The organism is Vibrio sp. Vb1574, assembly GCF_033338675.1.
The window spans coordinates 1-57,671 of sequence record NZ_JAWOTC010000015.1 but is presented as its reverse complement, the minus strand read 5'-3'; the positions used below and the strand labels follow the sequence as shown (position 1 = coordinate 57,671).

Annotated in this window: 52 protein-coding genes and 1 tRNA gene; 16 read left to right on the top strand and 37 right to left on the bottom strand. The window is 44.5% G+C overall.

Annotation, left to right across the window (positions count from 1 at the left end; genetic code table 11):
• Positions 1-22 precede the first annotated feature (22 nt).
• Together R7O12_RS12325 and cueR are read left to right on the top strand one after the other, a co-directional pair.
• Positions 23-991, top strand: a complete 969-nt coding sequence (locus R7O12_RS12325) for a helix-turn-helix domain-containing protein (RefSeq protein WP_053307613.1) — start codon at positions 23-25, stop codon at positions 989-991.
• 87 nt (positions 992-1,078) lie between these two features.
• Positions 1,079-1,465: a Cu(I)-responsive transcriptional regulator gene (cueR, locus tag R7O12_RS12320; protein WP_005376627.1), complete on the top strand. Its 387-nt coding sequence runs from the start codon at positions 1,079-1,081 to the stop codon at positions 1,463-1,465.
• A 42-nt stretch (positions 1,466-1,507) separates the two neighbouring features.
• Here cueR and vctC read toward each other — a convergent pair whose 3' ends face one another.
• From vctC to rbsD, 13 genes are all read right to left on the bottom strand, one after another.
• Positions 1,508-2,263, bottom strand: a complete 756-nt coding sequence (vctC, locus tag R7O12_RS12315; protein ID WP_017635379.1) for an iron chelate ABC transporter ATP-binding protein VctC — start codon at positions 2,261-2,263, stop codon at positions 1,508-1,510.
• Between the two features lie 2 nt (positions 2,264-2,265).
• Positions 2,266-3,216, bottom strand: coding sequence for an iron chelate uptake ABC transporter permease subunit VctG (vctG, locus tag R7O12_RS12310; protein ID WP_005376631.1), 951 nt, complete (start codon positions 3,214-3,216; stop codon positions 2,266-2,268).
• On the bottom strand, positions 3,209-4,144 hold the full coding sequence (gene vctD / locus R7O12_RS12305) for an iron chelate uptake ABC transporter permease subunit VctD (RefSeq protein WP_017820306.1): 936 nt from the start codon (positions 4,142-4,144) through the stop codon (positions 3,209-3,211). Before vctD ends, vctG begins: the two co-directional genes overlap by 8 nt.
• 22 nt (positions 4,145-4,166) lie before the next feature.
• Positions 4,167-5,075 carry a siderophore ABC transporter substrate-binding protein gene (locus R7O12_RS12300; protein WP_005376635.1) on the bottom strand — a complete coding sequence of 303 codons (909 nt, stop codon included), beginning with the start codon at positions 5,073-5,075 and terminating at the stop codon, positions 4,167-4,169.
• A gap of 163 nt (positions 5,076-5,238) precedes the next feature.
• The gene (locus tag R7O12_RS12295; RefSeq protein WP_005382613.1) at positions 5,239-5,919 is read right to left on the bottom strand and encodes a Crp/Fnr family transcriptional regulator; all 681 of its coding nucleotides are present in this window, start codon (positions 5,917-5,919) and stop codon (positions 5,239-5,241) included.
• 134 nt (positions 5,920-6,053) lie between these two features.
• The gene (locus R7O12_RS12290) at positions 6,054-6,785 is read right to left on the bottom strand and encodes a nucleoside phosphorylase (RefSeq protein ID WP_005373131.1); all 732 of its coding nucleotides are present in this window, start codon (positions 6,783-6,785) and stop codon (positions 6,054-6,056) included.
• 10 nt (positions 6,786-6,795) lie between these two features.
• Entirely contained in the window at positions 6,796-7,527 is a 732-nt protein-coding gene (gene pnuC, locus R7O12_RS12285; RefSeq protein ID WP_025767870.1) for a nicotinamide riboside transporter PnuC, read from the bottom strand.
• Between the two features lie 499 nt (positions 7,528-8,026).
• Positions 8,027-9,049 (bottom strand): substrate-binding domain-containing protein, encoded by a 1,023-nt coding sequence (locus R7O12_RS12280; RefSeq protein ID WP_005373138.1) that lies wholly within the window; start codon positions 9,047-9,049, stop codon positions 8,027-8,029.
• Positions 9,050-9,084: 35 nt separating this feature from the next.
• Complete coding sequence (rbsK, locus tag R7O12_RS12275) at positions 9,085-10,002, bottom strand: ribokinase (protein ID WP_017820311.1); 918 nt, start codon at positions 10,000-10,002, stop codon at positions 9,085-9,087.
• Between the two features lie 223 nt (positions 10,003-10,225).
• Complete coding sequence (gene rbsB, locus R7O12_RS12270; protein WP_005373143.1) at positions 10,226-11,104, bottom strand: ribose ABC transporter substrate-binding protein RbsB; 879 nt, start codon at positions 11,102-11,104, stop codon at positions 10,226-10,228.
• Between the two features lie 87 nt (positions 11,105-11,191).
• On the bottom strand, positions 11,192-12,175 hold the full coding sequence (gene rbsC, locus R7O12_RS12265) for a ribose ABC transporter permease (protein WP_005382618.1): 984 nt from the start codon (positions 12,173-12,175) through the stop codon (positions 11,192-11,194).
• Positions 12,172-13,677 carry a ribose ABC transporter ATP-binding protein RbsA gene (rbsA, locus tag R7O12_RS12260; RefSeq protein ID WP_017820312.1) on the bottom strand — a complete coding sequence of 502 codons (1,506 nt, stop codon included), beginning with the start codon at positions 13,675-13,677 and terminating at the stop codon, positions 12,172-12,174. The genes rbsC and rbsA overlap by 4 nt, the downstream gene beginning before the upstream one ends.
• Positions 13,678-13,700: 23 nt before the next feature.
• On the bottom strand, positions 13,701-14,120 hold the full coding sequence (gene rbsD, locus R7O12_RS12255; RefSeq protein WP_005382620.1) for a D-ribose pyranase: 420 nt from the start codon (positions 14,118-14,120) through the stop codon (positions 13,701-13,703).
• A gap of 473 nt (positions 14,121-14,593) precedes the next feature.
• Between rbsD and R7O12_RS12250 the strand changes: the two genes are divergently transcribed.
• Positions 14,594-16,954: an EAL domain-containing protein gene (locus R7O12_RS12250; RefSeq protein ID WP_318125879.1), complete on the top strand. Its 2,361-nt coding sequence runs from the start codon at positions 14,594-14,596 to the stop codon at positions 16,952-16,954.
• Positions 16,955-17,093: 139 nt separating this feature from the next.
• On the opposite strand, the gene R7O12_RS12245 is transcribed toward R7O12_RS12250, so the two are convergent.
• Complete coding sequence (locus tag R7O12_RS12245; protein WP_025767876.1) at positions 17,094-17,669, bottom strand: imm11 family protein; 576 nt, start codon at positions 17,667-17,669, stop codon at positions 17,094-17,096.
• A gap of 822 nt (positions 17,670-18,491) precedes the next feature.
• Between R7O12_RS12245 and R7O12_RS12240 the strand changes: the two genes are divergently transcribed.
• The 3 genes from R7O12_RS12240 (at position 18,492) to R7O12_RS12230 (ending at position 20,330) form a co-directional block, all read left to right on the top strand.
• Positions 18,492-19,133, top strand: coding sequence for a murein L,D-transpeptidase catalytic domain family protein (locus tag R7O12_RS12240; protein ID WP_318103999.1), 642 nt, complete (start codon positions 18,492-18,494; stop codon positions 19,131-19,133).
• Between the two features lie 328 nt (positions 19,134-19,461).
• The gene (locus R7O12_RS12235) at positions 19,462-19,920 is read left to right on the top strand and encodes a hypothetical protein (RefSeq protein WP_017633653.1); all 459 of its coding nucleotides are present in this window, start codon (positions 19,462-19,464) and stop codon (positions 19,918-19,920) included.
• Positions 19,921-20,006: 86 nt separating this feature from the next.
• A complete protein-coding gene (locus tag R7O12_RS12230) occupies positions 20,007-20,330 on the top strand; it encodes a hypothetical protein (protein WP_005373158.1) in 324 nt (107 codons plus the stop codon).
• A gap of 125 nt (positions 20,331-20,455) precedes the next feature.
• Here R7O12_RS12230 and R7O12_RS12225 read toward each other — a convergent pair whose 3' ends face one another.
• The 3 genes from R7O12_RS12225 to R7O12_RS12215 all read right to left on the bottom strand — a co-directional run bounded on the left by R7O12_RS12225 (position 20,456) and on the right by R7O12_RS12215 (position 22,230).
• Positions 20,456-21,136 (bottom strand): DedA family protein, encoded by a 681-nt coding sequence (locus R7O12_RS12225; RefSeq protein WP_318104001.1) that lies wholly within the window; start codon positions 21,134-21,136, stop codon positions 20,456-20,458.
• A gap of 50 nt (positions 21,137-21,186) precedes the next feature.
• Positions 21,187-21,567, bottom strand: a complete 381-nt coding sequence (locus tag R7O12_RS12220) for a hypothetical protein (RefSeq protein WP_318104003.1) — start codon at positions 21,565-21,567, stop codon at positions 21,187-21,189.
• Positions 21,568-21,711: 144 nt separating this feature from the next.
• Positions 21,712-22,230, bottom strand: coding sequence for a DUF4136 domain-containing protein (locus R7O12_RS12215; RefSeq protein WP_005382627.1), 519 nt, complete (start codon positions 22,228-22,230; stop codon positions 21,712-21,714).
• Positions 22,231-22,601: 371 nt separating this feature from the next.
• On the opposite strand from R7O12_RS12215, the gene R7O12_RS12210 reads away from it, so the two are divergent.
• A tRNA-Gly gene (locus tag R7O12_RS12210) sits at positions 22,602-22,676 on the top strand.
• Between the two features lie 16 nt (positions 22,677-22,692).
• On the opposite strand, the gene R7O12_RS12205 is transcribed toward R7O12_RS12210, so the two are convergent.
• Both R7O12_RS12205 and R7O12_RS12200 read right to left on the bottom strand, forming a co-directional pair.
• Positions 22,693-23,550 (bottom strand): sterol desaturase family protein, encoded by an 858-nt coding sequence (locus tag R7O12_RS12205; protein WP_005373167.1) that lies wholly within the window; start codon positions 23,548-23,550, stop codon positions 22,693-22,695.
• 7 nt (positions 23,551-23,557) lie between these two features.
• Positions 23,558-24,568 (bottom strand): DUF2804 domain-containing protein, encoded by a 1,011-nt coding sequence (locus tag R7O12_RS12200; RefSeq protein WP_064354710.1) that lies wholly within the window; start codon positions 24,566-24,568, stop codon positions 23,558-23,560.
• 305 nt (positions 24,569-24,873) lie between these two features.
• Between R7O12_RS12200 and gdhA the strand changes: the two genes are divergently transcribed.
• Positions 24,874-26,226, top strand: a complete 1,353-nt coding sequence (gene gdhA / locus R7O12_RS12195) for an NADP-specific glutamate dehydrogenase (RefSeq protein WP_017633658.1) — start codon at positions 24,874-24,876, stop codon at positions 26,224-26,226.
• Between the two features lie 76 nt (positions 26,227-26,302).
• Here the strand turns inward: gdhA and R7O12_RS12190 are convergent, their stop codons facing one another.
• From R7O12_RS12190 to R7O12_RS12180, 3 genes are all read right to left on the bottom strand, one after another.
• Positions 26,303-26,770, bottom strand: coding sequence for an OsmC family protein (locus R7O12_RS12190; RefSeq protein ID WP_005373176.1), 468 nt, complete (start codon positions 26,768-26,770; stop codon positions 26,303-26,305).
• A gap of 99 nt (positions 26,771-26,869) precedes the next feature.
• Positions 26,870-29,227, bottom strand: coding sequence for an ATP-binding protein (locus R7O12_RS12185; RefSeq protein WP_250654669.1), 2,358 nt, complete (start codon positions 29,225-29,227; stop codon positions 26,870-26,872).
• On the bottom strand, positions 29,220-30,188 hold the full coding sequence (locus tag R7O12_RS12180) for a cytochrome-c peroxidase (RefSeq protein WP_017820324.1): 969 nt from the start codon (positions 30,186-30,188) through the stop codon (positions 29,220-29,222). Before R7O12_RS12180 ends, R7O12_RS12185 begins: the two co-directional genes overlap by 8 nt.
• Positions 30,189-30,686: 498 nt before the next feature.
• Between R7O12_RS12180 and R7O12_RS12175 the strand changes: the two genes are divergently transcribed.
• Both R7O12_RS12175 and R7O12_RS12170 read left to right on the top strand, forming a co-directional pair.
• Positions 30,687-32,063 carry an NfeD family protein gene (locus R7O12_RS12175; RefSeq protein WP_053307604.1) on the top strand — a complete coding sequence of 459 codons (1,377 nt, stop codon included), beginning with the start codon at positions 30,687-30,689 and terminating at the stop codon, positions 32,061-32,063.
• A 10-nt stretch (positions 32,064-32,073) separates the two neighbouring features.
• Positions 32,074-32,856, top strand: coding sequence for a slipin family protein (locus R7O12_RS12170; protein ID WP_005373196.1), 783 nt, complete (start codon positions 32,074-32,076; stop codon positions 32,854-32,856).
• Positions 32,857-32,897: 41 nt separating this feature from the next.
• Here R7O12_RS12170 and R7O12_RS12165 read toward each other — a convergent pair whose 3' ends face one another.
• Positions 32,898-33,332, bottom strand: a complete 435-nt coding sequence (locus R7O12_RS12165) for a globin (protein WP_017633662.1) — start codon at positions 33,330-33,332, stop codon at positions 32,898-32,900.
• A gap of 243 nt (positions 33,333-33,575) precedes the next feature.
• On the opposite strand from R7O12_RS12165, the gene R7O12_RS12160 reads away from it, so the two are divergent.
• The gene (locus tag R7O12_RS12160) at positions 33,576-34,232 is read left to right on the top strand and encodes an NAD(P)H-dependent oxidoreductase (RefSeq protein ID WP_064354707.1); all 657 of its coding nucleotides are present in this window, start codon (positions 33,576-33,578) and stop codon (positions 34,230-34,232) included.
• Between the two features lie 96 nt (positions 34,233-34,328).
• On the opposite strand, the gene choV is transcribed toward R7O12_RS12160, so the two are convergent.
• The 14 genes from choV to R7O12_RS12090 form a co-directional block, all read right to left on the bottom strand.
• On the bottom strand, positions 34,329-35,507 hold the full coding sequence (gene choV, locus R7O12_RS12155) for a choline ABC transporter ATP-binding protein (RefSeq protein WP_042523602.1): 1,179 nt from the start codon (positions 35,505-35,507) through the stop codon (positions 34,329-34,331).
• A gap of 2 nt (positions 35,508-35,509) precedes the next feature.
• Positions 35,510-36,352: a choline ABC transporter permease subunit gene (gene choW / locus R7O12_RS12150; RefSeq protein ID WP_149192080.1), complete on the bottom strand. Its 843-nt coding sequence runs from the start codon at positions 36,350-36,352 to the stop codon at positions 35,510-35,512.
• Between the two features lie 77 nt (positions 36,353-36,429).
• Entirely contained in the window at positions 36,430-37,368 is a 939-nt protein-coding gene (locus R7O12_RS12145; RefSeq protein ID WP_005382646.1) for a choline ABC transporter substrate-binding protein, read from the bottom strand.
• A 36-nt stretch (positions 37,369-37,404) separates the two neighbouring features.
• The gene (gene betA, locus R7O12_RS12140; RefSeq protein ID WP_005373209.1) at positions 37,405-39,120 is read right to left on the bottom strand and encodes a choline dehydrogenase; all 1,716 of its coding nucleotides are present in this window, start codon (positions 39,118-39,120) and stop codon (positions 37,405-37,407) included.
• 181 nt (positions 39,121-39,301) lie between these two features.
• On the bottom strand, positions 39,302-40,762 hold the full coding sequence (gene betB / locus R7O12_RS12135) for a betaine-aldehyde dehydrogenase (protein ID WP_149192081.1): 1,461 nt from the start codon (positions 40,760-40,762) through the stop codon (positions 39,302-39,304).
• Between the two features lie 18 nt (positions 40,763-40,780).
• Positions 40,781-41,380, bottom strand: coding sequence for a transcriptional regulator BetI (gene betI / locus R7O12_RS12130; RefSeq protein ID WP_017820329.1), 600 nt, complete (start codon positions 41,378-41,380; stop codon positions 40,781-40,783).
• Between the two features lie 605 nt (positions 41,381-41,985).
• Positions 41,986-44,007, bottom strand: coding sequence for a tetratricopeptide repeat-containing diguanylate cyclase (locus R7O12_RS12125; RefSeq protein ID WP_081051365.1), 2,022 nt, complete (start codon positions 44,005-44,007; stop codon positions 41,986-41,988).
• Between the two features lie 462 nt (positions 44,008-44,469).
• Entirely contained in the window at positions 44,470-45,228 is a 759-nt protein-coding gene (locus tag R7O12_RS12120; RefSeq protein WP_149192082.1) for an SDR family oxidoreductase, read from the bottom strand.
• A gap of 9 nt (positions 45,229-45,237) precedes the next feature.
• Entirely contained in the window at positions 45,238-46,134 is an 897-nt protein-coding gene (gene mmsB, locus R7O12_RS12115; RefSeq protein WP_149192083.1) for a 3-hydroxyisobutyrate dehydrogenase, read from the bottom strand.
• A gap of 19 nt (positions 46,135-46,153) precedes the next feature.
• Complete coding sequence (locus R7O12_RS12110) at positions 46,154-47,284, bottom strand: enoyl-CoA hydratase/isomerase family protein (protein WP_025767889.1); 1,131 nt, start codon at positions 47,282-47,284, stop codon at positions 46,154-46,156.
• A gap of 10 nt (positions 47,285-47,294) precedes the next feature.
• The gene (locus R7O12_RS12105; protein WP_025767890.1) at positions 47,295-48,071 is read right to left on the bottom strand and encodes an enoyl-CoA hydratase; all 777 of its coding nucleotides are present in this window, start codon (positions 48,069-48,071) and stop codon (positions 47,295-47,297) included.
• A gap of 49 nt (positions 48,072-48,120) precedes the next feature.
• Positions 48,121-49,275, bottom strand: a complete 1,155-nt coding sequence (locus R7O12_RS12100) for an acyl-CoA dehydrogenase family protein (RefSeq protein WP_318125876.1) — start codon at positions 49,273-49,275, stop codon at positions 48,121-48,123.
• A 93-nt stretch (positions 49,276-49,368) separates the two neighbouring features.
• A complete protein-coding gene (locus R7O12_RS12095) occupies positions 49,369-50,862 on the bottom strand; it encodes a CoA-acylating methylmalonate-semialdehyde dehydrogenase (RefSeq protein WP_047101355.1) in 1,494 nt (497 codons plus the stop codon).
• Positions 50,863-50,932: 70 nt separating this feature from the next.
• Positions 50,933-52,111 (bottom strand): thiolase family protein, encoded by a 1,179-nt coding sequence (locus R7O12_RS12090; RefSeq protein ID WP_318125874.1) that lies wholly within the window; start codon positions 52,109-52,111, stop codon positions 50,933-50,935.
• A gap of 209 nt (positions 52,112-52,320) precedes the next feature.
• On the opposite strand from R7O12_RS12090, the gene R7O12_RS12085 reads away from it, so the two are divergent.
• The 5 genes from R7O12_RS12085 to R7O12_RS12065 all read left to right on the top strand — a co-directional run.
• On the top strand, positions 52,321-52,707 hold the full coding sequence (locus R7O12_RS12085) for a MerR family transcriptional regulator (RefSeq protein ID WP_005373242.1): 387 nt from the start codon (positions 52,321-52,323) through the stop codon (positions 52,705-52,707).
• A gap of 45 nt (positions 52,708-52,752) precedes the next feature.
• Positions 52,753-53,922 carry an isovaleryl-CoA dehydrogenase gene (locus R7O12_RS12080; protein ID WP_213869863.1) on the top strand — a complete coding sequence of 390 codons (1,170 nt, stop codon included), beginning with the start codon at positions 52,753-52,755 and terminating at the stop codon, positions 53,920-53,922.
• Positions 53,923-54,037: 115 nt separating this feature from the next.
• On the top strand, positions 54,038-55,645 hold the full coding sequence (locus R7O12_RS12075) for a carboxyl transferase domain-containing protein (protein WP_053349203.1): 1,608 nt from the start codon (positions 54,038-54,040) through the stop codon (positions 55,643-55,645).
• A gap of 104 nt (positions 55,646-55,749) precedes the next feature.
• Complete coding sequence (locus R7O12_RS12070; protein WP_256900924.1) at positions 55,750-56,532, top strand: enoyl-CoA hydratase-related protein; 783 nt, start codon at positions 55,750-55,752, stop codon at positions 56,530-56,532.
• Positions 56,525-57,671: acetyl/propionyl/methylcrotonyl-CoA carboxylase subunit alpha (locus R7O12_RS12065; RefSeq protein ID WP_318125871.1), on the top strand; the 1,147-nt coding region annotated here is incomplete at its 3' end. The genes R7O12_RS12070 and R7O12_RS12065, both read left to right, overlap by 8 nt.

The window sequence follows — 57,671 nt, the reverse complement described above, 5'->3', positions numbered from 1 at the left end:
AAGTGTTATGAGGAAGTGTCAAATGCAGGAAGTCACAACAAAACGAACAAAAATTGCCAAGATAGCTTTAACCCAAAGACTAGAGGCGACAGAGAAACAATGGATTGTCACGCAAGGCCAACCTTGTCAAACTCAACTGGCCGAAGGTAAGTTCCTATCATATCAGTACAATGATCAAATTTTTGTTCATGGCGGGCGTTGTCTAGAACTTATTGATTCGAATATTGTTTCTACTGCACACGCCTCACTGCTGGTCACTATTCTTTTAGAAGGTAGACTCTCGTTTGGCTACGACGATTTGCAATTTGATTTAGACGCGAGCGACGGCCCTAAGGGTGTAGTGGTGAACTTACTCAAACCTGCAAATTTTCGTCGTTCACTGCTCAAAGATAACCTCATTAATAAGATCAACATATTGGTTAAGCCCCAATGGCTAGAGGCCCGCCTTGAGCAAAATTGTAGCCATCGAGCCTTTTTTAACTCTCATCAGGCGTTTCAACAGTTGGAGCTTAACCAGACGCTATGCGAACTGGCTGAAACGTTAACAAATAGAGAAACACCGCAAGAGTTCCAAGAGAAGCTAGAAGTCGAAAGCTTGATCTATCAAATATTACATCAAGCCACCAAGCAAATTCCTAAGAATTTCAGTGCTAAAAACAGCAGTATTGAACGACACATTGATGGTCGGATTGAGGATATTGTCAGCTATATTGAAACTCACCTTGATCAAGAACTACGCTTGGAAAAGTTGGCGAGCCAATTCTCAATGAGTGTTTCAAACCTGCAGCGCCGATTTAAACAATCACTTAATATGACCATAAACGGCTACATTCGTTTTCGACGTCTTGAGATTGCTAGGCAACATTTGGAACGTGGCCTAGTGACGATAACAGAAGCCGCCTATGAAGCCGGATACCACCACCCTTCTAACTTCACTTATGCCTTCAAAAAGGCATTTGGTGTGCCACCACATGAAGTGATTAAAGAGTAAGGGGACTCTAGGTAACTGACTGTTATTTAGGAGTGTCTTATCCACAACATCGGTATATACTCGCCTTAAACGTTATGGAGGTTAAACATGAATATTGGTGCTGTCGCGAAGCTCACAGGGCTTTCATCTAAGTCGATTCGATTATATGAAGACAAAGGGATCATATCTCCACCAGCGCGTAGCGACTCTGGCTATCGCGAATATTCAGATAATCATATTCAAGAGCTTAACTTGGTATCACGCGCAAAAAGCGCAGGCTTTTCGTTGCAAGAATGCAAAGAGTTCGTACAACTTGCTCATAACCCCAACCGCAAAAGTAGCGAAGTAAAAGCAAGAACCATGGACAAACTGAGAGAGGTTGAAGAAAAAATTGCACACCTCATGGAGATCAAAACGCAACTTGAAGGTTGGGTTTCTTCTTGTCCTGGAGATGCAGAGAGCCGATGCCCAATCATAGACGAGCTCACCAAGTAAGCCCGCCTATCTATTGATCTCGTTAAAAACGAACTAGCTCGCTTAATGATAAGTACACATGCGCTTACCGTTTAACTCTATGATGTTAAATGGCGTTTCGTAGATGTCCTCTAGCGTAGACGCTTGAATAACCTCTTCAACCGCACCACTCGCCACAACCTTGCCTTTCTTAAGCGCCAATATGACATCTGAGTAACACGCCGCGAAATTAATATCATGAATCACGACCACCATGGCTTTATTCATGTCATGGGCTAACTGCTGCACAACTTTCATGATCTGAAGAGAGTGTTTGATATCTAAGTTATTAAGAGGCTCATCAAGAAAGACATAATCTGTATCTTGTGCAATCACCATAGCAATAAATGCAAGCTGTCGCTGACCACCACTTAATTCATCCAAGTATTTGTCTTGAATATCTTGCAAATCTAAGTAGTCGATCGCTTGTTCTATGACCTCATGATCTTCTTTAGTCAGATTTCCTTTAGAGTATGGGAAACGACCAAAAGAGACTAACTCTTTTACGGTAAACCGCATTGTAATCGAGTTAGCTTGGCGAAGTACTGCCAGTTTTTTCGCTAGCTCTTTTGTGTCCCATTCCGCGATTTCCTTGCAATCAATGATAACACTACCGCCATCTCGCTCCGTTAAGCGCGAGGCCATAGATAACAGCGTGCTCTTTCCCGCGCCATTTGGACCGATAATCGATGTTACCTTGCCCTTTTCAAACTGAGTATTGGCCTCGTCTACGACTTTGTTTGAACCGAAAGCCTTCGTTAATTTGTCTATTACTATCATATTTATACAACTTTGTTTTTCAGCAGCAGGTATAAGAAATACGCACCGCCGATAAAGTTAATTACGACACTCAACGTCGTCTCAAAACTGAACACGTTTTCGATTATCCATTGCCCAGCAAGTAATGAACTGATGGATAGAAACGAACATCCGACCAATAGCGTTTTATGTTGGTAACTTCGGAACATTTCTCGGCTTAAGTTGGTCACTAGTAAACCAAAGAACATGATTGGCCCTACCAAAGCCGTAGAAATAGCAATCAAAACCGCCGAGATAATAAACACATTTCTCGTCACTTTAGGTACATCAACACCCAAGCTTTTCGCATTGTCTTGGTCGAGCCAAAACACATCTAAAGTGCGATGCATCCTAAACAACAACCAACATGCAAACATCAAAGCCGGAGCACTAAAGTAAACCAAGTTCACTTTGACATTATTGAAACTGGCGTACAGTTTCGACTGAACAATTGCATATGTGTTTGGGTCCATCAGCAAAGAAAAGAATGACGCCGCATTGGAAAATAGCTGACCAAAGATCAAGCCGACCAATAGCAACGTAATCAAGTTCTTGCTTCCTTTTGAAAAGTAAAACCCAAACAGCAGTAGCGAAAACGACACCATTACAATTACTGCAATCGCGAAATTGACGTACAAGTTAAGAACTAAGGTACTCAACCCACCAAAAATCAACACGATCAAAATTTGGGTTAACACATACAGCGCATCAAAACCCATGATACTTGGCGTTAAAATTCGGTTGTGCGTAATGGTTTGAAATACAAGTGAAGACTGAGCAATGGCCACACCCGCTAGCACTATCGCCAATACTTTAGGAACTCTACGAGACAAAAAATATTGGTAGTTGTCAGCCGTTAGCCCAATACCAATAAACAGACACGCGAAAAGAATCGCAATGCCACCTAGCAGCAGGATTTTCGTTGAATCACGCATGTTGCTTACCTCGCAACAACATAGCGATGAATACCACGCCACCCAATATGCTAATCACGATAGAGATTGGCATTTCATGAGGGAAAATAATTAAACGACTCACCAAATCGCAACACAACACTAAAATGGCCCCATACATGGCCGTAAGCGGAATGTTCTTTTTGAGGTTATCGCCATAAAAGTGACTCACGAGATTCGGTACAATCAGCCCTAAGAATGGCAACTGGCCAACAATCATCACGACACTTGCTGACATGATGGACACCAATAGCACGCCAATCGTCACAACCTGCTGATAATTCAAACCCAAGTTAATCGCGAAATCTTTTCCGATACCTACGGCAGAGATCCTTGCGGCAAAAAGATAGCTGAGGATAACCATTGGTACCGCGATGTACAGCAGTTCAAAATCACCACGCAAGATGTTGGCGAAGTTTGCGACTGTCCAAGCATTCAGACTTTGAAGTGCATCATATTTGTAAGCGATAAACGTAGTCATGGATTGGATGACATTGCCGAAAATAATCCCGACAAGTGGCACAAAAACCACGCTCTTAAATTGAATGCGCTGAATAAAGAAAACAAACGCCAGCGTCCCAAATACCGAGATGCCGAACACGAGCCAAAGGTGATTATCATTACCAAAGAAAACCACGCTCAGTACATAGCCCAGCATGGCACATTCGATCGTACCAGTTGTAGAAGGTGCCGCAAATCGGTTCTGGCTGATTTGCTGCATGACAAGACCCGCAATACTCAAGCCAGCACCAGCAAGCAATATGGCAAATAAACGTGGTATACGGCTGGTAAAGAAAAGTTCTAATGCTTTCTCATCACCTGAAAAGAGTTGTTGGGGCGTCATGTTTGCCACCCCAACAAATAACGAAACCGTGCTTAAAACCACAAGGGTTAGCAATAACTTCTTCAAAGTTAACCTCTGCTATCTTGGATTACAGTTCAACGGTTTGCTTTATCTCACTGACCATTTTTTCTGTTGCTGTCACACCAGACATCGACAAGTACCACGCGTCCACATCTAAATAAGTGATTTTATGATTTTTATATGCCGCAGTCGCTTTGACTAAGTCGTTATCCATGGATTTACGAATATCGTTATCCGGCGTACCTGTCAGAGAATTTCGGTCAACCACGAGAATATTTTTCGGGTTAGCTTCACGAATAAACTCATAAGAAATGACATCTCCGTGAGTGCCCGTTTTCACGTGCTCAACCGTTTCCAAGAAGCCAAAGTCGTTATAAATGACGCCAAATCGCGACTGGGCACCAAACGCGCTGATGTTGTCACCCATGCTCAAAATCGTTAATGCATCATTTTTGTTCGATTGGTTGTAGTCACGGATTGCTTTAAATTGAGCATCTAGCGCTTCAATTTTCTGCTCTACTTTTTCTTCGATATTGAAGATCTTACCAATATTGCGCCATTGCGCTTGCGTGCCTTCCCAATAGCCTTGGTTCTCTTTCGCAGCAAAAACAACTGTAGGGGCAATTTCACTCAGCTCTTCATATTTCGCAGACGCTCGCGGACCAACCAAAATCAAATCCGGTTTTTGCATGTAGATGGTTTCAAAATCAGGTTCAAACAAACTACCCGCAGAGGTGTAGTTATCTTTGCTGTATTTTGAAAGGTAACTAGGAAGATTAGAAGAGTTAGATACTGCAACAGGATCGATACCAAAGTTGTCCAACGCATCTAGCGGGCCAAAGCCAATCACAACCACACGCTCTGGGGATTGTTCTAGCTCTGTTTGACCCATGTAGTGGTCAATCACAACTTTAGCAGCGAAAGAAGGAGAAACAGTAAATAACGACAGCATAGCCGCACCAACGAATTTTTTCATTTTGTTAAGCCTTAATGAGATCTATTATCATACGCGTTCGCAATATAACGCTACTCTTTAATGCATTCAACAAAATTTAAGGTACTTTACATTAGTTACGTTTACTCAAGACTTAGATATATCAAAGACTTATAAAACCCATCAGTTCCAATACCTGGGCGTATCATTCATGCGCTTCAATAAACGCTTTGAGTGCCAGCTCATCAATAATCTCCAAACCGTTGTCCGTTTTTGTAATCAATCCCTTTTCAATCAAGTCCTTAACTGCACGTCGATAGACTCGGCCTGAGGTACCAAACCGCTCAGCCTCTTGGTTCACTTTATCAAAACCACCAAGCAACTTATCCGTCTGATTACGGACGAGAAGATCATAGGCAATGTTGTAAGTAATGGGATGCAACAAACGGTTAGTGTAGATATCCATGGAGTCTTGATAATCCTCAGCCAATGCTGAAGCGAAGAACACCATCATTTGGGGATGATTTTGCAGTGCTTCGGTTAGTTTTTGGATACAGATAACATCAACCTGCATATGTTCATCTGCTATCACATTCCATTGACAAGGAGTCTGAGTGAAGAACTCCATTTCACCATAAATATGATAGTCGCAGTTAGCTTCCCCTAATTGAAAACGTCGTCCATTTGCGGCCAATATGTTCATCGAGACTCGACCTACTGGCACAACATACAAGTACTGAAGTTGCTCACCTTGGCGGAGAATTGCTTCCCCAGCATCAAAGTAACGCGAATTTATTTGGCATTGATAAATCAAATCGCGAAAGGTGGCACTCTTTTCTTCAAGGTATGTTTTGAAGCGACCAGTCGGATAAGGGCTGATTTTCATTTTCTGCTCTCTCAGAAAAAGTTACGGACAACTATTTAAGGTGGATTGTACCCCGTAACTCCAAATAAAAAAGCGACAGTGACCTGTCGCTTTACATCTATTCTGTTTATGTGACTTACTGAGATAGAGACTGGCTAACGCTGAGCAACCAAGGCTTCTAATGCCGTAATCGCGGCACTCTTCTCACCTTGCATCATTACTTTGGCCTCATCAACGTACTGACCAACACCTTCTTTCACATCTTGTTGATACAGCACCACGTTGTTTAATATCGAAGCCACATGAAGGCCTCGTAGTCGACCGACCGTAAACAGCGCAGAGGTTTCCATATCGGCACCTAAGATGCCTTTCTTGTTCCAATGTTGGCATATTGCATCCTCGTCATCGGTATAGAAACTGTCGTGAGAACGCACCACACCAAAATGATAATGCACTTTTTGCATCGACAAGTAACGCTCAACTTCCTTTAACAGTGAAAAGCTTGCGTAGGCTGGATAAGACGAATCGACATACGCTTTAGAGCCGCCCTCATCTCTTACCGCGCCTTCGGCAATGATCAACTCGCCAAGATGAATGCCTGATTGCATTGCCCCCGCCGATCCAACGCGTACCACATGAGTCACACCGCACTGTTTTAGCTCTTCCACTGCGATGATCATCGATGGCGCACCTATACCTGTACTACATACTGAAACAGGCTTGCCTTTGTAGTTGCCGGTAAACACACGGTACTCGCGGTTTTCCGACACCATTTCTGCATCATCAAATAATACCGCGATACGATTCGCTCGATCTGGCTCGCCGCATACAATAACGAGGGGAGCGATTTGTGTTTCATCCACTCCGATATGAGGTTGTTTGGCCATTTTTCGTTCCTTACGCAGCAGCGTGCGCTAAGGTTTTATCGCCATTGCGCTTAGCGCTACGAGCCCACTCACGCGTGCCATTGGCAGCGATGAACATAAGAATCGCGTACTGAACAGACATTGCGTAAACACCTTGCGTCGCGTAGATACCCACACTGATAATATTAATCACAACCCATAGAATCCAGTTTTCGACGTATTTACGTGTCATCAGAATTTGTGCAACAACAGAAAGTACTGTCATGGTTGCATCCCAGAACGGGAACGCGTCAGGTTCAAGCACCGGTTCAGCCAAGCCAGCACCAAAGAGATTCAAGCTATCAACAGCAATGTTTGCTAGCGCAAAGAAAAATGGGTCGATATAGATCGTTAATAATGCGATACATGCAACGCTAATAGAGGCAGTAGTAATAAGTTTCTGTTTATTTAACCAGCGAACCTCCAGCGTTTCACCTTGTGCGTTTGGACGAGTCCACGCATACCAGCCGTAAATGTTCGCACAGAAGAAAAACAATTGAAGAAGCAATAATCCGTATAACTGAATTTGAAAAAAGATAACGGCAAAAAGCGTGACATTCAGCAAACCGAATAAGTAGTTGATGGTTTTTTCTTGGCTGGCAAACCAAATGCAAAGCAGTCCAAAAACGGTACCGAAAGCTTCGATCCAGCTCATTGCGTAGCCGTCGCCAATCGGAATGTTAACGAGAGTATTATTAATATCGAGTAAGGCAAAGAGGTCCATAACATGTCCTTTATTATTTTGTTTGGAATACGCTTATATTAGAGCGTGATCCCCAACAAAAAGGAGGACATTTGTCCTCCTCTTGATGCACTCGATCATAATTCAGTTCAATGTTTACTTGAAAGCAATAAATGATGCTATTGAACGATGTTGGAAATAGACGTGCCTATGAATCCAAGCCTAGATAGCGTTTTTTGAATGCAGAAGCTGATGCAAATAAAGCTGACGCCAAAAGTGTAATAATAAAGCCAATTGCGTACTCAAATGCTTCATTAACCAGTAGCTGATAGCAGCTCACAAAAAAAATCAATACAACTGTAATAACATTAACTCGGTGAAACCAAGGGTGTTTTACAGATAACTTAGCGTAACCTTTTGATAACATTTGACTAATCCGCCAGACAACAATTAATAGTTTTATTTATAATCAACGACGATAGTAAGGCTTTATCGTATAAAGAGAAACGACTTTTTTAATTTTTTAGCTCAACATCACACGTCATTCAGTGAGGTTTGACTTTAACCTCTTGACGCTTTTTCGTTCCACTAGAGTCGGCTCTAATTGTACGACCTGTGCCTCTGTTGATTTTTCATCCAACTTTCGGACAAGAGTCTCAACGGCAGCCTGCCCCAAACGGTACTTAGGCTGATGAATGGTAGTTAGCGATGGCGACATAAATTTCGCGATATGGATGTCATCGTAACCAATAATGGATAGGTCGTCCGGCACTTTAATACCGAGCTCATTTGCGGCGTTAATCACACCCATCGCCATCATATCGTTAGAGACGAAAATCGAGCTGGGTAATGCGCCACGTTGAGCCATTTTTTTGAACGCTTGATACCCACCCTCACATTCGAAGTCCGATTCAATGATCCAATTGGCATTAAATTCCAAGCCCGCTTCGTTCATTGCTCGCTTATAACCTTCGTATCGCATTTGCGCTTGGTGTTTAATCAAAGGGCCAGTGATGCACCCAATTTCGGTATGGCCGCAATCAATTAAGTATTTCGCCGCTAAGTAACCGCCACGAAGTGAGTTGTCTTGGATTTTATCGCTTGTAAATAGCATCGGCCCCCAGTCCATTACCACAACTGGGATATCTGGGTAACGCTCAAATACATCGATACGCTCTCCTTCTAGCGACGAGCACATCAAGATCAAACCATCGACACGCTTTTGCAATAGCGTATTAATGGATTGACGCATACGTTCGTTATCACCCTCGGTGTTACATAAAATGAGGCTGTAGCCTTTTTGGTAGCAGCTGCGTTCGACGCCTTTTACGACTTCGCCAAAGAATGGGTTGGTTGAGGTTGTCACGAGCATACCAATGGTTTTGGTACGATTAACTTTGAGGCTACGCGCCAACGCAGAGGGCGCGTAGTAGTTAAGCTCTTTTGCGGCATTGTTAACGCGTTCAGAGATCTCTTCGCTCACAAAACGCGTCTTGTTAATAACATGGCTCACTGTTGAAGTGGAAACCCCTGCCAGTTTTGCGATGTCTTTCATCGTCGCCATGTTACTACTCCTATTTTAATGAGGCGTTGTGCGCCTTATTGTTCAGCGAGAAACGCGTCCACCTCTTCGCGGGTTGGAATCGACGTTTGCGCGCCAAAGCGGGTCACAGAAATTGCAGCCGCCGCATGTGCAAACTTAATCGCTGATTCTAAAGGTAAACCTTCTAGGAGACCAGTGACGAATGCCCCATTAAATGTATCGCCCGCTGCGGTAGTATCCGTCGCTTCAACGCGGAAACCCGAGATGATTTCGCCTCGACCGTTTTGGCTTAGCCAAACGCCTTTTGCACCGAGTGTGATCATGACAATTTCTATACCTTTACCATGTAGCACATTCGCCGCTTCTTGCGCGCTTTCGTTGTCTGTTACAGTAATACCTGTCAGAACTTCAGCTTCCGTTTCATTTGGCGTAATCACGTCAATGTAAGACAGTAATTCATCTGACAATTCACGAGCTGGCGCAGGATTCAAAATTACGTTGGTTTTGGCATCTTTCGCTACACGCGCAGCTTTCTCAATGCCGCACATCGGCGTTTCCAATTGCATTAGCAAGTAATCTGCTTGGCGAATACGCTCTAAATCTGGCTCAATCGCTTCTGCTGTCAGTTTGGCGTTCGCTTCAGCTGAAATGCAAATGCTGTTCTCCCCACTGTCCGACACTTGAATCATCGCGATACCTGTCGGGCAATTTGGCTGCATCTTCACACCAGTGATATCGATGCCGTCCATTTTGAAGTTTTCGCGAATGTTAATGCCGAATGAGTCGTCGCCCACACAAGCGATAAAACCTATGTCTGCATTTAATCGCGCCGCCGCGACGGCTTGGTTGGCACCTTTGCCACCTGGGATAACTTGATAGTTGCGACCATGCAGCGTCTCGCCTGGGCGAGGGAAAGAAGGCACTTGAAGAACATGGTCAGCGTTTACACTACCTAACACCACTAACTTATTCATACGGTTATCCTCGGTTCTGAATGAACCCTTTTTAAAAACTGTTTAGGAAAATACATTAGATGACTTTAACTTCTCTTCCTGATGAAGGAGTCTCGACAAAAAGCCAAAGGCATCTATACCCCACACTTTGCAGTATTTTGGGTAAGTTTGCCCTCACCTCCTAAACGACAGATATAAACGGAGGAGAGAGCAAAAATTAGGATGATTTATTGGAACTAAAAACTTACTTAGTGACTACTTTTAGTGGTACCGGGATGTACTCTTCTACTTCTTCACCTTTCAAAACTTTGTCAGCCGTTTCAACACCTAAAGCACCGATAAGGTCTGGTTGCTGAGCAATAGTTGCCGCTAGTTTGCCACGGTTAACTGCTGCAATGCCGTCTTCCGTACCATCAAAACCAACGATAACGACATCTTTGCCAGAAGCTTGAACTGCGCGAAGTGCACCTAGCGCCATTTCATCATTCTGTGCAAATACCGCTTGTACATCCGGGTTAGCCGCTAGCAGGTTTTCCATTACGTTTAGACCTTTCGTGCGGTCAAAGTCAGCTGGTTGGCTAGCAAGAAGATCCATATCGCTGCCCTTCACGGCATTCATAAAGCCTTCACCGCGCTCACGCGCTGCCGATGTGCCCGCAATACCTTCAAGTTGAATGACTTTTGCTTTTTCGCCGACTTTTTCCATGATGTAGTGGCCTGCCATTTCACCACCAATTACGTTGTCCGACGCGATGTGACTCACAACTTCACCACGGCTTGCACCACGGTCTAATGTCAACACAGGGATCTTAGAACGGTTCGCCATACGAATTGCATTAGACACTGCATCAGAATCCGTTGGGTTGATAAGAATTGCTTTTACGCCGCGAATACTTAAATCCTCGATGTTCGACAGTTCTTTACTCGGGTCATTTTGCGAGTCCAGTACAATTAAGTCGTACCCCAATTCTTTCGCTTTTGCTTCCGCACCGTCTTTCATCGTTACGAAGAACGGGTTGTTTAGCGTCGAAACCACAATCGCCATGGTATCTTGAGCTTGCGCCGCTACCGATACGGTTGAAGAAAGAAGTGCAGCAGAGATAAGAGTTGCAAGTTTTTTCATCGTTCTAGTCCTTTGTGTAGGGTGAGCCAGTACACATCCCCTGACTCGGTTTGTATTCACTGTTTTATATATACAGATTGTTATGAATTACTTGTTTTTGTTGTCTACCAATACCGCCAGCAAGATAACCACTGCTTTTGCAATCATTTGGTAGTAAGAAGAAACATCAAGTAGGTTAAGTGCATTGTTCAAGAAACCGATGATCAGCGCACCAATCAAGGTACCCATGATACGGCCTTTACCGCCCATCAAGCTGGTACCGCCAAGAACAACCGCTGCGATAGCGTCTAGCTCGTAGCCCATACCCGCTGTAGGTTGCGCCGAAGAAAGACGAGACGTTACGATAATACCTGCAAGCGCTGCTAGCATACCGCAGATGGCGTAGACACCAATCTTCACTCGGTCTACATTGATACCTGATAGGCGAGTCGCAGACTCGTTGCCGCCTAGTGCGTAAACATAGCGACCAAAGCGCGTGTGGTTAAGTAAATACCAAGCCGCTGCGAACACAACCACCATTAACCAAACAGGAACCGGAATGCCTAGCGCGTAGCCAGTACCAAACCATGCGAACGCATCCGCGGTGTCAGTAAAGCCTGTCGAGATTGGTCGACCTTCGGTGTACACCATGGTCACACCGCGTAGTAACGTCATGGTAACCAGCGTAGCGATAAATGCCTGCACCTTACCCTTCGCAATAATGATACCGCTGATCGCACCTAACGCTGCACCTGCGACTAAAGCAGTTGGAACCGCCACCAGCACCGGAACCTCAAGCGCAATCATGCTTGCCGCAAAGGCACCACACAATGCCAATACCGAACCAACACTTAAGTCGATGCCTGCTGTTAAAATAACTAATGTCATACCCACTGCGATAATGGCATTCACGGAGGTTTGACGAAGAATGTTGAGAATGTTGTCGACCGTAAAAAAGTTCGGGTTCAAAAATGACACAACAACGATCAGAAAGATCAAAGCTATCAGTGATTTTTGCTCAATCAGCCACTCTTTTGTGAACAACTTCTTGTTGCCAGTTTCGGTTGGTTTGCTCATGGTATTCGTACTCATGCTGCTTCCTCATTGATCTCTTTGCCTACGGCACAGGCGAGTAATTTTTCTTGATCGGCGTCTTTCGCATCAAATTCGCCGGTGATACGACCTTCATGCATCACTAAAATACGGTCGCTCATGCCGAGCACTTCAGGCATCTCGGAAGAAACCAAGATGATGCTCATGCCTTCGGCCTTAAACTTGTTGATGAGCTGATAAATCTCTTTTTTTGCTCCGACATCAACACCACGTGTCGGCTCATCCAGAATCAGAACTTTAGGTTTCGTCATTAACCCTTTCGCTATCGCAACTTTTTGCTGGTTACCACCAGATAAGTTGCCGATGATTTGATCTCGCGTTGGGGTTTTAATGTTGAATAACTTAATAAAATCTTCCACTGCAATCACTTCGTCGCTGTGTTGAATCTGGAAGCCTTTGGTCAGCTGGTTTAGCGAACAAAGTGACATGTTATCCTTAACTGAAAGACCTAAAACCAAACCATCGCCTTTGCGATCTTCAGAGATGTAAGCGATACCATTTGCCAAGCCATCTTGCGGGCTAACCGGGTTAATAGTTTTGTTATCAAGATTGATAACACCATGCTCACTAGGTAATGCGCCGTAAATGACTTTCATGAGTTCAGTGCGGCCTGCGCCCATCAAGCCAGAAATTCCAAGAATCTCACCACGCTTGAGAGTAAAGCTCACATCCTGAACGCCAGACCCAGTCAAACCAATGACTTCAAGACAAGTTTCGCCATGTTGGACATCAATACGTGGATATTGCTCTTCTAATTTTCGGCCAACCATCATTTCAATTAGGCCATCTTCATCAGTGTCGGACACCTTGCACTCACCGATAAACTTACCATCACGAAGCACGGTAATGTCGTCACAGATTTCAAAGATTTCTTTAAGACGATGCGAAATGTATACGATGCCGCATCCTTGCTCGCGAAGCTCATTAATCACTTTAAATAGTGATTCCGTTTCGGTATCGGTCAATGCGTCCGTTGGCTCATCCATAATGATGACTTTCGACTCAAACGAAAGTGCCTTTGCAATTTCCACCATTTGTTGTTCACCAAGGCTTAAATCGCCAAGCAATGTTTTTGATGAGTGCTTTACATTCAGACGTTTTAAAAGCTTGTCAGCTTCGTCATACATTTTGCCCCACTGGATACGCCCTAAGGAGCCAGTGAACTCTCGTCCCAAGTAAATATTTTCGGCAATCGTCAGTTCAGGAATCAGGTTCAGCTCTTGGTGAATAATGCTAATACCAGCTTCCTGTGAATCGCGTGGACCTTTAAAGGCCGCCGGCTGACCTTGATATTGAATGCTCCCCGCATCCATGTGGTAAATGCCTGTCAACACCTTCATTAACGTTGACTTGCCTGCTCCATTTTCACCCATCAGCGCCATAACACGGCCTGGATAAACATTCAGGCTTGCTTTGTCGAGTGCTTTTACGCCCGGAAACGCCTTCTCAATTTCGCTTAGTTGTAGAATGGCTTGAGTCATAATCTGTCCTCAATATCTCTGGCTTAAAAAACCACGCCCGCTTGGAAAATAACGTTCGCATATGGCGAGCATTCGCCGGTTCTTACGATAGCGCGACTTTGGGCCGTGCGTGCTTTAAACGCTTCATGTGACACGTAGCTCACCTCAATAGATTTGCCCGTCTCTTCACTCTCTTTGCTCAGTTCGTTGAGCAACGCTTCATGCAAAACTGGGCTTGCATCAGAGAACTCTTCCGCAATGATGACCCCTTCGATTTGGGACTCAGATAGAATTACGCGAACAGTATCAAGAAAACTTGGTACCCCATGCGTTAGCGCCAAATCGATTCGCTGAACATGCTCTGGGATTGGTAGACCAGCATCACATATCGTGATCTCGTCAGTGTGGCCTAGCGTCGCCACCAAGTAAGAAATATCTGAGTTAATTAGGGTACTTTTTTTCATCTCATCGACCTTTCGGTTACACGTTCATACAACCATGAGCGCCTGTTTTAAAGTGTTTTCGTTATTAACAGAAAACTCATCGAAACGTTTCGATGAAATAATAATTCGTCATCGCAATTTGACCAGTGTGAGATCGATAAGGTGTGAGAATGATCTGTAATTCAATTGTCATTGAATAGGAAAAGTGCACTTGAGTCACACTTTATCATCGAAACGTTTCGATGATGGTATTTCCCTGTCATTACAGTTAGGTTTTATACAGGGAGGGAGGAAAAGAGACGTCCAACTACTGAGAAAACCTCTAGTTAATAAGCTCGAAACCTTTCACGTCATCACAATTCTTAGATAGCTGCCTGATTTTGGAGAACGCTCACCTTACAATCTGGTTACAATTTGCCAAAACACATCATCCGTTCAGTACCTTACCTGGTACGCGACGTTTGTAGGGACACAAACGGAAACTAAGAACCATAATGAAGTTAAGCAATAGAGTCATTTTGCTTGTCGCGCCAGTGATCTTATTAAGCGCGTTAGTATCTAGCTATATTATTTATAGCATTCAAAAAGTGACGCTCATCAAGCGGGAAGACAGCTATATTCAGTTGCAGATGGAAAAGCTCGCCGGGCAGTTTCGACAAGCGAATATTTTTCTTAATAGCTATGCCTATACGCTCAGTAAAAGTGATGTATTACAAGACTATTTGGTTAATCATAACAACCCCTATCGTGAGCGAGTCTTGTTTAATCGATTAGACGAGACCGCTGAAGTATTAAGCCATGGTTACAAAGGCGATGCGAGTATGGCGATCCTCGACGGCAAACAAAACCTTCTCTACTACACAGAAAACAAATATTACGAATCATCAGGTGTGGTCGACCCAAAGGTGTTAGAGTACATATCACGAAGTTTCAATGAGAGAGAGACTTTCAGTCACACTGGCTTTATTTATAACTCCAGTGGACAAAGCATTCTTCTTCAATATGAGGTCGTCGACAAAAGAACGGGGGCTCACCCTTTGAGCTTTGACTCGAAAAATGTGTTTTTTGTGGTAGTTTCCGTATCACTTGAAGCCTTTAACGAGATTAAGCATGACATCGAGTTTGACACGCACAGCGTGATTACTTTCGCCGACAAACCCATTTATCTTGATATTCCTCTCGCTCAAACCATTGAGCTGCTGCCGCACTTTTATGCCGTGCTTTCTCCTGCCGAATATTTAATGTGGAATAAAGTCGATAAAGTGTGGCTAGAACTTGCTTTCTCCTTTGGCGTAGCGGCGTTTTTCACCATCACATTAATCATTTTGGTGTTGTACCGCTATGTGTTGCGCCCTGTTTCTCGCCTTGATAAGCAGCTGAACGAACTTGAATCTAATCAACGTGACAATATTGAAAAGCTAGAAACAAACGATGAAATAGGACGCCTCTCTGCACGCTTTTTTGATATGTATGAGGAACTTAATGTCATCTATAAAAAGACAAAACGCCTAGCTGAAACGGATCACCTGACGCAACTCGCCAATCGCCATCGTTTTCATGAGCTTGCCACTCGTGAACTTATCTCCCCTTCGCAGTTTCTGTGGGTTGTTTACGTCGATCTTGATAACTTTAAATACGTGAATGATAAATACGGGCATGAATTGGGAGATAACTTATTAAAAGTGTTCTCATCACACATCAAGAATGCCTGTCAAAAGTTCTCGCACGATTACAACAGCCCCTGCTTTGCCGCCAGGTTATCTGGTGACGAATTTGCAATTTTGCTGAGCTCAAATCAAGAGGTAAAACGCTTGCCTGATTTGCTTGCATCAGAGTTACTAAAACCGATTAGTAATCTCAGTTCATCTTGGAGTAATTCATTTCCCGTTACGGCAAGCGTAGGTATTGCACAATATCCTCAAGACGGTACTGACATCGCGAAGTTACTCTCCAGTGCCGATGCGGCTATGTATCAAGCAAAACGGGCAGGGAAAAATCAATACGCCTATTATTCAGCCGCTCTCAATATTGAGTCTCAAAGACGAAGTCAACTTGAACGTGCGCTCCGAAAAAGCAATGTAGAGGAAGAATTTCACCTTGTTTTTCAACCCTATATGAACAATCGAAGCAACAAAATTGAGGGGTTAGAAGTCTTGTTGCGCTGGGAAGCCGAAGGTATCGGCCCTATCCCTCCAAAGGAGTTTATTCCAATTGCTGAGCAAGCCGGATTATTTGATAAAATTGACCGCTGGGTTTTCGCCAATGCAACGGCGGAATACCATCAATTAAGGAATATTTTCGGTAAGAATATTGTTCTTTCGGTCAATCTTTCATCAGCAGAGCTAAACTCGATAGAAATGGCAAACTACATCCATGAACAAGCGACACTGCACAGTGTTAAACCAGAATGTATTGAGATAGAAATAACCGAAACCTTTGCCGCAGAACAACAAGGCACGGCTCTACTTGATGAGCTATCAAAACGTGGCTACCGTCTTGCAATTGATGACTTTGGTTCTGGTTACACATCGTTAACTCAGCTCGTTCAGTATCCGGTTCAAAAAATCAAATTTGATCGAGAGTTCCTCGTTACATTGATGAAGACCAACAACGGCCATGTGATCAAACCTATTATTGAGCTATGCCATGCCCAGAATAAAACGGTTACAGCAGAAGGTATTGAACACAATATGATGCATGAATGGCTATCGGCATACCGCTGCGACTATATGCAAGGCTATTTATTTGGCAAACCAATGACTAAAGAACAATTGAGCTTGTGGTGGCAATCGGCAAATGACGACAGTCGATTTGATGCGTCCATGGCCAGCTCAATTAGGGTTTCAAGAACATAAGTTAAGGGGAGACGTACAGCTGTCACAACTGTGGCGGCTGTATTTAGTTATATATGAGCTTCATTGATAGATGCTCAGCTTTTGTTCCCCCATACCTATATCTATGACTTTAGTCGAGTAAATCACTATTTATTCGTTTTTAAACCAGCACTTCCTTGAAATCCAAACCGGTCAAATTCAGCGCTTTGACGCTATCGTACAAGCCACCTTTTTTGTCCGTGCAAAACGTTCTGAGCCCAGCACCTTTTACTCTGAACAAGTCAGATTCATTAACGGCTTCCCTATTCAAAACGAGTTTCTTAAACGGTCTAGCACGACTTAGCTTACCATGACGAAGATTATACTCGGTAGCAGAGGTATCAATGGCATCAATTTGAGTGACAATGTTTAATGCTCGCCAAGGCTTTCCTTGTAGATTTAATGGTAAAAATTCGACATTCTCGCTCAACACATCGAGCTTATCCGCAATAGAAGCGGATACAGCAAGAGTAAAAGATCCCCATGCTGCAATATCAGGCCTGGGTAATGGCTTTTCACCCTTAACGTCTAACCATTCAATATCAATACTTTTCCAACTGGCTTTAACAGACTCTCCATAGAGTTGGATAGGTTTGCTTGCCGTTACTTGAAGAGACATTTCCAATGGCGACTCTCGCAACATTGCAAAATCATTAACATTGGGAGTGACAATAAACACTTTATTAAATGCTGTCATAACCGTCCTTAAATCAATTTGAGCGCTTTCAAACCAAACATAATAAATAGAGTTTACTTTCATGTTCAAAAATTTAATGAATTCAGATCTGGCGTTCTTATCTTTTAATTTCTAAGTTTTATTATTTATATATTTTAATCCACACGATAGAATTATTTTTTAAATTTTTACTATGTACCCTTCCTTATGTAATCGAATAAATTAGAGAATAAACAATAGCACGCATCACTTCACTTTTGTCGAGCTCATCACTCTCACTTAAACGATACATTCACAAGTTCAATTTTTGTACGACTTAGACTTGGCTTTGTCAATCGTGAATTAAAAACAACCGATTCACCGCTGTTTTACTGCCTTTTCTTACCACCCTGTTGTTTATTCATACATTATAAATGCACTTATACACATAACGATTCGGCGTTACGATTTGTTACGAGTTAAATCACAAACTTTTGAGGTATTGGATAAAGCGTAGAAAAAGAAAACACATTGAAATAAAAAGAGTTTCTAAAGTACGAAAAATAAAACGCCGTTTTTATAAATTAGCAACTTCACAAATATCCTTAAACACAGTTTTATTAATTACATATATCAGATATTATTTACGCCGAAGTTTATAGAAACCATCGTTAAACTTCATATTTTATATAAGTTTCAATTAGTTAGTTTTTAACTCGAAAACTTATCGTCAACCCAATATCAAGCACCTAAGCGTGCAATAAGAAACATTGGGAATAGAATTATATTGATGTGCATGTTGTTTTAACGAATGCATGAAGCAATCGGTAAATTTGTAACACCATAGAGTTTTATTTAGCCAAGATGAAAAAGTTAATTTTATTATTTACATGTGCGCTGTTGTCTGTCTCACCTTTTGCTTTTGCAAAACAATCAGATAACGAACCCAGGGATCATTTACGACCAAAGCAAGTTGAACATGTGTTTAAACAAGCCAAGCTAGATGGCATAGTAGACTTTAAGTTGTTCAGTGACGCTTACATCGCTTATCAGAAGACACCCGATAGAAAGAAGTCGGTACTAACGATCATCGACTATAGTAAACCATCAACTGAAAAGCGTTTTTATGTGGTTGATTTAGATAAAAAGAAGCTAATCTACAATACGTATGTTTCTCACGGCGTGAACAGCGGAAAGAAAATAGCGACACAGTTTTCAAATGTCGTGAACTCGCGAAAAACATCATTGGGCACTTTTTTGACTGATACCACTTACTACGGCTCAAATGGCTATTCACTTCGATTAGATGGGCTAAGCTCTGGATTAAACGACAAAGCTCGCGAGCGTTACATTGTCGTGCACGGTGCCGATTACGCAAACCCTTCCTTTATCAAGAAGAATGGATACCTCGGACGCAGTTGGGGTTGCCCTGCTTTACCAGAGAAGTTGTCTCGCGAGATCATTGACACTATAAAAGGCGGCAGTGTTATTTACGCAAGCGCGTAATACCGATGCGACACATATGGGGAAGAAAAAAGAAGATTCTATTTCTTCCCCAGTAATAATCCTGTTAGCTTAATCGTCCTTGTGCAACGACTCTCTTTCCATTTTCGCTTACTCGAAAGCGAAAACTATTGTGTTATTCGCTGATATACCTAAGTGCGATCAGAAAACTCTGTTCATCCCCCTTCCATCTCGTTAGTATACGCTGAGTTCATCAGACACTGGCTTTCATCGTTATCATAGTTCCACTAAGATTCCTTAATCATGGTGGGTAACTGTGGCTTTATATGTTTAGGGTTACTTCTTGCGTTATCTACACCGTATATTATTGATGCTTTCTTTGTCCCTGCTCTCAGGGCTCATCACAGCTTCATATGCGCATGAGTGGCACCACACCAAACATTACACTTCCGAGCGCCTACTTAAACTCTCTCAACAAGACGATTTTGAGCTAGCACACACTGATTTTCATGCCTCAGCTTCTCTGAGCTCTTGGGGTTCAGAAAGTTACTACCTACATATAAAGCGCGAGTTGTTCGGGCTTGTCTCCTGTCGCCGAACATCAGCTACTGATGGCGTTTTATCATCAGATTTTACTCCTGATTATTTTTTACTTATTGCTTTCTCTTCTCCACCACTACTGGAGTTGGCAAAACAAGCATCTCGCTTACCTCTAGACAGTTATGGCGGACTCATGAGTCAACGCTCTCTTTATCGCCTCTCTGGAAGAAAGGAAGCGAACTTAATGTACGTCTTTACTCATGGTCGCAACGCCTTCTCTGTTGTTTAACTTTTTATGACATACAGAGAACACGAAAATGTAACGATAAGAGCCAATATGCTCATTGTTACTAGAACCAATTTGAGGTCCATATAATGACAAGAATCGCTACAACCATCGCACTAGCATTACTATTTGCAGCGGGCTCAACCTTAGCAAACACAGAAACTAAGCCAGAAGAAATGAGTAACGACACTCTGTTAGAGTGTGCCAACGTTTCTAACGCACGTATTGCAGTTCCGGAACACAGAGCGATGTTCAGACACTACTTAATGTCTGAGAGAGACTACAGCTTTGACCAGCTATCGTCTGCCGAACTTGAATTTAAAGCAGCAGATAAGAATGAGTCTGAAGTAGAGAACATCTACAAGTCTCAGTGCAAAGAAGTTGGCGAATACCTATATAGCATTGGCTATTAAATTCGAAACCCTAACGACACTCAAAAAGAAAGGCGCAATGTATGCGCCTTTCTTTTTACTGACAAAAACCTGTCGATTAGAGGTCTAATCTGCATACAAGCTTAAAAGTGCAAATCAAAGTAAACTTATTGGGAAAACTCTGACACATCCTTGGGTTTACAGGTCGCTCGACGTGCTTTAACAAACAAGAAACTAAGCACTCCAATCACAAGAGTAATTATTGGTGCCGCCATTAATAGCATTGTGATTGCTTTGCTCATATTTTCTGGTAGCAAAGGAAGTAATGAACCAAAACCGCATAATATCAGCGTCCATAAAATCGCACTCAGCCACGCAAAGTAATGGAATTTACTAATACGTTTCACTCGCAACCCCATCATTAATGGCAATAGGGAACGAACAACCGGAATAAACCGCGCACAAAAAAGCGCAATCAATCCATGTTTACTGAGTAATACGTCGACTTGTTCCAAACGCTTTTGAGGAACCGCACTCACCCAGCCTTGGACCTTAGGTAAGCGATTTAGCCACTTGCCTTGTAAATAAGCCGCCCAACTTCCCAACCCCGCACTAACAGCTATCACCAACATGATCATAATTGGGTCAAGGACGCCAACCGCCGCCAGCGTACCGGATAATACGACGACACTGTCGCATGGGAAAGGTGCAGCAGGAATAAAGCCACTTTCCAAAAAGATAATCACAGCAACAACAAAATAAACCAAACCTGCACTGCCTGGCGCCATTAACGCCGTGAAATCTTGATGCCAAAAAGCACTCAAGACCTGAATGATCGAATCAAACATAAACCGCTCCTAAGCATAATTAACCAAAAGTTGCAAAAACATGGAATGTGTTAGCGAGCATGTATAAAGCGGTATATGAAATTCGATTCTTTTCTCACTCCGATTCTGTATTTAAAGTGAGTAAAAATACTTTCAATACAACAACCTAAAGCCTCATTGCCGATGCGTTTTAGCCGCTTCATCGAGTAAATTGCCGAACGATGCGCCCACCATGCTACATCAAGCATTTCAAACCATTCGGGTTCTACATCGTCGTTCGAGCTCATTTCCTTAGCATGGCTAACCCTCAATACATTCCGGCTGTTTAAACTCGGGTAGTCTAGTTGTATTGGAGAGATAGGATGTTCTGAAAAGTGCTTCGACTTAGCGTCAACAGCAATATTCTGGTTATGAAAGGAAAGAAAATTTGGGTGTGAGTGCGCCAGGCTCATGCTCGGAGCCAACAAGCAGAAAAGTAGTCCGAGTAAAGCAATCAGGGTCGTACGCACAAAGGTAACCAAAACCAAAATAATAAGTTCTTTTAACCCTGTGCGTAACTATTGGCAATTAGTATTCTTAATCGTTAAGAATACTAATTATTTTTCACCGTAAGGGTAGCTTTCAAACATCTTCGCGATTTCTTCTTGGATGAGAGATTCTCTTTTCTCAGAGCTCATTGACTCAGACAGTTTACGACTTGAAACGCCTTTCCAAACGACTTGATTAGCCTTTGCATCAACCAGTTCAACCACCAACTTCCCATACTTACGTTCTTTATATCTTTCTGGGCTTGAAGTGATCACACCAAAGCTATTCCAGCCATAGCCAAAGCTCACCGACGATCCTGAAGAAACAAGCTCGGATTCTTCTACGATATCATGATGTACGTAAAGGTCACCGCCACTATTTACCTTAATTAAACCCTTACCCTCAAGCTGTTCAGCAAGCCCTTGCTCAATACGTCGACCATCAATACTGGTAGGAGCTTCCGCCTGAGCACCGAAGTCAAACGTTCTGTAAGCTGAAAAGTCGGCTTGTTTATCTACATCAGTTGTAACGGTAGTACAAGCAGATACCAGCATCACCACCAGCCCTAATATCAAACCTCTCATCATGTTAAATCTCCTTTGGTTAAGCTGACTGTTTCAGCAGAATTACCCTGTGTTATACATACGCATCAACAGTAAAAAGTAATCATTTCAATATCTAGTCTTGACCATGAAACGTGACTGTTCAATAAACGAGATTAACCTTTACACAGAAAATCTTGAATATCATCAACATCTAAACACCTAAGAATTCGGTGTTTACGACCTAATTGGAAGCCCCTAGGCTTAGTAGCGGAATCGCGAGTGCCACAAAAAACCAGAGACAATGAACACTTTAACATCAGTCCGCTACTTTTTTAGGCAACTGACAAACATTTGATGAGAAAAGACTTTTCTTTTTCGTCCAGTGTGGCATATTAACTGAGTCCTATCGATGCGCGGGCATCGTATAATGGCTATTACCTCAGCCTTCCAAGCTGATGATGCGGGTTCGATTCCCGCTGCCCGCTCCAATCTCTTTATCTCAATTTACTCATAAAAATCCGATGGCGGAGCGAACAAACGGCGGCAGCGTTGTTTCCATGATAAGTTTGGTCGAGTTACGTCATAAAACATGTCTTTCCATTCTGCAAACGTCACGCGGATGGGATTAAAGCTGTTTACAGGTTTAGAAACCCCATACCGAACCGTTTCCACCTCTGGTTCAAACGTTCCGAACATTCGATCCCAAATAATTAATACACCCGCATAATTTTTGTCGATGTACTGACGGTTCACACCATGATGAACGCGATGATGAGACGGCGTGTTAAATACCCACTCTAGTGGCCCGAGCGAACGAATTGATTGGGTGTGAACAAAAAACTGTAAGCCCAGATTAAACAACACAACGAAGACAACCCATTTTGGCTCAAAACCAATAATCACCAAGGGCAACCAAAAAATCCACATCCCCGCTAGCGGATACATTAAACTTTGACGAAAGGCGGTACTGAAGTTCATTCTTTCCGAACTGTGATGAACAACGTGCGCGGCCCACATCCAACGAATACGATGGCTAGCCCGATGAAACCAGTAATAGAAAAAATCTTGCAGGACAACAAGTAAAAGAAAAGCTGAGACGCTCATTTCGATATCAAACAAACGCCAATCAAACCACCACAAATACAACTGAGCAATCAGTAAACCCGTGAGTATGTCTGTCGCTTGGTGTAAGCCCGCAAGAACAAAATTACACGCTACTTCAGGGAAGTAATACGTCGCGCTTTCAGGCAAGCGTCCCCTTCTTTGTCCGAACCAATATTCGGCAAGCATGCAGAAAAAGAAAACTGGAGCCAGAATCATCAGAAGTAATTCTGGGCGGTCCATCAACTGCGTCCAATCCATTATGTTTCTACCATTTTGCATAGTGATCTTCAGTAAGACCCATAACTTCTTCTAACTGATGTTTGATGCCATTTCCATCGATAAGATAGCCAGAGAAATAACCGATGTACTGACGAAAGTTACTTTTGAGAAGCCAAAAATTTTTCTTCTCTGAGCGTCGATTCAAAGGCGTGAACTGTAAGTTAACTCGTTTATCTTCAGACGTAATATGCCACTTTTGCCCTTCATCACTTCGTGAAAACTGAAACTGCACAGGTTGCAAAAAGTGACGCTGACCATTAATCCACAATACATTTTCGCAATAGCCAGTTTCATTAACGCCAGCTGCCAAATTCAACCCCAGACGCCTGTCATCCTCAAAGCAATTGATACTCGCCCAGCGCCAACTTGTTTCTCGCCGCATGTACCCAGCGGAAAAATCGTAACCAGCAGCCACCTCTGAAAGATCTTGCTCTTTTCCTAATATGAACAAGTTACCGTCTACTGCTAACGCATTGTGCTTCTGAGTATATGTCCAACCCGCATAACCTGTTGGCGTACACAACATTAATGGCAAACTCATATTTTCTGGACGTAAATAGAGATCCGCATTGACTGACTCTGTCACAAAGTGGACGTGCCAAATACCATCCTTAATAGAAAACTGAACTCTTTTATTAGCAAGATGGGCAAGACTGCACCAACTGGAAGGCTGAGTTTGATAACCTATATTAAAAGGTTTCAACCATTGTTGCTCAATCAACTTATTCTTTTTAATATCAAACAGGTAGAAAAAGCCGGATGCTAAATACCGTATATCAGCAATCGCTACTCCAATGACGTAATCAGGTGTGACCAAATTGACGAACTGAAACTGCTTATAATCGCGGTAACGGCGCCACTTAGACACTGGCTTATCCATCTCATCAAGGTAGGTAAATTTATCTAGCTGTAACGATGTTGGAATTCCATCAAGGTGGCCAAACGCTGGTAGACCATTCTGCTGAATAAACGAGTTCAGAACCTTAAGCTCATCCATATAGTTGTCTTTTCACAAGTCATCACACACACAAACTTTAACACGACGTTAACATAAACAATTTGCGTAACTGCACAACAACATCGACTAAAGTGATTTCTGCTTGTTATATGTGAAACTGATCACTCAACCACCCGCTTACTTAGCTCGCCCTACCTATCTCAACCAACACTGCCCGGGTTAGAAGCTGCACATTCTCATCCGCAGGAAATACCACTACAACCATTGAATCTTGGTCAAAATCACTATTTAATGGAAATACATTCATATAAACTGATTGCTTATTCACATCAAGGAAGAAACCTATGTCATACATACACGATACTATTGTTGCGTTGCAACACAGTAGCCCTGCGCAAAAAGAATTTTACCAAGCGGTAGAAGAAGTATTAACTTCTCTCGCGCCGGTAATAGAAGGCAATAATAAATATAAGGAACAAGCGATTATCCAGAGGATCGTCGAGCCAGAACGTCAAATCATGTTTCGAGTTCCTTGGGTTGATGATGCTGGAAATGTACAAGTAAACAAAGGTTATCGAGTTGAATTCAACTCTGCTTTGGGGCCGTACAAAGGAGGATTGAGATTCCATCACTCAGTCAATGCGAGCATCATAAAATTTCTCGGCTTTGAGCAAATCTTTAAAAACGCACTGACTGGCCTTCCTATCGGTGGCGGCAAAGGCGGTTCAAACTTCGATCCTAAAGGAAAATCCGACGGCGAGATCATGCGATTTTGCCAATCATTTATGAACGAGTTGTACCGTCATATCGGTCCTGCCACCGATGTTCCCGCAGGCGATATCGGCGTCGGGGCGCGCGAAATTGGCTATATGTTTGGTCAATACAAACGATTGACGGGGCGCTACGAAGGTGTGCTTACAGGCAAGAGTCTTCTTTGGGGTGGATCACTCGCCAGAAAAGAAGCGACAGGATATGGCGCCGTCTATTTTGCAGAATGCATGCTCAACGACCGCAACGATTCATTGAAAGGGAAAACTTGCCTCGTTTCTGGTGCTGGCAACGTGGCTATCTACGCCATTGAAAAACTGTACCATATGGGAGCAACGCCGGTTACATGCAGCGACTCTCGAGGTACGATCTATCATGAGCACGGTATTGATCTTAAGCTCCTAAAACAACTGAAAGAAGTGAAAAGAGCAAGCTTAGAAGAATATTTAGAAACTTACCCTGAAGCAGAATACACACCAGAGGGCGACTATCCTAATGAAGGACATGCTGTTTGGCGATATCAGGCTGATGCTGCCTTCCCTTGTGCGACTCAAAATGAATTAACGTCAGACGACGCACTGGCTCTTATCGAAAACGGATGTATTTTGATTAGTGAAGGGGCGAACATGCCAACCACCCGTGATGCTGCCAATATTATCGTGGACTCGGACATAGCTTATGGGCCTGCCAAAGCAGCCAATGCAGGCGGCGTTGCAACCAGTCAACTTGAAATGGCGCAAAACGCCAGCATGCAAAACTGGACGTTTGAACAAGTGGATAGTCAGTTGCAAACCATCATGAAAAATATTTTCATCAATGCAAACGAAACCAGTAAAGAGTTTGGCCAACCTGGAAATTTAGTTTTAGGCGCCAACATTGCAGGCTTTAGAAAAGTCGCTGATGCAATGATTGAGCAAGGTGTCGTCTAGATGAACGAGCCAGCAGGATGACTGCTGGCTTAATATAACTCCGCAATAGGCCGCGCTTTTTGATAAAGAGCTCCACTTAATTCGCAATAAGCGTTGTCACTTCTGTTTTAACGGAGTTGGCGATAAAGCAATTCTCATGGGCCATGTGGTGCAGTTTTTCTAATTGAGATGGTGTCGGTTGTTTTTCACCTGAGAATGTTATCTTAGGGTTTAACGTTACCTTTGATACCCACTCTTTTCCGTTTTCGCCTTTTTCAAGCTCCCCTACCGCTTCATCTAAGTAACTGTCCACAACGTAACGCCGCTTTGCTGCAATAGACAAGAAAACGAGCATATGACAACTAGAAAGTGCCGCGACAAACGCTTCTTCTGGATCAACATTTTCTTCTACGGATAGTGGTAATGGTACTACGTGGGGAGATGGAGATGCTGGGACTTGCAACCCTCCATCAAATTGCCAAATGTGTGCCCTACTATACTTATTATCACTAAACTCTTCGCCAGCTTTACGATGCCATTTGATTAAAGCGGAATGCTTACTCATTCTAACTCCCTGATTTTCCGACGACGAATCAACACTATCCGTCCTTGCCACAGTAAACCACAACAAAATGAGTTAAGGAAAGCATCGCACTCACAGGGACTATAAAATCTGTTGAGGATCGGCATTGTTCTTCTGGATATCATCCAAAAGTCTATGAGACTGATGGATGTTGACCTGTAACCGATTGATCAGCATCTGCAACTGCTCAATCTCGGGACTTTGGTTGGCTTTAAGTTGAGTTTCCAGGGCCTCCGTTTGGCTCGCCAAAATAGGTAAACTTAGGTTCAGTGCCATCCCTTTCGTTTTGTGCAACGTCAGCTCTAATGAAGCAAAGTCTTCAGCCATAAAGTATTCAATAAGTTCATCAACAGAAGTCTCAAAATCGACAATAATGCTTTTTAGCAACTCGTCGAGCGCTTCTGGCTCATCTCGTAAAGAAGTAAACATGCCTGAACGGGAGAGTTCTTCCTCTGTTAACCTTAAGTTCTCGATTGGCTTACGTTGCAATTGAAGCACATTGCTGTCACTCGTTAGTGGCGGATTCTGTTTCGGTTCGAGTCTGGCGGCAAACTGTTTGAGAGCGTCTGAAAAGCTCTCATGCTGTAGCGGTTTCGTAAGCACATGGTCTGCTCCTGCTTCGATAAAGCTATCGTGAGCTTCACGAAATACGTCTGCCGTGTACGCAAAGAGTAATGTCTTGATACCTAACTCTTGTCGGATAACGCGTGTCGCCTCAACGCCATTCATCTCGGGCATATGGTTGTCCATCAAGATCAGGTCGTACTCGTTCTCTTTCGCCTTTTTAACCGCGATTAATCCATTTTCTGCAACTTCCACTTCATGCCCAAGCTTTTCGCAAAACCCTTTTGCCACAATGGCATTCACACGGTTATCATCAGCAAGTAGTATCTTTAAATGGTGTGATTTTGCGCGAGGTTTCGGTGCTTCTTGCTGCTTTTTCGGAGCAGATTCTACCCAAGGAATCGGCAACTCAACGATAAATTGACTTCCAACGCCTTCTATACTCTTCAGAGTAATATGGCCACCCATCAAATCGGTTAGTTTTTTGACGATGGCTAACCCAAGCCCTGTTCCGCCGAACCTTCGAGTCGTTGATGAGTCTGCTTGCTCAAACGAGTTAAAAATATGCTCGTGCTTGTCTGGCGCAATACCAATACCGGTGTCGCTCACGCGCATGACCAACAACTGATTCGATTCATCTAACTCAGTTCTAACCAGCACATGCCCTTCATTGGTAAACTTCACCGCGTTACCGGCGAGATTAAACAAGATCTGTCGTAAACGCGCACAATCTCCAGTAAATTCAGTATATTCAGAAACCTCGTTTTCCAAGATTAACTCGATATTTTTTTCATCAACAAGTGGTTTTATTGCGCTACACACCGGAGAAAGCACTTGATCGAGCTTAAACTTAGCTTGCTCAAATTCCAGTTTGTTTTCTTCAACTTTAGAAAAATCCAAAATATCGTTGAGGATCGTCATCAGATGCTGGCCAGAATCAAGAATAACCCTAATGTGCTCTTTCGTCGTCGGCTCTTTGGTCTCTTCTGCAATCATTTGAGAAAGCCCTAGTACACCATTCATCGGCGTTCTTAGTTCGTGACTCATTGCAGCAAGAAAATTTGATTTCGCTTTTGCCGCTCGCTCGGCTTTGTTTCTCGCCTCTTCAATTTCAAGATTCAACTGTTTTAAGCTATGCATTCGGTGATGTGACTGATAAACAAACGCGCTAACTAGAAACATCACCGCGATAAATACAAACAACCACGTAAAACGCGCCTCACTTTGAGCAATATTGAGTAACCGATGCTCTGAGCTTTCGACAAACTCAATATAAGTGTGATCAAGCAGTTCATTCGTCAGCAATTCAATTCTTTTATCACTCGTTTGAAGCCGTTTAAGGAAGTTCGCTTCCTTTTCACTCTCAACTTCAGTTTGTGTTAGAAGCAACTGGTTGAGAAATTCAAAATAACGACTGCCACCCAAAGATTGACCGCTCTCGGTAGAAACATCTTGCTGATATAAATTGAACAACATGAGTAATGCATACCGATTTTCTACCTGAACACCAATTAACATATCAAGCTTCAACGTTGTTTGAAGCACTCGCTCCTTAAACTGTTCAAGCGTATCCCTAACTTTTATACGATTGGGTGTCACGGGAAACCAAACTGATGCCTTTGATGATTCCAACAGTGCCTGTACTGCGATTTCTATCTCTACTAAAGATGTTGTTAACTCATAGTTTTTCCTATCTTCAACGGCATATCGGTTCACGATAACATCACGCTCTTCAATCAACTCATGTCCGATATTCATTAGCCCAGCATGAAATTCTTGAGCGTTTTTTGAATTCATATACGACATATACGCCAGTGTGCAGCACGTCAGTATCCCAATAAAAAAGCAAAAGTTGATCAGTTTGAATTTATTCATTTTCCAACACCTCTAAAATTATGGGTCTAGGTGCTGTCAACGACTGCAAGAATGCTTCAATGTCCGCGACATTCTCATCGTTCATCGTTATACCGAGCTGGGTTTTAGCCATGATTTGTATCGCGTCGGATAACTTATCGACTTGCCCATTATGAAAATAAGGACTCGTTAGCGCGACATTGCGTAAACTGGCTACTCTAAAATAGAATCGCTCTTCATCTTCTATCGTAACGAGTTGCCTGCCCGAGTCCTCTACTACTGGCTTATCCTTGAAATAGGCGAACCTTTGGATCATCGCTCCGCCGATATTTTTGCCCTGATGACACTGCACACAACCTGAAGTCTGAAATGTTTTCCAACCTCTGATTTGCTGTTCACTCAGTACATGCGTGTAACCCAATAAGTAAGCATCGAATGGTGCGCCAGGCGTCTGCAGCCCTTCAACAAACTCCACAATAGCGGACTTGATATTATGAACGTTAATCGGCAATTCACCGTCACGATTAAATAGAGCTTGATAATGTTCACTCTCTTTTACATATTGCTCTATTGTTTGCCAGTTTGAATCCATTTCCATTGGATTATGGATTGGACCATCAATCTGAGCCATCAAGGTGTTTTCCGTACCATCCCATAAAAAACGATAATTTAACGCTGCATTAAACACTGTTATAGAATTTCTAATTCCATCACCTTTCACCCCCGTAGAGACAGGTGTATTTTCAGCGCCATTGGTTTGCAGATTGTGGCATGTCGCGCAGCTGACATTACCATTTGACGATAATTGAGGATCGCGGAAGAGATGCCAGCCAATTCTCGCTAGCTTAATATCCACATTAGGATCACCCTGTATGGGCTGAACTAGGGAGATATCACCTAACATCTTCGCGTTTCTTGCGGTTGTTGTTTGGCTCAAAATGAGTGTTACAACAGCTAGTGCGATTGCGCTGAATTGCCTCATCAACTACATACCTTAAACTTATCATTGATATGAATTTAGTTGCATTTTGGCGTTTTTTCCACCGACAGGAAGTTGAAAAAACGAGTTAAGTATTGCTTTGTTTAAGGCTTTGGTTGAAGAGGGAGTAATAAGGCGAATAGGAAGAAACCTATCGCCTTATGAGTAGCTAACGTATTGAAATCTGAGTTTAGTGTAGAAAAGCCAAAAACCGTTGAAACCAAGTCACCTCTCCATACGAGATCAGATCGAAAATAGTAAAGAATACGGCACAGATAACGGCCAACTTAATCAAACGCTGAACAATAAACATAAACATCACAATTACCAATAATTTGCTTTAGTTTACTATCTCACACAGCGTTTATATATAAAAATGTAGTCTCCTAATTAGCCTCGGGAACTTATTCATTAGAACCTATACTCAAGCATCTCTAAGTTATTTGGATATACTTGAATTAGGATTTCAAAAAGTCCCTGTGACCACACAAGGAGGACTGCATGAAACGACTATGGATATGGTTCTTACCTTTACTCTTGATTGCCAGTCAAGCACTGGCGAATACCGTTTGGATTGTTCCTGTCAAAGGCGCTATAGGGCCTGCTACTAGCGACTATTTATCTCGTGAAATAGAAGAAGCTCAACTAAACGGTGTCAGTTTAGTGATCTTAGAGATGGACACACCAGGCGGCTTAGATAGCGCAATGCGAGATATTATTCACGCGATTACCACCTCCTCGACTCCCATTGCAACTTGGGTCGGCCCATCTGGTTCTAGAGCTGCCAGTGCAGGAACATACATCTTGCTCGCTAGTCACGTAGCCGCCATGGCTGAAGCGACAAACCTCGGAGCTGCAACGCCCGTCGCGTTAGGTGGTACGCCTCAACCTCCTTCATCGGATGATGGCAAAGATCAAAACGCGGAAGAAACGCCAGAAGGAACCAACGAAGGTTCAGAGAAAGTTCCCGCGAAAACCGCAATGGAGAAAAAGGTGATTAATGATGCTAGAGCCTATATTAAAGGCTTAGCAAAGCTTCATGGCCGAAATGCAGAGTGGGCAGAGAAAGCAGTGAGCGAAGCAGCGAGTTTGGACGCCACAGAGGCATTGGAATTAAACGTTATTGATTATATAGCCAACTCACCAGAGGATTTAGTCAAAGCCATTGATGGACAAACTGTTAAAGTTAACAATCGTGATGTGACATTGTCACTGGAAAATCCCGTATGGATTGAAAGAACACCCGACTGGCGAGCAGAAATGCTAGCCGTTATAACCAATCCAAACGTTGCCTACATTCTAATGCTCATCGGCATCTACGGTTTACTTCTTGAATTTTACAACCCAGGAATTGGCTTACCCGGTGTGCTAGGTGGGATTTGTCTGCTTCTTGCCATGTACGCACTACAAATGATGCCCGTCAACTACGCAGGTCTTGGTCTGCTGTTACTCGGTATTGCACTAATGATAGCGGAAGCATTCAGCCCGAGCTTTGGTATTTTGGGCTTAGGCGGCGTTGTCGCCTTTGTACTCGGTTCGATATTTCTCATGGACAGTGAGTTACCAGGATTCCAGATCGCCCTTCCTTTGATTTTTGGTATTGCCATATTTTCCGTGGCTCTAATCGTGCTGACCGTCGGCCTGCTGCTCAAAATTCGTCGCCGGCGTGTAACGACGGGTTTAGAGACTTACCCTGGGAAGGTCGCCGTGGTAAGCGATGACTTTATCGATGGCGAAGGACGCGTTCAACTCAACGGTGCGTTATGGCGAGCTAAAGCCAAAGACCATCAACAATTCAAACAAGGTGATCACGTCACCATTGTTAATGTTAAAGGGCTGACCTTAACTGTGATGCCTGATGACCGCCAAAATAAATAGGAGGCGCTTTATGATGCTCTATACCGTTGCGGTGATCGTGGTGCTGCTGTTCGCACTAGCGACCCAAATGTTCAAGGTTTTGAGAGAATACGAACGTGGGGTTGTGTTCTTTCTTGGTCGATTTCAAGAAGTCAAAGGACCTGGTTTGATCATCCTTATCCCATTTATTCAGCAAATGGTGAGGGTTGATTTACGTACTGTCGTTTTGGATGTGCCGACACAAGATTTAATTACCAAAGATAACGTTTCTGTGCGCGTCAACGCGGTCGTTTATTTTCGTGTAGTTGATCCTCAAATGGCGATTAACAATATTGAAAGCTACAGCGATGCTACCAGCCAGTTAGCACAAACCACGCTGCGCTCGGTATTGGGTCAGCATGAACTCGATGAATTGCTATCAGAGCGAGAACGCCTCAATAAGGATTTACAATCCATTCTCGATCAACAGACTGATGACTGGGGAATCAAGATTGCTACGGTTGAAGTCAAACATGTTGATTTAAATGACAGCATGGTCAGAGCCCTAGCCCGTCAGGCAGAAGCAGAACGTAACCGTAGGGCGAAGATCATTCACGCTACTGGTGAGTTAGAGGCTTCAAATAAATTAAAAGAAGCAGCGCAAATGCTCAACGAAGCACCGAATGCATTGCAATTACGTTACATGCAGACACTCACTGAAATCACTACAGACAAAACATCCACTATTATTTTTCCAATGCCGATCAATCTTGTCGAAGCTGTCAGTGATATCGCCGAAGCGGTGAAAAAGAATAAAGAGACACAAGATAAGTAAGATTCTGCCCCTAGGAAGTAACGACCACTCACGTTACTTCCTTATTTGGTACTCGCTTTAAGGATGTGCCCATCTTCTTTATCACATTCTTGTTTCATTACTTCTAAGCCCGTTTTAAAGCATGTTCGCCAAGCGGTTTCAACATCGGCATCGTACCCAGAATCACACTGCCGAACCGTTTCTAACAAACTCTCAAGCCAAACATCAAAATCCTGCGGCTCTATACCAATATCTGCACTTGCATGCTTTTTCCCATACTTTTCCACCATTTTGTGCGCTTCGGTCGAGGTATCTGCCATCATAAAAAATACGATAGACCCTCTAAGCATTCTCACTTGTTGGTGCATGTCTATACCGTCAAACTTCTGTCTAAAGTTGGCACTTTTCGACCATAAATTTTTGTAGAACAAGTCGAAAAACTCCTGATCTGAAGTACAACGTTCATAGCTATCATTAAAAACTTCAATCACGTTCATGTTGCTTTCCCCTACGCCTTAATATGAGTTTAATTTAATATCAAATAAAAGCTTCCAAATAAGGACTTTTAAGTTTCAAACCGATCAACCCACATCGATTTTCAACAAAAAGTAAAAAGTGATTTAAATAAACACCCTCTTATCAATGAAAAAATATCCATTATCATGACCCCATATTCGAGGTACGCATGGTTGTCGATGCTAGTGCATCCTCATCTGTCATCACATAAAGAGGATATAAACGTGTCCCATCAAATCATTACCGATCTAAATAGCCGTTACACTGCAAAAAAATATGATGAAACCAAGCGCGTTTCTCAAGAAGACATGGCGATAATCAAAGAAGCACTGCGTTTGTCGGCGTCTTCTATCAACTCACAACCATGGAAATTCATCGTTATTGAAAGTGATGAAGCGAAGCAACGTTTCCACAATACGTTTGCAAATATGCATCAGTTTAACCAACCACACGCGAAAGCCGCATCACATACGATTCTGTTTGCTTACGATCCTAAATTTACTAAAGAGAAATTTGCGAAGCGTGTGGATGCAGAAGTAACATCTGGCCACTTGCCAGCGGAGATGTACAACAACTTTATGGGTGCTTACGCTTTTGCCGATGCAAATACGGACGAAAATGGCTTCAACGGAAACTGGACAAAAGCACAAGTCTATTTGGCACTAGGCAACCTACTACACACATTGGCACGACTAGGCATTGATTCAACACCGATGGAAGGTGTCGATCCGGCTCTGATTGGAGAAGAGTTTAAAGAAGAGCTCGAGGGCCATATTTGTGAAGTTGCGCTGGCGATTGGCTACCATAAAGATGGGGAAGATTATAATCATGGTCTTCCAAAAGCACGCCTTGCAATGGATGACGTAATTACGACTCTATAGTCGACCATTGTCTTAGCTTAGCGACTTAACTCATTGTTTAAACTAAAAAGAGCCGCATTAATGTGCGGCTCTTTTTTACTTGGTTCTGCGTCAACTTTACGCAACTTGCTCTGACTTAAAATTACCAAGCAATGCATCGTAAAGCTCATTGTCGCTTAACACACCAACCAACTTATTATCTTCAACCATAAGCAGAGGCTGATTGCTACGCTGTTTAAGTTCAATCGCTTCTCGCATACTGATTTCTGGACTAACCTGAACCAGAGAGTTTTCATTAACTTCGTCAAGGTTCGAAGAGTCGCTCTTCCATTGAATCAACGATTTATCTTTATCCGCTAAACTTAACCCCTTGCTCTCTTGTATCACCCAAATATCTTTGTCAGGGCAAATTAGAACACGCGTATCTTCGCGAACCAAATCGTCACGCATTAAGGAACGTCCCTTCAGCACATTTAATGGATTAGTGTGAGCAACAAAGTCCGCCACATAATCGTTTTCTGGAGCAAGAATGATCTGTTCTGGCTTGCCATGTTGAATCAGCTTTCCTGATTCCATAATGGCGATGTTGTTACCGATTTTAAGTGCTTCATCCAAGTCGTGACTCACAAAAAGAATGGTTTTGTTTAGCTTTTCTTGAAGCAGAATCAATTCATCTTGAAGCTGAGCACGAATCAATGGATCAAGTGCTGAAAACGGTTCATCCATTAACAAGATATCAGTGTCCATCGCAAACGCTCGCGCTAGGCCAACACGCTGCTGCATACCACCAGAAAGCTCGTGCGGGAATTTGGTTTCCCACTCAGATAAACCGACCATTTCGAGCTGTTCACGCGCCTTTTTACGACGCTCTGCTTTACCAATGCCTTGCATCTCTAGACCAAACGCTACATTGTCTAACACCGTTAACCATGGCATCAATGCAAACTTCTGAAACACCATGGACACGCGGTGCGTACGAAGGTGGCGCAGTTTCTGTTCGTCACAGTTAGAGAGCTCAACCATATCGTCGCCATCTTTGATTTTCAGAGAGCCACGAGAAATATCGTTCAATCCGTTAACCGTTCGCAGCAAACTTGATTTACCCGAGCCTGAAAGCCCCATCAAGACACAGATCTCACCCTGTTTCACGTTCAGCGAAACATTATCAACCCCAACCACTTGGCCAGTTTCATCAATGATTTCTTGTCGAGATTTCCCTTGATCTAGTAGTGCTAGCGCCTGTGCTTGTTGCTGACCAAAAACGACATCAAGATTTTTAATAGTAATAGCGTCCATGATTATGACTCCTTCTGGTTTGGTGCTTTACACAAGCGGTCAAGAATGATGGCAACGAGTACAATCGCTAAACCCGCTTCAAAACCTTGTGAAATGTTTACCGTATTCAGTGCACGTACGACTGGCTTACCAAGCCCATCAGCACCAACAAGCGCCGCAATGACAACCATAGACAAAGACAACATAATACATTGCGTAACGCCAGCCATAATACTTGGCAATGCCGCAGGTAACTCCACCTTAAACAGTAGCTTCATGCGGCTGGCACCAAATGCTTTACCCGCTTCAAGTAGCTCCTCCGGCACTTTAATAATGCCGAGGTACGTCAATCGAATTGGCGCAGCGATAGCGAAAATGATGGTCGAGATTAGACCAGGGACAATACCTAAGCCAAACAGAACCAAGGTTGGAATTAGGTAAACGAATGTCGGTACGGTCTGCATCAAATCGAGTATTGGCCGCAACAAGGTGTATAACCAAGGACGGTGCGCCGCCATAATGCCCAACGGCACGCCAATTAATACGGAAATCGTTGTCGCTGCAAACACAAGGACAAAGGTTTCCAGCATTTCTTGCCAGTAACCAAGGTTGAGAATTGCGAGTAAGGCCAACACGATAAATACGACAAGAGGAATGCTGCGATGTAAGAACCAAGCAATTGCCGCCGTCATAATGATTGGCGCTGCAGGTGGCATCCATTTAAAAATGTCCACCACGAAAAGAATGATCGTTTCAAGTGTAATAGAGATTGCATCGAAAAAACCCGATGCATTGATGGTTAACCAATCGACGCCAGTTTCCATCCATTGGCCCAACGGTAGTTTGTTGTCCGTAATAAAATTCAAAATAAAACCTTTGTGTTAATGAAGCGGGCAAAACTCTGCCCACTTTCTTTTAAAAAAACGAGCTCAAATACTGCTTATTAAGCGTTTGTTTTTAAGTAGTTTGTAATAGCTGTTAGCGCATCTTGGCCATCTACCGTTTTCACGCCCTCTAGCCACGCTTCAATTTGCTCTTGGTTTGCATTCAACCATGCTTGCGCTGCTTTTGATGGCTTCTGTTTCTGGTTAAGAATCGCTTCCATCAGTTCATTTTCCATTTCTAGGTTAAACTCTAGATTTTTCACTAGCTGACCTACATTTGGACACTCAGCGAGGTAATTTTTACGTACGTTTGTGTAGACGTTCGCGCCGCCGTAGTTAGGACCGAAGAAGTCATCACCACCCGCTAGATATTCCATTTCAACGTTACTATTCATTGGGTGCGGCGCCCAACCTAGGTACACAATCCATTGATTGCGGCGTGCGGCACGTGATACTTGAGACACCATGCCAGCTTCACTGGACTCAACTAGGCTGAAATCTTTTAGGCCGAATGCGTTGCTATCAATCATTGACTGAATTAAGCGGTTGCCATCGTTTCCTGGTTCAATGCCGTAAATGCGGTCTTTAAATTTGTCGGCATGTTTTACTAGGTCAGCGAAGTTGGTTACGCCTGCGTCATAAACGTATTTTGGAACCGCTAGCGTGTACTTTGCGCCAACGAGGTTCGCGCGTACGGTTTCAACAGTACCTGCATCACGGTATTTCGCGATATCACCTTCCATCGTTGGCATCCAGTTACCTAGGAAAATGTCGATATCGCCATTAGCCATAGAGGAGTAAGTTACAGGTACAGACAGAAGATCGGTCTTCGTTTTGTACCCCAACCCTTTAAGTAACTCTGATGTAACGGCAGTGGTCGCTGTGATGTCAGTCCAACCTACATCTGCGAAACGAACCGTTTCACATTGGTTGGCGTAAGCGCCTGTTGCTAAAGTACTTAGTGCAATTGTTGAGAAGATTTTTGTCATCTTAGACATGTTGAATTCCTTGTAATGATTACTGACTTTTTCATTTTATGAGATCGAATCGAGATCTCTTTTTGGCGGATGCATTCGTTGCATCTCTTGCCAGTCTGGTGCAATCCAAACTGGTACGTTGTTCGACGTTTCTAGGGCGTTATCCAAAATCATATCCGCGGCGCGTTCTGCCACCATAATCGTTGGCGCATTTAAATTACCGTTCGGAATGGTTGGGAAAATAGAAGAGTCCACCACACGCAAGCCTTGAATACCGCGTACTTGGCATCGCTCATTTAAGACGGCTAATGGGTCATTATCTGCGCCCATTTTGCAGGTACAAGATGGATGGTAAGCACTCTCGACGTTTTGCTTCACCCATTCATCAATCTGTTCATCCGTTGTGATGTTCAGACCGGGTTGGATCTCGTCCCCACGAAACTCATCCATGGCTGGCTGATTGAGGATCTCGCGAGTAAGGCGAATACAATCACGCCAATCCTGCTTATCTTGTTCAGTGGAAATGTAGTTAAACTCAATCTTCGGCTTATCATTCGGATTCGCAGAGACAACTTCGACCGACCCGCGACTTTCTGGCTTGTTAGGTCCGACGTGCACTTGGAAACCATGACCATCAAAAGCAGCTTGCCCGTCATAGCGCATTGCCGCTGGCAAGAAGTGATATTGAATATTTGGCCACTTTAGTCCTTCACGAGAGCGGATAAACGCACACGATTCAAAGTGGTTAGTAGCACCAAGGCCTTTGCGAGTTAATATCCACTCAGTGCCAATCAAGCCCTTGCTCACCAAGCCTAATTTGCTGTTGAGCGTGATAGGTTGCTTACAGTGATATTGGAAGTACACTTCTAAGTGATCTTGCAGGTTTTTACCTACCCCTTCCAACGAGTGTTTCACCTCAATGCCCGCTTTTTCTAATACTGCCTTAGGGCCAATGCCTGAAAGCTGCAACAGCTGAACGGAGCCAACCGAACCCGCACTCGAAATCACTTCATTATTCGCAAAACATTGCTGAATTGAACCTGACTTTTCAAATTCAACGCCTACCGCTTTCTTACCTTCTGCACCAGTTTCTTCTAATAAAACTCGATGAACCGTCACCCTCTTCATTAGGGTGAAGTTTTTGCGTTTTTTAGCGCGGCTTAAGTATGCATTAGAGGTCGAAGCGCGTACGCCTTTGTCGACGGTCATATGCATTGGGCCAAAGCCCTCTTGCTGATAACCGTTGTAATCTTTTGTTTCTGGGTAGCCCGCTTCTTTGCCTGCATCAATAAAAGCTTGGTACAGTGGATTGAGCTTCATATCGTTGCCGTTACATGTGCCGACTGGACCGTGATCGCCCCGATATTCATCAGCACCACCAATCCAAGACTCTGCTTTACGGAAATAAGGCAAACACGACTGATAATTCCAGCCTTTCGCGCCTTCCTCTTCCCACTGGTCAAAGTCACAAGCGTGTCCGCGAACGTAAACCATGCCGTTGATAGATGAGCTACCGCCCAGAACTTTTCCGCGAGGACAATGAAGTTGGCGACCATCCAACCCTTGCTCTTCAACCGTCTCAAACTGCCACGCGTATTTTTCAGTGTTCATCGGGTAAGAAAGCGCTGTTGGCATTTGGATAAAAATACTTTTATCCGACCCACCCGCTTCGAGTAATAGGACCGAATTTTGACCACTTTCACTTAAGCGATCCGCTAACACACAGCCGGCGGAACCCGCACCGACGATGATGTAATCGTAGTGTTGTTGCATTTTTATTCTCCTAGGAGTTAATACTCATCACCGTAGATAAGTGAACGAAATTAGCGTAGGAAAAATGCTTGAGAACAAGGCGGAAATTTTCGATAAGTAGTTAACCTACAATCGAAATTGACAAAGCAGTTATCGAGCATTTTAACAAGCTAAAGTGGTCAGTTATCTACTACGATTGGTATCATTTGTAAGGGCTTTCGAAGTCGCTTAGCTGAACCAGAACACTCTTCGTTTGTGTGTAATGCTTAAGGGTCTCGACTCCGTTTTCACGGCCAACACCTGATTGCTTGTAGCCGCCAACTGGCATTTCCGCAGGTGAGTCACCCCATGTGTTTACCCAACAAATACCCGCTTGAATTTGGTGGATCACACGATGCGCACGAGATAGGTTTTGAGTAAATACACCTGCCGCTAAGCCATAATCGGTGCCATTTGCACGCGCAATCACTTCCGACTCATCGCGGAATTTCAGGACTGACATTACCGGGCCAAAGATTTCTTGTTGAACGTGGCTCATGGCATCATCGCAATCGACAAATACAGTTGGAGCAACAAAGTTACCATTAGCTAGGCCATTGTCTGTTACTTTGTAGCCGCCAGTCAGTAACGTCGCGCCACTCGCTTTAGCGGCTTCAATCGCTCCTAAAACTTTCGATTCATGATCTTTAGAGATTAGCGCGCCAATCTGCGTGTTCTCATCAAGCGGATCGCCGACGACTAACAGCTCGGTTCGGGCTTTAAGTTGTGCGATAAAGTCGTCATAAATACCTTCATGGACAAATACGCGTGTACCGTGCGTACAAACTTCACCTTGGGTGTAGAAGTTCGCCACCATGGCCGCAGAAACGGCATCGTTTAACTTCGCATCATCAAAAATAATCAGTGGAGACTTACCACCAAGCTCCATCGTTACTTGTTTTAGTGTCTTAGCGCTGTCACTCATGACGACTTTACCGGTGCCTGACTCACCCGTGAATGACACTTTTGCGATATCAGGATGCGCCGTTAGCATCTGTCCTACTCGGTAATCCCCTTGCACGACATTAAATACGCCATCTGGCATGCCCGCTTCTGAATAAATTTCGGCGAGCTTAAGCGCCGTTAATGGTGTTTCTTCTGATGGCTTGAAGATCATTGCGTTGCCCGCAGCGAGTGCTGGCGCCGATTTCCACATCGCAATTTGAATTGGATAATTCCAAGCACCAATACCCGCGCAAATGCCCAATGGCTCACGACGTGTATAGAAAAACTGATCGTCGCTGAGTGGCTGCTGTTCACCTTGTAGACTTGGAGCAAGGCCCGCGTAGTACTCAAGAACATCGGCACCTGTTGTGACATCAACCGCGATAGCTTCTTGAATTGGCTTACCAGTATCTGACACTTCCAATGCAGCCAAATCGTCATTACGCTCACGTAAAATGGCAACGGCTTTGTGTAAAATACGGCTGCGCTCAATCGCAGTCATCGCAGACCATGCAGCAAAACCTTTCTTTGCCGATTCAATCGCTGCTTGAAGATCGTCTTGGTTCGCTTGTTTAATGTTGGCCAATGGCTCACCATTCGCCGGATTGTAAGTGGTGAAGTGTTCATCTGAACACCCGTCGTACATCGCACCATTGATATAGTGTGCTTTCATTTCCATTTTGAAGACCTGTAACTTTTATATTTTTTCAGAATAAAACGTAAGTTGTTTTTCGAGATAATCGTTGATGATGATTCTCGCTCTTTCTGCATCAATGCCTTGCGGGTTGAGCGTTCCGCGCAGCCAAATTCCATCAATAAGTGATGCAATACCATGAGCAACCAATTCAGCCTGCTCTGCATTTAATAATGCTTTGAGTTCTTTTCTTAGGTGGGACAATAGACGTCGTTCGTTGACACGCTGTAAACGCTTGAGCTGCTCGTCATGCATTGAGTACGACCAAAACGCCAGCCAAGTCTTAGCAACTTGGTTTTCTGCCTGATAGCCGACAAAGTTACCATCAATGATGGCGTTAATTCTTTGGTGATGAGCATCACTTGGCAGCTCACGTAACTTCTGTGTGATAGTGGACGAAAGCTGACGCAAGATTTCGCGCATCGTTTCCTCCAGCAATCCGTGCTTACCACCGAAATAGTGGTTGATAATCCCCGTTGATACACCGGCTTCTTTGCTGATTAACGAAATACTCGCCGCGTGTAAACCGACTCTATCAATCACTGACATTGTCGCTTTCACAAGCTGCGGTTTTCTGATTTCAGGCATCCCCACCTTTGGCATTTTGCGTCCCTGTTATTTTTAATTGAACGGTTAGTTAAATATAAAATGCCTGAAAATTAATTCGAACTCAAATTATTTTTAAAGAAAAATGTTAGTAAAAAAGGATGAAAAGTTGAGGGTGTACGAAAAATTGCTCGGTAAGAACTTGTCGGGATAAGTAGATTTTAGTTTAAGAATAAACAAATAAGGAAAATAAAATCAGATATTTAACCCTTACTCTATTTTTAAAACGATGATGAACGAGTTGATTTTTAAACAACAAAAATCTGTGCTACAAAAAATTTATATCGACCACTAATCATTTCACCTGTACACGGTTTGTTTGTACAAAGAATAGACACACTAGTTTGTTATAGTTTTGTAGACACAAGTGGCATTCGCACTTTGAAGGTGAAGGAGACAAAAAGTGAGGCTATATTGAACGCCATGAATATGCGATTCGATATCCTTAAGCCATTTTTAAGTAATATCGCCAAGTGACTTTAAGATGTTAGATTCAGCGTTTTATATTCGAAGCAAGGATCTCAAAGTCACTTGGCTATCAAAGTAAATGGGAGGGATAAGTTCAGATTCATCGTGCGATGAGCCTGAACTTTTGATTTCTGTTACGCTAGCGAGCGACCTTCCACACAGTTGCGTCCGTTCGCTTTCGCTTGATAAAGCAATTTATCGGCCTGATCGCAAAGTGATTTAAAACTCATCTCATTATCTTCAGTGGTAACGACTCCAAAACTACAGGTCACTCTCACTTCTTCTTTCTGTTCCGTAACAAAGCCATGTAGGGATAAAGCGCTACGTAAACGTTCTGCAGTAATAAGGGCGTTTTTATGGTCTGTATTGGGCATAACAACAACAAACTCTTCACCACCAAAGCGAGCAACAATGTCGTTCTCACGTACAGTTTCCTCCAACACTTTGGCAACGCCCGTTAGTACGGTATCTCCAAACACATGCCCATAGGTATCATTTACCTGCTTGAAATAATCCACATCGATTAACGCTAAAGTTACTGGCCCCGATTGTGGTTTATTTGGCACCATTTTCTGTTTATCGAGTTTGCTATCTACCCATTTATTTAAAGCTAGATAACCGTACTTAACTTGCTCGACTTGCTCAAAAACAAATTGTTGTATCTTTTCTTGCTTAGATTGAGGTACCGGTTTCTCTTTTCGCTCACGCCTCACTTCTACTGGCTTAGTGAACCAGTCCTCTAAAAAACGGCGATTGAACAACCCTGTCAATGTGTCTGTCTTTGCGAGGCGACGCATTCTCAAACGCGAGCGATTGACGACGAGAAATACTACCGCCATCAAAAATAGAACACCGATGAGCGCAAGTAGCGCTTCACCCAATAAGTAAAAAGTACGACGGTTATTTTCTAGCTCCATACGCTGCAAGACATTGTTCCAGTTGAGATCTTCGTTCTCATATTCAAGTCGTTCCAACTCAAATAACGTCTGCTGGCGCTCAAGATTTTCAACTTCTCTTTGATTGCTAAATTGGATAAATTTATCGTGATAGTTACCGTAAGTTTCGAATGCTAGTTTAAAGTCATTGCTCCCCGCATAGGCCATAGCGGCGACTTTTAGTAGCTCCATTTGCTGTTGCTTGACGTATCGACTCTCTATAATCTCCGGCAGCATTGGCGCGATCATCGCTAAAAGTATTTCAAATTGCTGCTGCTCTAACATATATTCGGCTTGTAACAACTTAAATGTTGCCAAATACGCGCTAGACGTTTCTCTGTACTGTAAATTCTCCGCCAGCTTCAAGTGGTTAACCATCTTCTTTTCTTGATTCGTCTCGCGATATAAAGCTGCAAGTTCAAGGTTAACTCGAAATCTAAAGCGTCCATCACCGATAATTTGAGCCAGCTTTAACGCTCGCTGATATGACGCTATCGCCTCTTCGTATTGGAACTGTGCTTTATGAAGTTTCGCTATCGTCAAAACGCTCAACAACTCATTGAACGACATACGCCTATCCCTAAAATAGCGATATGCTTGTTCCAAAAGCGCCTCAGATCGGTCGTAACCCTGAATTTTGACAAGTACGTCACCTAGCTCTAGTGCTGCACGTTCTACCAGCCCGTGAACACCTGAAGATTCAGCCGCATCCATGGACGACATAAGTGCAGCATAGGATTTTTTAAACTCACCTTGCTCATCGTAATAGCGTCCTTTTAGCAACAGGATTTCTGATTCAAGTTGCTTATCACCATTCTCACGCGATGTTTCCAACAAGCTATCCAACGCAGAAAGCGCGGTATCGATATCGCTCTTTCCAACCATAGTTCGCATCTGAATCAACTTAAACAGGAGATACTCATGGCTCTGTGGACGCACAAGCTCCAATCCTTTTTGAACTACACTCTGACTCTCTTCTACGCGCCCTAGCAGCTCTAAAACCGTGGCCTTGGCCAGCCAGTAACGCACCAACAGCGCTGTTGGTTGGTTTTGTAGCAAAGACTCTTCTTCTAACGCTTCAATCAAAGCTAAAGAACTCTGAGGTAATGCGTAAATTTGATTTTCGATGCCTTCTAACGACTGTAAAAACTTACCTTCCTGTTCCACCTTTTCTGTGGAGGCCTGAACAGAAAAACACAGACACCCCAATAATAGCGGCATCGTCCTAAGCGAATGAAATAGTGACATTATTGCTCTTCCCTAATGGGTAGTTACTTCAGTGTAATTGAGAACTCTGATTATTTATTATTAAGACAACTGAAGGTTATTCAGTCAGCCTCATATTCCCATGTATTTTGCGCTGAATAATAAATCACCATCTTTAGATGCCGAAATAGTTTTCGGTTGCAATATGACCAATAAGAGTGTTTTTTACACACCAAGAATGACGATCTCGTTAGTGAGACAAAAGATCGTCTTAGTTGTGAGTTAATGCATTTACATGACAAGCAATATAGAACTAGCCATTCACATTAGAAATAGAATCAATTTTTATACCGTTCGATGAGATAGCAGTCGACCATGCATCCAATACATTTTTCAGATAGAAGCAATAAAAGAAAGGAGAAAGTGGAAGGAAGCGGACAATCAAACTCGCTCCCCTTTTTTATGTTGCAGAGGGGGTTACATTCGCATTCCGCCATCGACTTCGAACACTCGTCCGGTCACGAATTCGTTGGTTAACACGTATTTTATGGTCGATGAAATTTCATCCGCCAAACCTAAACGTCCAACTGGAATCATTCCGATTAAACGTTCCATCGCTTCAGGTTTTATTTGGTCTGTCATGGCAGTTTTGATGACACCCGGAGCAATCGCCACTGAGCGAATTCCGAAACGCCCTAACTCTTTCGCCCACACCGTTGCCATGGTGGCTACCGCCGCTTTAGATGCTGAATAGTTGGTTTGACCAATATTCCCGGCACGCGCAACGCTGGATATGTTGATCAGAACCCCTTTGCTATCGGTGTTCAGCATTACCTTGCTCGCTTCACGGCCACACAGGAAAGTGCCTGTTACATTCACATCTAGAACAGACTGAAATTGTTCCAGCGACATCGTGTTAACCTGACCACCTTTGACTTTAATGAACATACCATCACGCATAATACCTGCGTTATTGATAACGCCATTGAGCTGCTTGAAATCTACCTCAATTTGCTCAAAAGCAGTGCATACCTGCTGTTCGTCAGTCACGTTCGTCACATAAAAACGAGCGGTAACACCGAGAGATTCACATTCCGCTTTCGTTTCAGCCAGTTGCTCTGAATTGAGGTCGATAAGCGCAAGATGAACGCCATTTTCCGCCAGTGACAGTGCCATTTGTTTACCCAGCCCCTGCCCTGCCCCCGTGATCGCAATAACCTTATTTGCTAGATCCATACGCACTCCTTAGGCCTGATTTTGCTTTTGGTAGAACTCAAACAAGCTTGAGAAATCTTTTTGCCCGTTGCCCTGACCGTTGTGAAAATTAAACAGATTACGAGCCAAGCTGCCCATTGGCGTTGAGGTTTGACTGACAACCGCCGCTTCCATCGCAAGACCCAGATCTTTAGCCATTAACTGGCTCATAAAGCCGCCTTGATAACCATTGCTTGCAGGCGTATTTTCCATCACACCTGGACAAGGGTTATAAAGCTCTAGCGCCCAGTTACGCCCTGAACTTTGCAACATGATGTCGGAAAGCACTTTGGGATCGAGTCCGTTTTCCATCCCTAAATTGAGTGCTTCACAGGTGCCGCTCATCAAAATGCCCAACATCATGTTATTGCAGATCTTCGCGACCTGACCAGCTCCAACATAGCCCGCATGGAAGATGTTTTTACCCATGTGGCTAAGCACCGCTTTGGCTTGAACAAAGTTCTCTTGCGAGCCGCCAACAATGAAAGTTAACGTACCTGCTGCTGCGCCCGCAACGCCACCAGATACTGGTGCATCAACAAAACTGATACCAAGTTGCGATGCTTTTTCGCCAACCAAACGAGCAGTCGCAGGATCGATGGTGGATGAATCAATCAGCAAGGTGCCTGATTCGACGCTATCTAATATGCCATCTTGACCAAGATAAACGCTTTGAACGTGTTGGCTCGCTGGCAGCATAGTGACAACCACATCAACACCTTGTACTGCCTGCTGAACGGAATCGGCACTTGAAGCGCCCAATGCGGTCAACTCCTCAACTGCGTTTGGGTTCAAATCAAATACTTCGACGTTCAAGCCCGCTTTAAGTAGATTCTTAGCCATAGGCGCACCCATGTTACCAAGGCCAATAAATGCAATTTTGTCCATATCGTATTTCTTCCTTGTACTAAAGTGCCGCTATAGCTACCGACGATGCGGTCAGTGGGTATTCTGCTGAGTCAATTGGCGAGAAGAAGCGCTCCAAAACTTGTGGCGTTACGTCAGAAACCGTGCGATGTTGCCAAGTCGGTTGATTGGTTTTATCAATAATCAGCGCACGAACCCCTTCTCTAAAATCACCTTCTAAGCCACAACGTAGTGTTAGGTTAAATTCCATATCAAAACACGCTTTCAAAGAGAGGTTTTGATACTGCGTTAACTGCTGATAAGTGATACTGAGCGACAACGGACTGCCATAGTTCAGTGACTTCTGCGCATTGACGAACCACTTGTTATCAACGTTAGCACGGCTGATTGCATCAACAATTGACGCTAAGTCACCCGAACATAACTGCTCAATCAATTCCGCATAGGGCATCAACATCCCTTCGGTTGGCTCGTCCACGTGTACCGAACGCAGCGTAGTGGCGATTTTTTCGTTGATGTTCGCTTCACCTTTCCAACTTACCGATGCAAGCAGATCCAGCAGCACTTGCTTGTTTTCTGGCTGTGCAATCCATTGGCTTAACCCCAACGCTTTCATATCTGTTGCGTTAATTTGACAAGCCGTCAAACTTAAGAACAGTGCCAAATGTTTTGGCAACTGGTTCAGGAAGTACGTCGCGCCTACATCTGGGTAAAGGCCAATTTTAATCTCTGGCATTGCAAAGCGTGTGGTGGTTTCTGCTACGCGATGGCTGGCACCCATAAACAGGCCAACTCCCCCGCCCATCAAATAACCATGTCCCCACGCGATGATCGGTTTTGGATAAGTATGAATAAGATGGTCACAGCGATATTCGAGGTCAAAGAAGGTTTCCATCGCTGAAAACGCAGAATCAAAGTCTTGCTCTTTGTTTTCAAGTGCACGGTAGATCGCTTGAATATCACCACCAGCACAAAACGCTTTTTCACCTTGAGCATGCAAGAATACCGCGATGACGCTGTCGTCCGTTTGCCATTCATTAAGCTGTTTGTACAACTTCTCAATCATCACGTAACTCAACGCGTTGAGAGCTGCTGGGTTATCAAGCTCTAGCACACCAATAACAGAGCCATCAGCGCACTCAAGTTTTGAAACATTTACTGTACCTGTCATTTGGCCTCCGCTAGCTGTTTGTCCATTGTGGCTTGCGCTTTTGCAAGAACGCATTCACACCCTCAGTCTGATCGTGTGTATTGAACAGCTGTAAAAACAGTTCACGCTCTAAAACCAATCCAGCTGCGTGAGTTTGGCTGCGTCGACCTTGAATGAGCGTTTTGCACGCAGACACAGATTTCGGTGATTGACCTGCAACACGCTGTGCTAGCTCCATAGCCGCTTCGAGTGCTTGACCTTTCGCCACCACCTCTTCGACTAACCCAATTTTTTCCGCTCGCTCGGCCGTCACACGCTCGCCACACAGGATCATACGCTTCGCCCAACCTTCACCTACCAACGCGGTCAGGTTTTGCGTCCCGCCCGCACACGGCAACAAGCCTACCGATGCTTCAGGAAGTGCCATTTGTACTTGTTCTTCTGCGATGCGAATGTCACACGCCATCGCCACTTCCAAACCGCCGCCCATCGCGTAACCATTAATTGCTGCGATGGAAACACCATCGAACGCAGACAGCGCTTCAAAGGCTTCACCAAATGCGAACGCCATATCTGCTGCTTGCGATTTATCGCCGGATGCAAAGTTGTTGAGATCCGCTCCAGCAGAAAAGAATTTCTCGCCTTCGCCTGTTAATACCAACGCATAAATGGAGCGATCATTACTGAGTTCAATCGCCAACTCTTTTAGCTGATTCAAAGATTCAAGCGTCCAGGTGTTTGCTGGCGGGTTACTAATCGTGAGCTTGGCAATGTGCGCTTCGCGCTCTAATTTGATTTGTGCCGTCATAATCTTTCAGTCCTTTTTAATTTCTTTAGGTAAGGCTGTGTCTCGCTGACTAAAGCAGCTCAACGCCTTCCGTTAGTAATCGTCTTGCGACGATCAGACGCATGATTTCGTTGGTACCTTCAAGGATTTGGTGAACACGAACGTCTCGGAAATGGCGCTCGACTGGATATTCTTTGATGTAGCCATAGCCACCGTGAATTTGCAGCGCCTGATCGCAGACTTTAAAGCCCACATCAGTAGCAAAGCGTTTTGCCATGGCACAGTACGCACTTTTTTCTGCGTGCTGGGCATCGAGTTTAGCGGCAGCGAGTCGCACCATTTGACGCGCAGCGACCAGCTCAGTCGCCATATCAGCAAGCTTGAACTGCAACGCTTGAAATTGCGCCAGTGAACGGCCGAACTGTTTGCGTTCGTTCATGTATTGCTTGGCTTCGTTCAGTGCTTGTTGCGCAGTACCGACGGAACAAGTAGCGATATTGATTCGACCACCATCAAGGCCAAGCATGGCGAACTTAAAGCCTTCTCCCTCTTCACCCAACAGATAGTCAGCCGGAATACGAACATTTTCGAAGGTAATCATGCGAGTTGGCTGGCAGTTCCAACCCATTTTGACTTCTTTTTTACCGTAGCTAATGCCTTCGCAATCAGCAGGAACAACGAATGCAGAAACGCCACCCGCTCCTTCACCACACGAACGCGCCATCACGACCAATACATCTGTATCACCCGCACCCGAGATAAACACTTTTGCTCCATTGAGGACAAACTCATCGCCATCACGCACTGCGCTAGTCGTTAGAGAAGCGGCGTCAGAGCCGGCATTAGGTTCGGTTAAACAGTAGGAAGCGAGCTTTTCACCCGAAATTAGATCCGCGCTAAATTGCTGCGCCACTTCTGCTTTGGCAAAGCTGGTGATCATCCACGTCGCCATGTTGTGAATGGTCATAAACGCAGTAGTCGCGGTACAACCCATAGCCAACTGCTCGAAAATGATCGCCGCATCCAAACGAGATAACCCTAAGCCACCATGCTCTGGCGGCGTATAGATGCTCAGAAAGCCCAGCTCACCCGCCTGACGCAGTACATCTTTAGGGAAGTGATGGTTTTCATCCCACTCGGCCGCATGAGGCGCTAACATTTGGTCTGCAAACTGCTTTGCTACTTCGGCAAACGCGAGTTGATCTTCGTTTAATTCAAAATCCATCTTGAAGTCCTAAGGTCTAATTCGTTGCATTTGTATCCGAGCCAAGCCCACTTAAACGGTGGCGCTTGGCTAGAGGTGTCGCTAATCCAGTAATTAGCTAAGTTGAATGGTCATGTTTGGACCGCTTGGAATGTCATCTTCAAACCAACGCGCGGTGACAGTTTTCGTCTCGGTGTAGAAGCGAACCGCTTGTTTACCGTAAGCATGCAGGTCGCCGTAGAAGCTGCCTTTCCACCCAGTAAATGAGAAAAATGGCAATGGCACCGGAATCGGCACGTTGATGCCTACGTTACCTACTTCGATATTGTGTTGATACTTTCTCGCGGCAGCGCCGTTCGCCGTAAAAATAGACGTACCATTACCAAAGCGGTTTGCATTGATCAGTTTAATCGCTTCATCTAGGTCATCCACTTCCATAGTTAACAGCACAGGCCCGAAAATTTCTTCCTGATAAATCGACATGTCTGTGGTCACGTTGGTAAACAGTGTTGGCCCCACCCAGTTACCGTTCGGGAAGCCAGGCACTTGGCAGTCTGTTCCATCCAGAACACAATTCGCGCCTGACGCTTTGCCTTCATTAATCAGATTCACCACTCGCTGCTTCGCTTGAGGGCTAATCAGGGGACCATAACCGGCGGTTTCATCATCCCACGCGCCAGGCTGAACCTGAGCTAACGCCTCTTTAAGCTCTGGAATCCATTCTTTGGTTTCGCCGACAAATACGGCAACCGAAATCGCCATACAGCGTTGGCCTGCAGCACCAACTGACGCGCCAACTAGGTTATTGATGACTTGCTGTTTGTTTGCATCCGGCATGATGACCATGTGGTTCTTAGCACCTGCAAATGACTGCACGCGTTTCAGGTTGTCTGTACCTGTTTTGTAGATGTACTCACCAACGGGCACAGAGCCAACAAAAGAGATCGCACGAACAACTGGATCAGTCAGAATGCGGTCGACTTGCTCTTTGGTCCCGTGAACAACTTGCAATACGCCTTTTGGTGCGCCAGCTTGTTCAAACAGCTCCGCCAGTTTCATTGCCGTTAGTGGCACTTGCTCTGACGGCTTCAAAATAAAGGTGTTGCCACAAGCGATCGCCATCGGGAACATCCACAATGGGATCATCGCAGGGAAGTTAAACGGTGTGATGCCAGCACAAACACCGAGCGGTTGAATGTAAGAGTAACCATCAATATTGGTTGCGACATTCTCAACCGTTTCGCCCATCATTGAGCTACAAATGTTCGCCGCTTGTTCTACGACTTCAATCCCACGCCAAATGTCACCCTTTGCATCCGCGAGGGTTTTGCCTGTCTCACTTGAAAGCAGTATCGCCAACTCATCGTGTTGCTCTTTTAGCAAATGTTGGTAGCGCAACATCAATCTAGCACGCTCCGGCGCTGCAACTTCTTTCCAGCGTTTGAACGTTTCTGTTGCGCTGGCAATCGCCGCATTCATTTCCGATTCCGTGGCACAAGGTACTTGTGCAATCACTTCGTTGGTTGCCGGGTTGGTTACATCTAGCCATTGTTTTGAATCGGAGATGGCAAATTCACCACCGATATACTGCTTTACTTGTTCTGTCATGATGACATCCTTGTATTTTTCAGCTTGTTACTAACTACTGTTATGTAAGTGAAACTTTGTTGAGAGTGATTTAGCAGATTTCAATCGCGATAGCGGTAGCTTCGCCGCCGCCAATACAAAGCGATGCAACGCCACGCTTACCACCAGTTTGTTTTAGCGCATGAATCAAAGTGACAAGGATTCGATTGCCACTTGCGCCTATTGGATGCCCCAGCGCACAAGCCCCTCCGCGAGGGTTCACTTTGCTCTCGTCCAGTTCGAGAGCTTTCACCGCGTATTGAGTCACGACAGCAAAAGCTTCATTGATTTCCCAAAGGTCCACGTCTGATTTGTCCCAGCCCGTTTTTTCCAGCAGCGATTCAATCGCGAAGACTGGTGCGATGGTGAACTCATCAGGCTGTCTTGCATGCGTGCTGTACGCGACAATTTTGGCTAGAGGCTGAAGGTTTTCCTGACGACCAAACTCACTATCGACTAAGATCATTGCCGACGCACCATCCGAAATGGAACTAGAGTTTGCTGCGGTTACGCCGCCATCTTTGGCAAACGCAGGGCGTAAGGCAGGAATTTTAGTGACGTCGAGTTTGCTCGGTTGCTCATCATCTACAACCAAGGTTTCGCCGCGTCGACTTTTTACGTTAACAGGCACGATCTCTTCTTTGAACAAACCTTGTTCGATTGCTTGCTGCGCACGAGTCAACGACTGTTGCGCCCAGGCATCCATACTTTCACGGCTGAACTGATACTTTTGCGCCGTCTGTTCTGCAAAGACACCCATCAGCTCGCCTTGGTAGGCATCCTGCAACCCGTCATAAAACATGTGATCAAGCACTTGCTCGTGACCTAAACGGAAACCATCACGCGCTTTCTTTAATAGATAAGGAGAAGACGACATGTTTTCCATGCCACCAGCGATGACAGCATGCGCATTACCAGATTGAATAAGGTCATATGCCAGCATCACGGTTTTCATACCCGATCCACAAACTTTGTTCAGTGTCGTACAACCAATCGATTGTGGCATTTCAGCTTTAAGGCTTGCTTGTCTTGCAGGCGCTTGCCCCACACCGGCGGGTAAAACGCACCCCATCAACACTTCGTCTATTTTGTGCACATCGAGTTGGCTTTCGGCTAGCGCCCCTTGAATGGCTTTCGCACCGAGTTCCGTGACATCTGTTGAAGCTAATGCACCTTGAAAAGAGCCGATAGGCGTTCGCTTAGCGGCAACAATCCATGTTTCATTTTTCATTCCATTAACCTTTTATTGACGTTCACGTCATAACTATACTAACATTTACGTTAACGTCAAGTTTGAGGTTATTATTTGTTCGAGTGATTCTTTGATTTCGAGTAAATGCGAGTGATATCAAGGCTCAAGAGTGGATGTTGTTTGTTTACTTTAACGTTAACGAATTGTATATTCATGTAAATGTTATACGAAAGTCGTAAGGTTAAGGAATGAACACATTTAAGATCAGCGAGCTCGCGAAAGAGTTCGACATTACTACTCGAAGCATTCGCTTCTACGAAGATTTAGGTCTCCTAACTCCAGAACGTAAAGGCAACACTCGAATCTACAATGGTCGTGATCGAATTCGACTAAAACTGATTTTGCGAGGTAAGCGATTGGGCTTTTCTCTTGCAGATATCAAAGAGTTATTTGAACTCTACGATACCGATCAAAGTACTGAGCAGTTGAACTATATGATTCGGTTGATCGAAGAGAAGAAGGCAGCATTGCAACAGCAAGCAAACGACATTCAAGCGGTAATGATGGAGTTAAATGCTGCGCAGTTGCGATGCCAAAACACACTGAGATCCATGAAAGGCGAAAAAGTCACCTAACACCTCAACTCTGGGATGTAGGTGACGTAAAGGCAAGGACACGCAATGAAATCTACCTACTCTTCCCTGAACTTTGTTTATGACGAAAATACCGATTTGCTTCGCGAGCAAATCAATAGTTTTGCTGCAAGAGAAATTGCGCCGCTAGCGCAATCTATCGACCAAACTAACGACTTTCCAAACCATCTTTGGTCCAAATTAGGTGACATGGGTCTTTTAGGTGTGACCACCAGCGAAGAGTTTGGTGGTGCAGGCATGGGCTATCTCGCCCACGTTATCGCTATGGAAGAAATCAGCCGAGCATCCGCTTCGGTTGCGTTAAGTTACGGCGCTCACTCCAACCTTTGCGTCAACCAAATCCACCGTAACGGCACACAAGCGCAAAAAGAGAAATACCTACCTAAGCTCATCTCCGGTGAACATATCGGCGCCCTTGCTATGAGTGAACCCGGCGCCGGCTCTGATGTGGTCTCTATGCAGCTTAAAGCCGAACGTAAAGGCGATATTTTCCTATTAAATGGCAACAAAATGTGGATCACCAACGGCCCTGATGCACACACCTATGTTGTCTACGCAAAAACCGACCCAAGCCAGCACTCCAAAGGCATCACGGCATTTATTGTGGAACGCGGATTCCCTGGATTTACTCAAGCACAAAAACTCGACAAGTTGGGTATGCGCGGCTCGAATACGTGTGAGCTGGTCTTCCAAAATTGCGAAGTCCCTGCGGAAAATATTCTCGGCGAAGAAAACCAAGGCGTGAAAGTATTGATGAGCGGCCTCGACTACGAACGTGTGGTGCTTGCAGGCGGCCCACTTGGCATCATGCAGGCGTGTATGGATACCGTTGTGCCTTACATTCACGACCGTAAACAGTTCGGTAAATCCATCGGTGAATTCCAGCTAGTTCAAGCAAAAATCGCGGATATGTACACACAAATGAATGCCGCTAAAGCGTATGTTTACGCCGTCGCTGCCGCTTGTGATCGCGGTGAAACCACCCGTAAAGATTCTGCTGGCGCGATCCTCTACAGCGCAGAGCTGGCAACCAAGATGGCACTGGATGCGATTCAACTACTTGGCGGTAACGGCTACATCAACGAGTTTGATACGGGCCGTTTGTTGCGAGATGCCAAGCTGTATGAAATCGGTGCGGGCACTTCAGAAATTCGCCGCATGCTTATTGGTCGCGAATTGTTTAACGAAAGCGCCTAATCATCATACCTAGGCGGTTCGAACTCGAAACAACTTCCTTATTCAATCTAAATCTTATTCAACCTAAATAAAGACGGGTGGTGACACCCGTCTACCGAATGGAGATCGGCTATTTATGGCTTGTTTGACGACCAATATTAATACCCATTCAGAGCAGTATCAGGAAAACTACCGCTCTATGGCGTCACTTGTAGATCAACTTTATACCGTGACTGCTCAAATAGAAGATGGTGGCGGTGAGAAAGCCCGCGAGCATCAGCAGAAGAAAGGCAAACTTCCGGTACGTGAGCGCATTCTTGCCCTACTCGACCCTGGTTCGTCCTTTCTAGAAATTGGTCAATTTGCTGGCTGGGATGTGTATCCAGATTACGTTCCATGTGCTGGAGTGGTTGCAGGTGTGGGTGTGATTGACGGCACTGAGTGCATGATCGTCGCGAACGACGTGACGGTAAAAGGCGGCAGTTACTACCCACTCACCGTGAAAAAGCACTTAAGAGCACAAGAAATTGCAGAAAAATGCCAACTGCCGTGTGTTTACTTAGTCGACTCTGGCGGTGCTAACCTCCCCCGCCAAGATGAAGTCTTCCCAGATAAAGACCATTTTGGCCGTATTTTCTACAACCAAGCCCGTATGTCGGCCAAAGGCATTCCACAAATTGCGGTGGTCATGGGGCTATGTACCGCTGGCGGCGCTTATGTCCCTGCCATGTGCGACGTATCCATCATAGTCAAAGAACAAGGCACGATTTTTTTGGCAGGTCCACCTCTTGTAAAAGCAGCGACAGGTGAAGAAGTCAGCGCGGAAGATCTTGGTGGCGCAGACGTTCACTGCCGTACCTCTGGTGTGGCGGACTATTACGCAGAAAATGATCACCACGCGTTAGAGTTGGCAAGACAAGCGGTTTCACAAATCAACCACTTGAAACCCGTTCAACTCAAGCAAAAAGCACCACAGGAACCACGTTTTCCTGCCCAAGAGCTGTACGGCATCGTCGGAACCGATCTTAAAAAGCCGTTTGATGTTAAAGAGGTCATTGCCCGAATTGTTGATGATTCCCAGTTCGATGAATTTAAAGCCTTGTTCGGCGAAACCTTGGTCTGTGGCTTTGCCCATATTCACGGTATGCCGATTGGCATTGTCGCTAACAACGGCATTCTATTTTCGGAATCAGCACAAAAAGGCGCGCATTTTATTGAACTGTGCGCACAACGCAAAATTCCTCTGCTCTTCTTGCAGAACATCACGGGCTTTATGGTCGGTCAGAAGTACGAAGCCGAAGGCATCGCCAAACATGGTGCGAAAATGGTAACTGCTGTTGCATGTGCAGACGTGCCGAAGTTTACCGTGGTTATTGGTGGATCGTATGGCGCAGGAAACTACGGCATGTGTGGCCGCGCTTATGATCCAACCATGATGTGGATGTGGCCAAACGCACGTATTTCCGTCATGGGTGGAGAGCAAGCGGCTGGCGTGATGGCGCAAGTGACCCGCGATATCAAAACTCGCAAAGGTGAAAGCTGGAGCGCGGAGGAAGAAGAAGCGTTCAAACGTCCAATTGCGGAGCAATATCAGACTCAAAGCCATGCATACTACGCCAGTGCACGCCTGTGGGACGACGGCATTATTGACCCTGCGAAAACCCGTGATGTTGTCGGCATTGCTCTGTCTGCTGCGCTTAATGCGCCGATACCAGATAGCAAATTTGGCATCTTCCGTATGTAGTCGGATGCAAGGCAAACCTTAACTCCTCGCGAATACCGATGTTTAACAAGTAATGGTTAGCGAGCATTGAAATACAGACTGAAATGTCAGACAAAGGAAGTCACATGACCGGACTACTGCTTGAAAAAGACAGCAATGGCGTTGCCTGGTTGAGCCTGAATCGGCCAGAAAAACACAACGCGTTTAATGACGCATTGATTGCCTCACTAATTGAGACACTAGAACAGCTCGAAAAGGACGATTCTCTCCGTGCACTGGTGTTAACTGCACAGGGAAAACACTTTTCTGCGGGAGCAGATCTGGGCTGGATGCAGTCAATGGCAACCAAAACCGAGGGTGAAAACCTGCAAGATGCACAGCAACTAGCAAAACTTTTGCATACGCTGGATACCTTTAGCAAACCAACCATTGCTATGGTGCACGGCGCTGCATTTGGCGGCGCGCTTGGGCTTATCTGCTGCTGCGATATCGCTATTGGTACACCTGAAAGCCGCTTCTGTTTGAGTGAAGTGAAACTCGGTTTGTTACCGGCGACAATCGGACCCTACGTAATCCGAGCGATTGGACAACGACAAAGCCGACGCTACTTTTTAACCGCGGAACTGATTGATGCCGAAACCGCGCTATCGATGAGTATTCTTCATCAGATAGACGCTCAACCACGTGAAGCCGTCAATCGCACCATTGATCACCTGCTCAACAACGGTCCACAAGCCATGCAGGCTGCAAAAGCACTTTGTTTACGCTGTGATAACCAACCTATCGATCATTCATTAATTGAATACACCAGCCAAGCTATTGCAACCGCTCGCGTGTCCAGTGAAGGACAAGAAGGACTAGCTGCATTTTTTGAAAAGCGCGCCGCCAATTGGAGGAATCATGTTTAAAAGAATACTGATCGCAAACCGCGGTGAAATTGCCTGCCGAATCATTAAAACCGCAAAAAGCATGGCTATAGAGACGGTAGCCGTCTATTCCGAAGCGGATCGCAGCAGCTTACATGTTAAACAAGCGGATTTCGCTGAATTCATTGGCCCCGCTCCGGCGAGTGAATCGTATCTCGATATCGATGCGATTATCGGCGCTGCGAAAAAATGGCAAGCCGATGCTATCCACCCTGGGTATGGTTTTCTTTCCGAGAACCCGAAACTGGCGAAAGCGTGCAGCGAAAATGGCATTGTTTTTATTGGCCCTTCCACCAGCGCAATTGAAGCAATGGGTTCGAAGTCGCAAGCCAAAGCCATCATGTCTGAGGCGAACGTGCCCTTGGTTCCCGGCTATCACGGCACAGACAACAGCGTAGAGCACTTATTAGCGGAAGCTGAAAAAATCGGTTACCCAGTGATGCTTAAAGCAACCCAAGGGGGCGGCGGTAAAGGCATGCGAGTGGTCAATAGCGCAGCCGAAATGCCTCTGGCCATCGACGGTGCGCAGCGTGAAGCACTTTCAAGCTTTGGCGATAAGCAGCTTCTAATCGAAAAATGTATATTGCAGCCTCGCCACGTTGAAGTTCAGGTATTTGCTGACCAACATGGCAACTGTGTCTATCTTTCTGATCGCGATTGCTCCATTCAACGCCGTCACCAAAAAGTAGTCGAAGAAGCACCAGCTCCCGGTCTTAGTGATGAACTGCGTAAACAAATGGGTGAAGCTGCGGTTCAGGCCGCTCAAGCGATCGACTATGTTGGCGCGGGCACGGTGGAGTTCTTGCTCGATAGCCGCGGTGAGTTTTACTTCATGGAAATGAATACTCGTCTGCAAGTTGAACACCCTGTTACTGAATTGATCACCGGCGTTGATTTGGTGGAGTGGCAATTAAAAGTCGCAGCTGGCGAGCATTTACCTATTTCGCAATCTGAAATCACCCACAACGGTCATTCAATTGAGCTGCGAATTTACGCAGAAGATACAGACAATGACTTTATGCCGTCGACTGGCCGCATTGATTACTTAAAAGAACCCGTATCAGACAGTAGTGTGCGCCTAGCGTGCGTACGCGTTGATAGTGGTGTTACCCAAGGCGATA

Excerpts from the sequence above, each read along its gene's own strand:
- R7O12_RS12185 (WP_250654669.1), bottom strand. The coding sequence starts at position 29,227 with ATGAATAAATTCAAACTGATCAACTTTTGCTTTTTTATTGGGATACTG.
- R7O12_RS12105 (WP_025767890.1), bottom strand. The coding sequence starts at position 48,071 with ATGACGGCACAAATCAAATTAGAGCGCGAAGCGCACATTGCCAAGCTC.
- betI (WP_017820329.1), bottom strand. The coding sequence starts at position 41,380 with ATGCCAAAGGTGGGGATGCCTGAAATCAGAAAACCGCAGCTTGTGAAA.
- R7O12_RS12080 (WP_213869863.1), top strand. The coding sequence starts at position 52,753 with ATGAAATCTACCTACTCTTCCCTGAACTTTGTTTATGACGAAAATACC.
- R7O12_RS12235 (WP_017633653.1), top strand. The coding sequence starts at position 19,462 with ATGCTTTCTTTGTCCCTGCTCTCAGGGCTCATCACAGCTTCATATGCG.
- R7O12_RS12200 (WP_064354710.1), bottom strand. The coding sequence starts at position 24,568 with ATGGATGAGCTTAAGGTTCTGAACTCGTTTATTCAGCAGAATGGTCTA.
- R7O12_RS12145 (WP_005382646.1), bottom strand. The coding sequence starts at position 37,368 with ATGTCTAAGATGACAAAAATCTTCTCAACAATTGCACTAAGTACTTTA.
- R7O12_RS12095 (WP_047101355.1), bottom strand. The coding sequence starts at position 50,862 with ATGACAGAACAAGTAAAGCAGTATATCGGTGGTGAATTTGCCATCTCC.
- R7O12_RS12295 (WP_005382613.1), bottom strand. The coding sequence starts at position 5,919 with ATGAAAATCAGCCCTTATCCGACTGGTCGCTTCAAAACATACCTTGAA.
- rbsK (WP_017820311.1), bottom strand. The coding sequence starts at position 10,002 with ATGAATAAGTTAGTGGTGTTAGGTAGTGTAAACGCTGACCATGTTCTT.
- R7O12_RS12190 (WP_005373176.1), bottom strand. The coding sequence starts at position 26,770 with ATGAGTAAGCATTCCGCTTTAATCAAATGGCATCGTAAAGCTGGCGAA.
- cueR (WP_005376627.1), top strand. The coding sequence starts at position 1,079 with ATGAATATTGGTGCTGTCGCGAAGCTCACAGGGCTTTCATCTAAGTCG.
- rbsD (WP_005382620.1), bottom strand. The coding sequence starts at position 14,120 with ATGAAAAAAAGTACCCTAATTAACTCAGATATTTCTTACTTGGTGGCG.
- R7O12_RS12325 (WP_053307613.1), top strand. The coding sequence starts at position 23 with ATGCAGGAAGTCACAACAAAACGAACAAAAATTGCCAAGATAGCTTTA.
- R7O12_RS12225 (WP_318104001.1), bottom strand. The coding sequence starts at position 21,136 with ATGTTTGATTCGATCATTCAGGTCTTGAGTGCTTTTTGGCATCAAGAT.
- R7O12_RS12175 (WP_053307604.1), top strand. The coding sequence starts at position 30,687 with ATGAAACGACTATGGATATGGTTCTTACCTTTACTCTTGATTGCCAGT.
- pnuC (WP_025767870.1), bottom strand. The coding sequence starts at position 7,527 with ATGGACCTCTTTGCCTTACTCGATATTAATAATACTCTCGTTAACATT.
- R7O12_RS12220 (WP_318104003.1), bottom strand. The coding sequence starts at position 21,567 with ATGAGCCTGGCGCACTCACACCCAAATTTTCTTTCCTTTCATAACCAG.
- R7O12_RS12070 (WP_256900924.1), top strand. The coding sequence starts at position 55,750 with ATGACCGGACTACTGCTTGAAAAAGACAGCAATGGCGTTGCCTGGTTG.
- R7O12_RS12170 (WP_005373196.1), top strand. The coding sequence starts at position 32,074 with ATGATGCTCTATACCGTTGCGGTGATCGTGGTGCTGCTGTTCGCACTA.
- R7O12_RS12085 (WP_005373242.1), top strand. The coding sequence starts at position 52,321 with ATGAACACATTTAAGATCAGCGAGCTCGCGAAAGAGTTCGACATTACT.
- rbsA (WP_017820312.1), bottom strand. The coding sequence starts at position 13,677 with ATGACTCAAGCCATTCTACAACTAAGCGAAATTGAGAAGGCGTTTCCG.
- R7O12_RS12165 (WP_017633662.1), bottom strand. The coding sequence starts at position 33,332 with ATGAACGTGATTGAAGTTTTTAATGATAGCTATGAACGTTGTACTTCA.
- R7O12_RS12215 (WP_005382627.1), bottom strand. The coding sequence starts at position 22,230 with ATGATGAGAGGTTTGATATTAGGGCTGGTGGTGATGCTGGTATCTGCT.
- R7O12_RS12180 (WP_017820324.1), bottom strand. The coding sequence starts at position 30,188 with ATGAGGCAATTCAGCGCAATCGCACTAGCTGTTGTAACACTCATTTTG.
- R7O12_RS12230 (WP_005373158.1), top strand. The coding sequence starts at position 20,007 with ATGACAAGAATCGCTACAACCATCGCACTAGCATTACTATTTGCAGCG.
- rbsB (WP_005373143.1), bottom strand. The coding sequence starts at position 11,104 with ATGAAAAAACTTGCAACTCTTATCTCTGCTGCACTTCTTTCTTCAACC.
- betA (WP_005373209.1), bottom strand. The coding sequence starts at position 39,120 with ATGCAACAACACTACGATTACATCATCGTCGGTGCGGGTTCCGCCGGC.
- betB (WP_149192081.1), bottom strand. The coding sequence starts at position 40,762 with ATGGAAATGAAAGCACACTATATCAATGGTGCGATGTACGACGGGTGT.
- gdhA (WP_017633658.1), top strand. The coding sequence starts at position 24,874 with ATGTCATACATACACGATACTATTGTTGCGTTGCAACACAGTAGCCCT.
- rbsC (WP_005382618.1), bottom strand. The coding sequence starts at position 12,175 with ATGAGTACGAATACCATGAGCAAACCAACCGAAACTGGCAACAAGAAG.
- R7O12_RS12240 (WP_318103999.1), top strand. The coding sequence starts at position 18,492 with ATGAAAAAGTTAATTTTATTATTTACATGTGCGCTGTTGTCTGTCTCA.
- R7O12_RS12125 (WP_081051365.1), bottom strand. The coding sequence starts at position 44,007 with ATGCCGCTATTATTGGGGTGTCTGTGTTTTTCTGTTCAGGCCTCCACA.
- R7O12_RS12100 (WP_318125876.1), bottom strand. The coding sequence starts at position 49,275 with ATGGATTTTGAATTAAACGAAGATCAACTCGCGTTTGCCGAAGTAGCA.
- R7O12_RS12290 (WP_005373131.1), bottom strand. The coding sequence starts at position 6,785 with ATGGCCAAACAACCTCATATCGGAGTGGATGAAACACAAATCGCTCCC.
- R7O12_RS12250 (WP_318125879.1), top strand. The coding sequence starts at position 14,594 with ATGAAGTTAAGCAATAGAGTCATTTTGCTTGTCGCGCCAGTGATCTTA.
- R7O12_RS12120 (WP_149192082.1), bottom strand. The coding sequence starts at position 45,228 with ATGGATCTAGCAAATAAGGTTATTGCGATCACGGGGGCAGGGCAGGGG.
- R7O12_RS12205 (WP_005373167.1), bottom strand. The coding sequence starts at position 23,550 with ATGGATTGGACGCAGTTGATGGACCGCCCAGAATTACTTCTGATGATT.
- R7O12_RS12300 (WP_005376635.1), bottom strand. The coding sequence starts at position 5,075 with ATGAAAAAATTCGTTGGTGCGGCTATGCTGTCGTTATTTACTGTTTCT.
- R7O12_RS12280 (WP_005373138.1), bottom strand. The coding sequence starts at position 9,049 with ATGGCGACGATGAAAGACATCGCAAAACTGGCAGGGGTTTCCACTTCA.
- vctG (WP_005376631.1), bottom strand. The coding sequence starts at position 3,216 with ATGCGTGATTCAACGAAAATCCTGCTGCTAGGTGGCATTGCGATTCTT.
- R7O12_RS12110 (WP_025767889.1), bottom strand. The coding sequence starts at position 47,284 with ATGACAGGTACAGTAAATGTTTCAAAACTTGAGTGCGCTGATGGCTCT.
- R7O12_RS12245 (WP_025767876.1), bottom strand. The coding sequence starts at position 17,669 with ATGACAGCATTTAATAAAGTGTTTATTGTCACTCCCAATGTTAATGAT.
- R7O12_RS12075 (WP_053349203.1), top strand. The coding sequence starts at position 54,038 with ATGGCTTGTTTGACGACCAATATTAATACCCATTCAGAGCAGTATCAG.
- choV (WP_042523602.1), bottom strand. The coding sequence starts at position 35,507 with ATGGACGCTATTACTATTAAAAATCTTGATGTCGTTTTTGGTCAGCAA.
- R7O12_RS12090 (WP_318125874.1), bottom strand. The coding sequence starts at position 52,111 with ATGAAAAATGAAACATGGATTGTTGCCGCTAAGCGAACGCCTATCGGC.
- mmsB (WP_149192083.1), bottom strand. The coding sequence starts at position 46,134 with ATGGACAAAATTGCATTTATTGGCCTTGGTAACATGGGTGCGCCTATG.
- vctC (WP_017635379.1), bottom strand. The coding sequence starts at position 2,263 with ATGATAGTAATAGACAAATTAACGAAGGCTTTCGGTTCAAACAAAGTC.